This window comes from Moraxella cuniculi DSM 21768 (assembly GCF_900156515.1).
GTDB classification, from domain to species: domain Bacteria; phylum Pseudomonadota; class Gammaproteobacteria; order Pseudomonadales; family Moraxellaceae; genus Moraxella; species Moraxella cuniculi.
On sequence record NZ_FTNU01000010.1, the window covers coordinates 1 to 57,671 of the forward strand.

At 44.4% G+C, this 57,671-nt stretch carries 56 protein-coding genes (1 of these 56 running past the window's edge); 23 read left to right on the forward strand and 33 right to left on the reverse strand.

What is annotated here, in order from left to right; genetic code table 11:
* Nucleotides 1-129: 129 nt before the first annotated feature.
* On the reverse strand, nucleotides 130-2,754 hold the full coding sequence (locus tag BW928_RS06585; RefSeq protein WP_076555450.1) for a bifunctional aconitate hydratase 2/2-methylisocitrate dehydratase: 2,625 nt from the start codon (nucleotides 2,752-2,754) through the stop codon (nucleotides 130-132).
* Nucleotides 2,755-3,065: 311 nt separating this feature from the next.
* Here BW928_RS06585 and BW928_RS06590 point away from each other — a divergent pair, with 311 nt between their 5' ends.
* Nucleotides 3,066-3,533 carry a pilin gene (locus BW928_RS06590; protein WP_076555451.1) on the forward strand — a complete coding sequence of 156 codons (468 nt, stop codon included), beginning with the start codon at nucleotides 3,066-3,068 and terminating at the stop codon, nucleotides 3,531-3,533.
* A 71-nt stretch (nucleotides 3,534-3,604) separates the two neighbouring features.
* Here the strand turns inward: BW928_RS06590 and rplS are convergent, their stop codons facing one another.
* The 4 genes from rplS to rpsP form a co-directional block, all read right to left on the reverse strand.
* A complete protein-coding gene (gene rplS, locus BW928_RS06595) occupies nucleotides 3,605-3,976 on the reverse strand; it encodes a 50S ribosomal protein L19 (RefSeq protein WP_076555452.1) in 372 nt (123 codons plus the stop codon).
* A 150-nt stretch (nucleotides 3,977-4,126) separates the two neighbouring features.
* Nucleotides 4,127-4,885, reverse strand: coding sequence for a tRNA (guanosine(37)-N1)-methyltransferase TrmD (gene trmD, locus BW928_RS06600; RefSeq protein ID WP_076555453.1), 759 nt, complete (start codon nucleotides 4,883-4,885; stop codon nucleotides 4,127-4,129).
* A 42-nt stretch (nucleotides 4,886-4,927) separates the two neighbouring features.
* On the reverse strand, nucleotides 4,928-5,482 hold the full coding sequence (gene rimM / locus BW928_RS06605) for a ribosome maturation factor RimM (RefSeq protein ID WP_078310091.1): 555 nt from the start codon (nucleotides 5,480-5,482) through the stop codon (nucleotides 4,928-4,930).
* Nucleotides 5,483-5,558: 76 nt separating this feature from the next.
* A complete protein-coding gene (gene rpsP, locus BW928_RS06610) occupies nucleotides 5,559-5,807 on the reverse strand; it encodes a 30S ribosomal protein S16 (protein ID WP_076555455.1) in 249 nt (82 codons plus the stop codon).
* A gap of 242 nt (nucleotides 5,808-6,049) precedes the next feature.
* On the opposite strand from rpsP, the gene BW928_RS06615 reads away from it, so the two are divergent.
* Complete coding sequence (locus BW928_RS06615; protein ID WP_126329297.1) at nucleotides 6,050-7,435, forward strand: ATP-binding protein; 1,386 nt, start codon at nucleotides 6,050-6,052, stop codon at nucleotides 7,433-7,435.
* Nucleotides 7,436-7,470: 35 nt separating this feature from the next.
* Here the strand turns inward: BW928_RS06615 and BW928_RS06620 are convergent, their stop codons facing one another.
* The 13 genes from BW928_RS06620 to BW928_RS06680 all read right to left on the reverse strand — a co-directional run bounded on the left by BW928_RS06620 (nucleotide 7,471) and on the right by BW928_RS06680 (nucleotide 19,076).
* Nucleotides 7,471-9,162, reverse strand: coding sequence for an ATP-binding protein (locus BW928_RS06620; protein ID WP_076555457.1), 1,692 nt, complete (start codon nucleotides 9,160-9,162; stop codon nucleotides 7,471-7,473).
* A gap of 145 nt (nucleotides 9,163-9,307) precedes the next feature.
* Nucleotides 9,308-10,000, reverse strand: coding sequence for a response regulator (locus tag BW928_RS06625; protein ID WP_375537535.1), 693 nt, complete (start codon nucleotides 9,998-10,000; stop codon nucleotides 9,308-9,310).
* Between the two features lie 86 nt (nucleotides 10,001-10,086).
* On the reverse strand, nucleotides 10,087-10,506 hold the full coding sequence (locus BW928_RS06630; protein ID WP_076555458.1) for a F0F1 ATP synthase subunit epsilon: 420 nt from the start codon (nucleotides 10,504-10,506) through the stop codon (nucleotides 10,087-10,089).
* A gap of 77 nt (nucleotides 10,507-10,583) precedes the next feature.
* The gene (gene atpD, locus BW928_RS06635; protein ID WP_076555459.1) at nucleotides 10,584-12,005 is read right to left on the reverse strand and encodes a F0F1 ATP synthase subunit beta; all 1,422 of its coding nucleotides are present in this window, start codon (nucleotides 12,003-12,005) and stop codon (nucleotides 10,584-10,586) included.
* Nucleotides 12,006-12,034: 29 nt separating this feature from the next.
* The gene (locus BW928_RS06640) at nucleotides 12,035-12,430 is read right to left on the reverse strand and encodes an SEN1984 family lipoprotein (protein ID WP_227516565.1); all 396 of its coding nucleotides are present in this window, start codon (nucleotides 12,428-12,430) and stop codon (nucleotides 12,035-12,037) included.
* Between the two features lie 29 nt (nucleotides 12,431-12,459).
* On the reverse strand, nucleotides 12,460-13,332 hold the full coding sequence (gene atpG / locus BW928_RS06645; protein WP_076555460.1) for a F0F1 ATP synthase subunit gamma: 873 nt from the start codon (nucleotides 13,330-13,332) through the stop codon (nucleotides 12,460-12,462).
* 78 nt (nucleotides 13,333-13,410) lie between these two features.
* Nucleotides 13,411-14,955 carry a F0F1 ATP synthase subunit alpha gene (gene atpA, locus BW928_RS06650; protein ID WP_076555461.1) on the reverse strand — a complete coding sequence of 515 codons (1,545 nt, stop codon included), beginning with the start codon at nucleotides 14,953-14,955 and terminating at the stop codon, nucleotides 13,411-13,413.
* Between the two features lie 40 nt (nucleotides 14,956-14,995).
* Nucleotides 14,996-15,541 carry a F0F1 ATP synthase subunit delta gene (locus tag BW928_RS06655; protein ID WP_076555462.1) on the reverse strand — a complete coding sequence of 182 codons (546 nt, stop codon included), beginning with the start codon at nucleotides 15,539-15,541 and terminating at the stop codon, nucleotides 14,996-14,998.
* A 12-nt stretch (nucleotides 15,542-15,553) separates the two neighbouring features.
* The gene (locus tag BW928_RS06660) at nucleotides 15,554-16,024 is read right to left on the reverse strand and encodes a F0F1 ATP synthase subunit B (protein ID WP_076555463.1); all 471 of its coding nucleotides are present in this window, start codon (nucleotides 16,022-16,024) and stop codon (nucleotides 15,554-15,556) included.
* 83 nt (nucleotides 16,025-16,107) lie between these two features.
* Nucleotides 16,108-16,353 (reverse strand): F0F1 ATP synthase subunit C, encoded by a 246-nt coding sequence (gene atpE, locus BW928_RS06665; RefSeq protein WP_062499200.1) that lies wholly within the window; start codon nucleotides 16,351-16,353, stop codon nucleotides 16,108-16,110.
* A 41-nt stretch (nucleotides 16,354-16,394) separates the two neighbouring features.
* Complete coding sequence (gene atpB, locus BW928_RS06670; protein ID WP_076555464.1) at nucleotides 16,395-17,258, reverse strand: F0F1 ATP synthase subunit A; 864 nt, start codon at nucleotides 17,256-17,258, stop codon at nucleotides 16,395-16,397.
* A gap of 441 nt (nucleotides 17,259-17,699) precedes the next feature.
* Nucleotides 17,700-18,098 carry an ATP synthase subunit I gene (locus BW928_RS06675; protein ID WP_076555465.1) on the reverse strand — a complete coding sequence of 133 codons (399 nt, stop codon included), beginning with the start codon at nucleotides 18,096-18,098 and terminating at the stop codon, nucleotides 17,700-17,702.
* 129 nt (nucleotides 18,099-18,227) lie between these two features.
* Nucleotides 18,228-19,076: a metal ABC transporter substrate-binding protein gene (locus tag BW928_RS06680; RefSeq protein ID WP_076555466.1), complete on the reverse strand. Its 849-nt coding sequence runs from the start codon at nucleotides 19,074-19,076 to the stop codon at nucleotides 18,228-18,230.
* Between the two features lie 228 nt (nucleotides 19,077-19,304).
* Between BW928_RS06680 and BW928_RS06685 the strand changes: the two genes are divergently transcribed.
* The 6 genes from BW928_RS06685 (at nucleotide 19,305) to gluQRS (ending at nucleotide 23,712) form a co-directional block, all read left to right on the forward strand.
* Nucleotides 19,305-19,826: a Fur family transcriptional regulator gene (locus BW928_RS06685; RefSeq protein ID WP_078310089.1), complete on the forward strand. Its 522-nt coding sequence runs from the start codon at nucleotides 19,305-19,307 to the stop codon at nucleotides 19,824-19,826.
* Nucleotides 19,810-20,574, forward strand: coding sequence for a metal ABC transporter ATP-binding protein (locus tag BW928_RS06690; RefSeq protein ID WP_076555467.1), 765 nt, complete (start codon nucleotides 19,810-19,812; stop codon nucleotides 20,572-20,574). The genes BW928_RS06685 and BW928_RS06690 overlap by 17 nt, the downstream gene beginning before the upstream one ends.
* Nucleotides 20,571-21,374, forward strand: a complete 804-nt coding sequence (locus tag BW928_RS06695; RefSeq protein WP_076555468.1) for a metal ABC transporter permease — start codon at nucleotides 20,571-20,573, stop codon at nucleotides 21,372-21,374. The genes BW928_RS06690 and BW928_RS06695 overlap by 4 nt, the downstream gene beginning before the upstream one ends.
* Entirely contained in the window at nucleotides 21,371-22,189 is an 819-nt protein-coding gene (locus BW928_RS06700) for a metallophosphoesterase (protein WP_227516566.1), read from the forward strand. The genes BW928_RS06695 and BW928_RS06700 overlap by 4 nt, the downstream gene beginning before the upstream one ends.
* Nucleotides 22,190-22,362: 173 nt before the next feature.
* Nucleotides 22,363-22,782 (forward strand): RNA polymerase-binding protein DksA, encoded by a 420-nt coding sequence (gene dksA / locus BW928_RS06705; protein WP_076555469.1) that lies wholly within the window; start codon nucleotides 22,363-22,365, stop codon nucleotides 22,780-22,782.
* A 6-nt stretch (nucleotides 22,783-22,788) separates the two neighbouring features.
* On the forward strand, nucleotides 22,789-23,712 hold the full coding sequence (gene gluQRS, locus BW928_RS06710; protein WP_076555470.1) for a tRNA glutamyl-Q(34) synthetase GluQRS: 924 nt from the start codon (nucleotides 22,789-22,791) through the stop codon (nucleotides 23,710-23,712).
* 71 nt (nucleotides 23,713-23,783) lie between these two features.
* Here the strand turns inward: gluQRS and BW928_RS06715 are convergent, their stop codons facing one another.
* Nucleotides 23,784-24,326, reverse strand: coding sequence for an outer membrane protein (locus tag BW928_RS06715; protein WP_076555471.1), 543 nt, complete (start codon nucleotides 24,324-24,326; stop codon nucleotides 23,784-23,786).
* Between the two features lie 259 nt (nucleotides 24,327-24,585).
* Between BW928_RS06715 and BW928_RS06720 the strand changes: the two genes are divergently transcribed.
* Complete coding sequence (locus tag BW928_RS06720; protein WP_076555472.1) at nucleotides 24,586-25,269, forward strand: phosphoglycolate phosphatase; 684 nt, start codon at nucleotides 24,586-24,588, stop codon at nucleotides 25,267-25,269.
* Nucleotides 25,270-25,303: 34 nt separating this feature from the next.
* Here BW928_RS06720 and BW928_RS06725 read toward each other — a convergent pair whose 3' ends face one another.
* Entirely contained in the window at nucleotides 25,304-25,825 is a 522-nt protein-coding gene (locus BW928_RS06725) for a DUF4442 domain-containing protein (protein WP_076555473.1), read from the reverse strand.
* Nucleotides 25,826-25,965: 140 nt separating this feature from the next.
* Between BW928_RS06725 and uvrC the strand changes: the two genes are divergently transcribed.
* Complete coding sequence (gene uvrC, locus BW928_RS06730; protein ID WP_078310087.1) at nucleotides 25,966-27,804, forward strand: excinuclease ABC subunit UvrC; 1,839 nt, start codon at nucleotides 25,966-25,968, stop codon at nucleotides 27,802-27,804.
* A 158-nt stretch (nucleotides 27,805-27,962) separates the two neighbouring features.
* Here the strand turns inward: uvrC and BW928_RS06735 are convergent, their stop codons facing one another.
* From BW928_RS06735 to BW928_RS06755, 4 genes are all read right to left on the reverse strand, one after another.
* Nucleotides 27,963-29,510 carry a pyridoxal phosphate-dependent decarboxylase family protein gene (locus BW928_RS06735; RefSeq protein WP_076555475.1) on the reverse strand — a complete coding sequence of 516 codons (1,548 nt, stop codon included), beginning with the start codon at nucleotides 29,508-29,510 and terminating at the stop codon, nucleotides 27,963-27,965.
* 57 nt (nucleotides 29,511-29,567) lie between these two features.
* Nucleotides 29,568-32,168 (reverse strand): restriction endonuclease, encoded by a 2,601-nt coding sequence (locus tag BW928_RS06740; RefSeq protein ID WP_076555476.1) that lies wholly within the window; start codon nucleotides 32,166-32,168, stop codon nucleotides 29,568-29,570.
* 19 nt (nucleotides 32,169-32,187) lie between these two features.
* Nucleotides 32,188-33,762, reverse strand: coding sequence for a site-specific DNA-methyltransferase (locus tag BW928_RS06745; RefSeq protein WP_078310085.1), 1,575 nt, complete (start codon nucleotides 33,760-33,762; stop codon nucleotides 32,188-32,190).
* A gap of 442 nt (nucleotides 33,763-34,204) precedes the next feature.
* Nucleotides 34,205-35,569: a diaminobutyrate--2-oxoglutarate transaminase gene (locus BW928_RS06755; protein ID WP_076555479.1), complete on the reverse strand. Its 1,365-nt coding sequence runs from the start codon at nucleotides 35,567-35,569 to the stop codon at nucleotides 34,205-34,207.
* Between the two features lie 698 nt (nucleotides 35,570-36,267).
* Between BW928_RS06755 and queE the strand changes: the two genes are divergently transcribed.
* Together queE and BW928_RS06770 are read left to right on the forward strand one after the other, a co-directional pair.
* Nucleotides 36,268-36,990 (forward strand): 7-carboxy-7-deazaguanine synthase QueE, encoded by a 723-nt coding sequence (gene queE / locus BW928_RS06765; RefSeq protein ID WP_076555481.1) that lies wholly within the window; start codon nucleotides 36,268-36,270, stop codon nucleotides 36,988-36,990.
* Between the two features lie 24 nt (nucleotides 36,991-37,014).
* On the forward strand, nucleotides 37,015-37,659 hold the full coding sequence (locus BW928_RS06770) for a trimeric intracellular cation channel family protein (RefSeq protein WP_076555482.1): 645 nt from the start codon (nucleotides 37,015-37,017) through the stop codon (nucleotides 37,657-37,659).
* A 275-nt stretch (nucleotides 37,660-37,934) separates the two neighbouring features.
* On the opposite strand, the gene recJ is transcribed toward BW928_RS06770, so the two are convergent.
* Entirely contained in the window at nucleotides 37,935-39,692 is a 1,758-nt protein-coding gene (gene recJ / locus BW928_RS06780) for a single-stranded-DNA-specific exonuclease RecJ (RefSeq protein WP_076555484.1), read from the reverse strand.
* Nucleotides 39,692-40,633, reverse strand: a complete 942-nt coding sequence (ispH, locus tag BW928_RS06785; protein WP_076555485.1) for a 4-hydroxy-3-methylbut-2-enyl diphosphate reductase — start codon at nucleotides 40,631-40,633, stop codon at nucleotides 39,692-39,694. The genes recJ and ispH overlap by 1 nt, the downstream gene beginning before the upstream one ends.
* A 236-nt stretch (nucleotides 40,634-40,869) precedes the next feature.
* Here ispH and gmk point away from each other — a divergent pair, with 236 nt between their 5' ends.
* From gmk to BW928_RS06825, 7 genes are all read left to right on the forward strand, one after another.
* A complete protein-coding gene (gene gmk, locus BW928_RS06795; RefSeq protein ID WP_076555487.1) occupies nucleotides 40,870-41,499 on the forward strand; it encodes a guanylate kinase in 630 nt (209 codons plus the stop codon).
* A gap of 96 nt (nucleotides 41,500-41,595) precedes the next feature.
* Nucleotides 41,596-41,868: a DNA-directed RNA polymerase subunit omega gene (gene rpoZ / locus BW928_RS06800; protein ID WP_076555488.1), complete on the forward strand. Its 273-nt coding sequence runs from the start codon at nucleotides 41,596-41,598 to the stop codon at nucleotides 41,866-41,868.
* A gap of 366 nt (nucleotides 41,869-42,234) precedes the next feature.
* Nucleotides 42,235-44,427 carry a RelA/SpoT family protein gene (locus BW928_RS06805; protein ID WP_076555489.1) on the forward strand — a complete coding sequence of 731 codons (2,193 nt, stop codon included), beginning with the start codon at nucleotides 42,235-42,237 and terminating at the stop codon, nucleotides 44,425-44,427.
* Between the two features lie 79 nt (nucleotides 44,428-44,506).
* A complete protein-coding gene (locus tag BW928_RS06810; RefSeq protein ID WP_076555490.1) occupies nucleotides 44,507-44,695 on the forward strand; it encodes a hypothetical protein in 189 nt (62 codons plus the stop codon).
* 112 nt (nucleotides 44,696-44,807) lie between these two features.
* The gene (locus BW928_RS06815; RefSeq protein ID WP_076555491.1) at nucleotides 44,808-45,188 is read left to right on the forward strand and encodes a RidA family protein; all 381 of its coding nucleotides are present in this window, start codon (nucleotides 44,808-44,810) and stop codon (nucleotides 45,186-45,188) included.
* Between the two features lie 195 nt (nucleotides 45,189-45,383).
* Nucleotides 45,384-46,307, forward strand: coding sequence for a Dyp-type peroxidase (locus BW928_RS06820; RefSeq protein ID WP_076555492.1), 924 nt, complete (start codon nucleotides 45,384-45,386; stop codon nucleotides 46,305-46,307).
* A gap of 30 nt (nucleotides 46,308-46,337) precedes the next feature.
* Nucleotides 46,338-48,623 carry a primosomal protein N' gene (locus tag BW928_RS06825; RefSeq protein WP_076555493.1) on the forward strand — a complete coding sequence of 762 codons (2,286 nt, stop codon included), beginning with the start codon at nucleotides 46,338-46,340 and terminating at the stop codon, nucleotides 48,621-48,623.
* A gap of 231 nt (nucleotides 48,624-48,854) precedes the next feature.
* Here BW928_RS06825 and BW928_RS06830 read toward each other — a convergent pair whose 3' ends face one another.
* Entirely contained in the window at nucleotides 48,855-49,823 is a 969-nt protein-coding gene (locus tag BW928_RS06830; RefSeq protein WP_076555494.1) for a DUF2628 domain-containing protein, read from the reverse strand.
* Nucleotides 49,824-49,904: 81 nt separating this feature from the next.
* On the opposite strand from BW928_RS06830, the gene trmB reads away from it, so the two are divergent.
* On the forward strand, nucleotides 49,905-50,705 hold the full coding sequence (trmB, locus tag BW928_RS06835) for a tRNA (guanosine(46)-N7)-methyltransferase TrmB (RefSeq protein WP_076555495.1): 801 nt from the start codon (nucleotides 49,905-49,907) through the stop codon (nucleotides 50,703-50,705).
* A gap of 90 nt (nucleotides 50,706-50,795) precedes the next feature.
* On the opposite strand, the gene BW928_RS06840 is transcribed toward trmB, so the two are convergent.
* The 4 genes from BW928_RS06840 to BW928_RS06855 all read right to left on the reverse strand — a co-directional run bounded on the left by BW928_RS06840 (nucleotide 50,796) and on the right by BW928_RS06855 (nucleotide 53,683).
* Nucleotides 50,796-51,413, reverse strand: coding sequence for an SDR family NAD(P)-dependent oxidoreductase (locus BW928_RS06840; RefSeq protein ID WP_076555496.1), 618 nt, complete (start codon nucleotides 51,411-51,413; stop codon nucleotides 50,796-50,798).
* Nucleotides 51,414-51,739: 326 nt separating this feature from the next.
* Entirely contained in the window at nucleotides 51,740-52,711 is a 972-nt protein-coding gene (gene ribF, locus BW928_RS06845) for a riboflavin biosynthesis protein RibF (protein ID WP_076555497.1), read from the reverse strand.
* Between the two features lie 62 nt (nucleotides 52,712-52,773).
* Nucleotides 52,774-53,409, reverse strand: coding sequence for a UPF0149 family protein (locus BW928_RS06850; protein ID WP_076555498.1), 636 nt, complete (start codon nucleotides 53,407-53,409; stop codon nucleotides 52,774-52,776).
* A gap of 13 nt (nucleotides 53,410-53,422) precedes the next feature.
* The gene (locus tag BW928_RS06855; RefSeq protein WP_076555499.1) at nucleotides 53,423-53,683 is read right to left on the reverse strand and encodes a hypothetical protein; all 261 of its coding nucleotides are present in this window, start codon (nucleotides 53,681-53,683) and stop codon (nucleotides 53,423-53,425) included.
* A 31-nt stretch (nucleotides 53,684-53,714) separates the two neighbouring features.
* Between BW928_RS06855 and BW928_RS06860 the strand changes: the two genes are divergently transcribed.
* On the forward strand, nucleotides 53,715-54,074 hold the full coding sequence (locus BW928_RS06860) for a hypothetical protein (RefSeq protein WP_076555500.1): 360 nt from the start codon (nucleotides 53,715-53,717) through the stop codon (nucleotides 54,072-54,074).
* Nucleotides 54,075-54,109: 35 nt separating this feature from the next.
* Nucleotides 54,110-54,454, forward strand: a complete 345-nt coding sequence (locus BW928_RS06865) for a cell division protein ZapA (protein ID WP_076555501.1) — start codon at nucleotides 54,110-54,112, stop codon at nucleotides 54,452-54,454.
* Nucleotides 54,455-54,509: 55 nt separating this feature from the next.
* On the opposite strand, the gene BW928_RS06870 is transcribed toward BW928_RS06865, so the two are convergent.
* Entirely contained in the window at nucleotides 54,510-54,773 is a 264-nt protein-coding gene (locus BW928_RS06870) for a hypothetical protein (RefSeq protein ID WP_227516567.1), read from the reverse strand.
* Nucleotides 54,774-55,012: 239 nt separating this feature from the next.
* On the opposite strand from BW928_RS06870, the gene BW928_RS06875 reads away from it, so the two are divergent.
* The gene (locus BW928_RS06875; protein WP_076555503.1) at nucleotides 55,013-56,710 is read left to right on the forward strand and encodes an NAD+ synthase; all 1,698 of its coding nucleotides are present in this window, start codon (nucleotides 55,013-55,015) and stop codon (nucleotides 56,708-56,710) included.
* A gap of 310 nt (nucleotides 56,711-57,020) precedes the next feature.
* On the opposite strand, the gene BW928_RS06880 is transcribed toward BW928_RS06875, so the two are convergent.
* Nucleotides 57,021-57,671, reverse strand: partial view of an NnrS family protein gene (locus BW928_RS06880; RefSeq protein WP_076555529.1) — the 3' portion only. The gene runs 579 nt beyond the window's last position; 651 of the gene's 1,230 nt are visible here — the last part of the coding sequence; its start codon lies beyond the right edge, outside the window — the gene reads right to left on this strand; it ends in the stop codon at nucleotides 57,021-57,023.

Consider the following 57,671-nt stretch of genomic DNA (forward strand, 5'->3'; position numbering starts at 1 on the left):
GTCCTGTCAGATACAGAAGCTTAGTCCTTGGTCAAACCACTTAGCTTTATCAACCTAACCTTTAATCTTGTGTCTAAGATTTGGGGGTCGGTTCATGCTGACAGTGTTTTTTGGTGGATAATGCATGGCTTAGCTTAGCTGAGCGACACTGATTTTATCAGCCTTGCTGGTGTAATCCGTCATTTGGTCAAAGTTTAGATAATTATAAACTTCCGCCTGCATATTATCCAGCTTGCCAGCATACTGTTGATATTCTTCAACAGTTGGCAGACGACCCAATACCGCTGCCACAGAAGCCAATTCGGCAGATGCCAGATACACATTAGCACCTTGACCCAAGCGATTCGGGAAATTACGCGTTGAGGTTGATACCGCTGTTGAGTTTGGTGCAATACGAGCTTGGTTGCCCATGCACAATGAACAGCCCGGCATCTCGGTACGAGCACCTGCTTGAGCATAGGTATTATAATAACCTTCATCCATCAATTGACGCTCGTCCATTTTGGTTGGCGGTGCAATCCACATACGCGTTGCCAAACTGCCTGCTGGCACTTCTGACAGCAACTTACCTGCTGCACGGAAATGACCAATATTCGTCATGCACGATCCGATAAACACTTCGTCAATCTTATCGCCAGCAACTTCTGACAACAACTTAGCATCATCTGGATCATTTGGGCAGCACAAAATTGGCTCTTTAATCTCTGATAAGTCAATCTCATAGACTTTGGCATATTCTGCATCTGCATCGGCTTTCATTAGGCTTGGATTGTCCAGCCATTTTTGCATATTTTCAGCACGGCGAGACAAGGTACGAGCATCGCCATAGCCTTCGGCAATCATCCACTTAAGCATAACGATGTTTGAACGCAGATACTCGGCAACTTTTTCTTCAGATACCGTAATGGCACAACCTGCTGCCGAACGCTCTGCTGATGCATCAGACAACTCAAACGCCTGCTCAACGGTTAGGTCGTTTTCCATTTCGGTCAAATCAATTTCCAAAATGCGACCGCTGAAAATGTTTTTCTTGCCTTTTTTCTCAACAGTCAAATCACCCTCTTTGATGGCATAATATGGGATTGCATGCACCAAATCACGCAAGGTGATACCGGGCTGCATTTTTCCTTTAAACTTCACCAAGACCGACTCTGGCATATCCAGAGGCATCACGCCTGTTGCTGCAGCAAACGCCACCAAGCCTGAGCCTGCTGGGAACGAAATACCAATCGGGAAGCGGGTGTGCGAGTCGCCACCAGTACCCACAGTATCAGGCAGTAGCATACGGTTTAGCCATGAATGGATTACTCCATCACCAGGGCGAAGCGATACGCCGCCACGATTCATAATAAAATCAGGCAAAGTGTGGTGCGTTACCACATCGATGGGCTTTGGATATGCTGCTGTGTGGCAGAATGACTGCATGACCAAGTCAGCAGAGAAGCCCAAGCACGCCAAATCCTTCAACTCATCGCGAGTCATTGGACCTGTGGTGTCCTGTGAACCAACGGTTGTCATTTTCGGTTCGCAATAAGTACCGGGACGCACGCCCTGACCTTCTGGCAAGCCACAGGCACGACCAACCATTTTTTGTGCCAAAGTAAATCCCTTGCCATTATCAGCAGGTTGCTCTGGAGTGCGAAATAGTGTTGAAGGTGGCAAACCTAACGATTCGCGTGCCTTGGTGGTCAGGCTACGGCCAATGATTAGGTTAATACGACCGCCAGCACGCACTTCATCAAGCAACACAGGAGTTTTTAGGGCTGATTGAGCAATTTGCTCGCCGTCCTTATAAGCGGTAACGGTAGCGGTTTCGTGGTTGATTTTCAGGGTAACTTCATCACCCATATTCATCTGGGTAACATCAATCTCTACAGGCAAGGCTCCAGCATCTTCCATGGTGTTAAAGAAAATCGGTGCAATCTTGCCACCCAAGCACACGCCACCATCTTTTTTGTTTGGAATGTGTGGAATTTCATCACCAAAGAACCACAGCACTGAGTTGGTTGCAGATTTACGGCTTGAGCCTGTGCCAACCACATCACCCACATAGGCCACTGGATTACCCTTAGCAATCAATTCTTTGATTTGGCTTAAAGGTCCAACTTCGCCATTTTTTTCAGGATTGATGCCATCTCGCTCATTTTTTAGCATCGCATTGGCGTGCAATGGAATATCAGGACGGCTCCATGCGTCTTGAGCAGGAGATAGGTCATCGGTATTGGTTTCGCCCGTTACCTTAAATACAGTAATGGTAATCTCTTCTGGCACTTCTGGTCGATTGGTGAACCATTCGGCATTCGCCCAAGATTCTAAGACAGCTTGGGCATGAGCATTGCCTGCTTTGGCTTTTTCTTCGACATCATGAAACGCATCAAAGACAAGCAAGGTTTTTTTCAGAGCATCAGCAGCCAAACCGCCCAACTGTGCATCATCAAGCAGCTCAACCAATGGTGCAACATTATAGCCACCAAGCATTGTGCCCAATAAATACACCGCACGCTCTTTGCTGACCAGCGGTGAGCTCGCTACGCCTTTTGCCACATCATTTAAAAATGCCGCCTTGACATAGGCTGCCTGATCCACCCCTGCTGGCACACGGTTTTCTAACAAATCCACCAAATATGCTTCCTCACCTGCTGGTGGGTTTTTAAGCAGTTCGATCAATTCGGCAGTTTGAGCATCGGTCAATGGCTGGGGTGGTACGCCAAGTGCAGCACGCTCCTCGACATGGGCTCTATATTGTTCTAACATGGCAAATCCTCTTTTTGTTTTCAAATCGGTGCTTGCTGGATAACCAACAAGTGCCTATGGTTTTGGTTGTAGCAGTATGATTTTGGCACGCTTTATGCCGAAATTCAAGTAAGTTTTTTAGCCATGATAGCCGAAATTGGCAATAATTACAAAAAATCTGCAACAATAGCCAACATTTTTTTAAAAAATACCCAATAAAAATTAAAAATAATCATCTAAATCATGCAATGAATTATTTATACCAATCAAGCACTTGCTCAAATTCTATCTTTGTGGCACAATAAACCAAACCACCCAAAAAAGGATTTTTTATGAAAGCACAGCAAGGTTTTACACTCATCGAGCTGATGATTGTGGTATTAATTATCGGCATTTTGGCAATGTTTGCCATTCCACAATATCAAAAACGCACCATTACAGCACAGGTCAATCGGGTAATGATGGAGACCAGTCAGCTACGCCCACTGGTTGAGATGTGCCTATTACAAGGCGTTACAGATGGCACAAAGTGCGACGCTGGTGCAAGTGATAGCAGCCTTATCAAAGACAAAAAACCAACAATCGCAATCAACAAAACCAATAATAACACCATCACAGCGACAATCACGGCGGGGTTTTCTAACGATGCTGCAACGGAGCTGCATGATAAAAATATCGTTTGGCAATACAGCTCAGATGCTGGCTGGTCGTGTAAAAGCACAGTTAATGCAGCATATCTTGGCAACAACTGCAACAGCAACGAAGCTGTCTCTTCCGCAATAACAAGTCAAGCCAAATAAGCTGATAAGCAGCACACTCCCCAGCATAAAAATCCCCACGCAATTGCATGGGGATTGTGTATTTGGGTAATTTATTCTGCGTCTTTACGCACACCCAATTTTTCTTTAATGCGTGCAGATTTACCTGAACGATCGCGTAGATAGTACAATTTGGCACGGCGTACATCACCACGACGCTTCACTTCAATGCTGGCAATCAGTGGTGAGTGCAATTGGAATGCACGCTCAACACCAACACCGCTTGAGATTTTACGCACGGTGAATGATGAGTTCAAGCCACGATTACGCTTGGCAATAACCACGCCTTCAAAAGCTTGCAAACGCTCACGATCACCTTCGCGAACTTTTACTTGTACAACAACGGTATCACCAGCGGCAAATGCTGGGTGGTCTTTTAATTGTGCATTTTCAACAACTTGCACCAAAGGATGTTTGTTACTCACAAGATTTCTCCTGATAATCATGGCATAGGCTAATACTTTTTGCTAAACAGCATGGTTAAAAAGTCGCATACCATCGTTAATAAAGCGGCAAAACGCACGCTGCATCTGAACCATACAGATAAAAGTGAAATTTTACCCAGTTTGGGCGATTTAGTCAAGACTCTCCAAATCTTTTAGCCATTTGGCTTGCTGCTTGGTAGGCACAAAAGCCCTCCATAAATCAGGGCGACGCAACTGGGTACGCTTCACCTGTTGCAAAAACCGCCATTTGGCAATATTGGCGTGATGACCTGATAATAGCACCTCTGGCACCATATCACCATGAAAATCCAAAGGCTTGGTATAATGTGGACAATCCAACAATCCATCAACAAAAGAATCCTGCTGGGCTGATGCCTCATCACTCATCACAGCAGGCAATCGGCGAATGACCGAATCCATCAGCACCATTGCGGGTAGCTCACCGCCTGTCAGTACATAGTCGCCAATCGAAATCTCAAGCTCCACATAACGCTGCAACAGGCGTTCATCAATGCCCTCATAACGACCGCATAACAAAATCATGCCGTCAAGTTTTGGCATATCTGCCACCATACTCTCGGTTAAAGTGCGACCTTGTGGCGACAAATACACCACAGGGCAACCGCCACCTGCCACATCACAACCTGCCGCCAATGCCAGCTCTTTGGCGTACAAAATCGCTTTTTCAAGTGGCTGTGCCATCATCACCATGCCCGGCCCACCACCAAAAGGACGCTCATCAATGCGGCGGTAGTTGTCATTGGTAAAATCCCTAGGATTGATTAACTGCAAGGTTGCTTGTTGATTTTTTAAGGCACGCCCAACCACGCCATAATCACTGATGGCACAAAACATCTCAGGAAAAATACTAATGACTGCAAAAAACACAGGAAGCTATTCCAACTTTAGCAAATGCGAAATTGGCACGGATTAATAATCAGCACCCCAAGCAACCAACATGGTTTTGGTTGATAAATCCACTGACAGTACCACATCGCGATGCCAAGGGATCAGACGAGGCTCACTATCGATGCTGTCAGCAGTCGGCACAACCGAAATAATCTCATGTGCCCCTGTTTCAAACATTTCTTTGATTTTGCCAAGATTTTCGCCCTGCTCATTGCACACGGTCAAGCCAACCAAATCCGACCAATAATACTCATCTTCGCCAAGTTCAGGAAAGCTGTCTTTGGTTGCCCAAATGGTCGCCCCATTCATGGTTTCGGCAAGGTTGCGATCGGCAATCTCATCAAAACACGCAACCAAACCCTGCCCTTGAGTTCGCCACTGCTTGACAGTCAAGGGCTTCAAACCCGTCGCGGTCTTTAACCACCAAGGGCTAATCTGAAAAATATCAGCTCGCTTATCAGTTTGGCTAAAAACCCACAACCAGCCCTGAATGCCATAGGGTTTTTTGAGCGTGGCGATATGAATCAATGTTGATTCGTCAGGTGCTTGTGCGGTGCTTGGCATTGATTTTTTCATAAGATTGATAATAATCTGTTATAAAATACAAAACGGTTTACGCCCCTAAGAACGCAAACCGTCAGTTTGGCAACAATTAAGCTGCTTTGTTCAATGCTTTTACAAGTGAAGCAACACGCTCTGTTGGCTGTGCACCTTTGGCAATCCAAGCATTGTATGCTTCTAGGTCAATGCGAGTTTCAACTTCTTGACCACGAGCCAATGGGTTAAAAAAGCCAATTTTTTCGATAAAACGACCATCGCGTGCAGCACGCTTGTCAGCAACAACAACTTGATAAAATGGACGCTTTTTTGAACCGCCACGAGCAAGACGAATAACTACCATGATAACTCTCTTTATTGAATGAATATTTAAAAATAACTTTGCAAGAATTAGAGCATGATACAGATTCGATAATTGAGGATGAGCCGTTCGAACCTGAACCACTAAAACTGTCATTATAGCAAGAATTTTATCATCTTAAAAGCAAAAATTGTCATTGATGACACTTTTTTTGTTAAAATGACCAAGCAACGACCAGCAAAAACTGTGCTACAATAAATCAATCGCCACTTTTGAGCCAAATAATGAAAAAACCACTCAAAAATCTCTTGTCGCAAATACACTACAAGCTCTACTCAAACACATTACAAACGCTGATTATGGTTTGTTTTGTTGTGTTTGTCAGTGTTACCTTGTCCATTTGGCTGTTTTGGCGAAGTTTGTATCTGCCAGAATTAAAAAACCACGCCAGTTATTTATCCAGCGAAATTAAACTACTCACCTCCGCCAAAGATGAGTGGCTGGGCAATCCTGAATTTATCGGTTGGTTGCAGGAAAATACCTACATCACCATCATCACCGACCCCAATGAATTTCCTGATGTCAATGATAAGCCTGTGGTAACTTATATTACCCAAATCATGGCTGACGAAATCTCTCGTTCATTGGGTCGTAAAGTGCGTGTTTATTTTAAATTCAAACCCACACCAAAACTGTGGATTCAAGACAGCACTCGCCCTGATATTTGGATTCGTGAGCCGATGATGCACTATTCACAGTACAGCACTGGAGTGATTGCAGGGTTTTTATTTGGTATTCCGCTACTGACTTTGTTCACCATCTGGGTGCTGGTTCGGGGACTCAATCGTCCACTCAAACAACTAGAAAAAGCAGCCAACGACTACATTACCCAAGGTCATGCCACCACGCTACCGACCCACAAGGGACCAAACGAGATTCGCAAGGCAAATACAGCATTCAATCGCTTGTTTAGCACACTTAGCCAAGCCCAAAAAGAACGCACCATTATGCTTGCTGGCATCAGTCATGATTTGCGTACGCCTTTGACTCGTATGCGTTTGACCGCCGAAATGCTGCCTGATGAATTTTTCCGAGAAGGATTGGTATACGACATTGAGGACATGGATGCGATTTTGGAGCAGTTTATTTCTTTTATGAAAGATGGTTCGGATGAGCCTGTCAAACCGACCAACCTAGATGCCATCTTTCGAGAAATTATGGTGCAATTTAGCGATACGCATTTTGTTTATGAATCCAACATCAGCGAACAAGTGCCTGTACGCCCTTTGTCCATCAAACGCCTGATTGTCAATTTGGTCAATAATGCCGTTCGTTATGGTAAACAGCCAATTCATCTTAGTGCCAACATTAGCCCTGCTGGTGAGCAAGATGAGCATTTTGCCACCCTAACCTTGATTGTAAAAGACGAAGGCGAAGGCGTTGCTGATGACCAGCTTGAGCGAATCATGCAGCCTTTTGAGCGAGGTGAATCAGCACGCACGACTCAAGGCAGCGGTTTGGGTCTTGCCATTGTTGCCCGCATTGCCAAATTACATCAAGGCACTGTCAAAGCAGCCAATCACCCTGATGGCGGTCTGCAAGTGGTGGTCAGCATTCCCTTGCTGATTCAAATTCAAGACAACACAGCCGAAATCCCACTACAAGATTAGCCAATAATGCCACAAATCACCATTCATCAAGCGGTCTAATTGCCTGTTTGATGAATGACTTTTTCTACACTGCCTTGCGTTATATCATCTGCTGCGACCACCACGCCAACTTGCTTGGCCGGCCATTGCATGATAAATCTGGCACCGTGATAGTTTGGACTTTCATCAACAGTTAAATTTGCATTAAACCAAAATGCAATACGGCTAACAATTGACAATCCCAGACCATAGCCTCCAGAAGCCCTTGTGCGACTGTCATCAAGGCGAGCAAAAGGGATAAATACTTTTTCACGGTCCTTTTCGGCAATGCCCTGTCCATCATCTTCAACACTGATAAAAGCCATGCCTTTTTGCACCCCTGCGGTCAATTTGATGGTAGAATTGGCGTATCGTAACGCATTACCCACCAAGTTTTGCACCACACGATGCAGATAGCGTCTATCCGCCATCGCCGTTGTTTTTGCAGAAGGCAATTGACATATCAGCACAATCGGCTTGCCCAAGGCGTTAGTTTCTCTCTCGATTTGCTCAAGCAGCTCTCGCAAATTAACCATTTCCCAGTCAAGTTTTGGCGAGCCTTCTTCAAGTTTGGCATAGGTTAAAATTTCATCAATCAACTCATTGAGCGATTCAATATCTTCATCAATATACTCTTTTTGCAGTTGCCGTGAATCAGCCTCATCGGTATCAGCCAGCATATCAACAGCAAAACGAATGCGTGCCACTGGGGTTCTTAATTCATGCGATACTGCACGAGTCAGCTCTCGCTGCGACTCTATCAGGCGTTTGATATGAGCCGTCATGGCGTTAAAAGTCATAGACAATCTGGCGATATCATCACGCCCCACCACTTGCACTTTGGTATCCAAATTGCCCTGTGCCACCCGATCAACACCAATCTGCAACAGCTGCAAACGCCGCTCCAATGGCAAAATTAGTGCATAAATACCCAAAGCAATCAGCAAAACGCAAATCAGCACAACACTGCCCAAGAGCTTTAGTGGAAACCAATTAAACAAAGCCACAGGGCCAACAACAATCACCAAGTCCTCAACATCGGAAGCAACAACAAATGAGATTGTCGAACCCTGCCCACGAATGCCGTCCTGAAAAAACATCACCAACTCATCTCGTTTGAGGCGAGCAATTTGTTCTGGGTCAAGTTTTAGATTCTGGATTGATTGCAGATAGATTGGATAAGAAAACTTTTCGCTCAAAAAATTCAGCCTTGCCTGCTTTTTTTGAAAGCCTTGATAACGAGACAAATCATCAAGCAAAAAAATCGTCATGGCTCTGACTTGTCGCTCACCAACTTGGGCAAGTTTGACCGTCAAGAGATCATCACTGCCCTCAAGTCGATGATAAAAAGTTGATTGGTTGCTAGAGGGGTCATAGCGGACAACCGTTTTGCCCTCTTCGATGCGTCGCATTTCCCGTGCTTTAAACTCAATATCATACATTGAGATGATTTCAAAATTACTGCCAAACAAAGAACTGATGTCATTAAGCCAGTAATTTTTTTGTGCGTCATTTTGTTGATAGGCCGCCCCTTGAGCAATGAGATAAAATGCCCCTGTTGCTACCGTTTCACGGTAAGACTGAGCTCTTTCTTGATTGATGGTATCAACCAGCAAATACGCAAAAAAAGCCACAGAAATACACACCAATAATAAACCAGCGTATATCCGAAAAAAAATGCTTTTTTCTGCAAATGTCATGACCGCCATACAATCCCCATCACACTTCCCAAATTCACCAAATCACATCAGTTGTTGCCTTATATAAATCTGCAATCCAAAGATAAATAAAATAGCAAAAAGCCAGCAAAAGCTGGCTTAGCACAAGCTAACACATAAGTGCTATTTTATGCAATCAATTGCCTTCTTTGACAAATAGATAGCCCTTGCTTCTGACAGTCTTGATGCGTTTTGGGTTTTCTGGATCGTCGCCAATTTTTGGACGAATACGAGAAATGCGGACATCAATTGAACGATCTTGACCATCATATTCAATGCCACGCAAACGCTCAAAAATATCCTCACGAGACAAAATACGACCTGCATTTGATGCAAGCAACCATAAAAGGTCGTACTCAGCACTGGTAAAATCAACCAATTCGTCATTTAAAGTAACAGAACGACCGCCATTGTCAATCACCAAATCACCGAATTCCAGTCGCTGTGGCGAAGATTCACTTGGTGCTGTGTCAGAACGGCGTAGTAATGCACGAATGCGTGCCAAAAGTACACGAGGCTGTACAGGCTTGGCAACATAATCGTCCGCACCCATCTCAAGCCCCAAGACCTGATCCATATCATCAGTGCGTGCTGTCAGCATCAAAATCGGCTGATGATATTGAGCTCTCACTTCACGACACACAGTCAAACCATCACTACCAGGCAACATCACATCAAGCACCACCAAATCTGGCTGCTCGCTGATGATACGGCGAATCGCACGCGTGCCATCAGTTTCTATGGCAACATCAAGACCATTTTTTCGCAAATAATCTTGGGTCAGCATTGCCAATCTCTCATCATCTTCCACGATGAGGATTCTTGGCATATCTTCTTTTTCAAGGATGGCAGTCATAATTATCCTAATGAACTGTATGCGATATCAACAACTTATCGCTATTTACGATTGCACAATTAAGCACGGTTCTTGTATTTTTGGATTGTCTGCAGCTGTGCCACAGATTCCGCCAATGCTGTCAAAGCAGCACTCGTCTGCAAGGTATCGCTTTGGTTTGCCAATAATTGTTCAGCTGCACGGCGTGCTTCTGCAATTTTTGCTTCATCTAAGTCGCCAGCCCGTTCCGCTGAATCTGCCAATACGGTAACAACCTGTGGCTGCACTTCAAGCACACCACCAGAGACATAAATCACCTCTTCACTGCTACCATCTGCTGATTTTAGACGCATAGCACCTGGTTTTAATAAAGTAATCAGAGGGGTATGTCCCGCCAAAATACCAATCTCACCAGAATGCCCATTGGCAATCAGCATACTGACATCGCCAGCATACAGCTCTTCTCGTGCACTTACAACTCGGCACTTAAAAGTTGCCATATTGTTCTCCCAATAAGTCAGGAAATTATCAATGATGTTTACTTGGTTGAGCATTTGCCCAACCAAGATCACTTAAGTTACGCTGCCAATTTTTCAGCTTTGGCAACCACTTCATCAATACCACCAACCATATAGAATGCTTGCTCAGGCAGATGGTCGTATTCACCTTCAATAATCGCTTTAAAGCCTGCGATGGTATCACGCAAAGCAACATATTTACCCGGTGCACCAGTAAAGACTTCTGCAACATGGAATGGCTGCGACAAGAAGCGTTGGATTTTACGAGCACGATAAACAACCAACTTGTCTTCTTCTGACAATTCATCCATACCCAAAATTGCAATAATATCTTTTAGCTCTTTATAACGCTGCAATACTTCTTGTACACCACGAGCAACTTGGTAATGTTCCTCACCAATAACTTGTGGATCAAGCTGACGAGAGGTTGAATCAAGTGGATCGACCGCAGGATAGATACCTTGCGAAGCAATATCACGGCTCAATACAACCGTTGCATCCAAGTGAGCAAAGGTAGTTGCTGGCGATGGGTCAGTCAAGTCGTCCGCTGGTACATAAACCGCCTGCACCGAAGTAATCGAACCCGATTGCGTTGAGGTAATACGCTCTTGCAACGCACCCATTTCTTCAGCCAAAGTCGGTTGATAACCTACTGCTGATGGCATACGACCTAGAAGTGCTGACACCTCTGTACCAGCCAGTGTGTAACGATAGATGTTATCAACGAACAATAGAACATCACGCCCTTTGCCTGTTGCTTCATCTTTTTCGTCACGAAAATATTCCGCCATCGTCAAGCCTGTCAATGCAACACGCAAACGGTTTCCTGGTGGCTCATTCATCTGACCATAAACCATCGCTACTTTTGACTTGGTGAAGTCTTCGGTATTAACAACGCCTGCTTCTTGCATTTCGTGATAAAAATCGTTACCCTCACGAGTACGCTCACCAACACCTGCAAAAACAGAAAGACCTGAATGCTTCAGAGCGATATTATTAATCAGCTCCATCATATTCACGGTTTTACCCACACCTGCACCACCGAACAAGCCAACTTTACCACCTTTAGCAAATGGGCAAAGCAAATCAATTACTTTGATGCCTGTTTCTAGTAGCTCAGTTGAGTTTGATTGCTCATCATAGCTTGGTGCTTCACGGTGAATTGACCATTTTTCTTGAGCATTTACAGGACCTGCCTCGTCGATTGGACGACCCAACACATCCATAATACGACCCAAAGTCGCTTGACCCACTGGCACAGAAATCGGTGCACCAGAGTTAGATACAGTCAAACCACGCTTCAAGCCTTCGGTTGAACCCATCGCAATGGTACGCACCACGCCATCACCCAACTGCTGTTGAACTTCCAAGGTTGTTTCGGTGCCATCAACACTCAGTGCGTCATAAATTTGTGGTACTTGGCCACGGTCAAACTCGACATCAATAACCGCACCAATAATCTGTACAATACGACCGCTCATTGCGTTCTCCTAATTTGGTTATTATTTAATCACTCTGCCAAACCTGCTTTAGATTGATTGGCGGTTTCTCGAAAAGTATAATTGCTCACAACCCCTTCGCTGTCAAACAAAATAACCAATTCTTTGGTTTGAATGTTTTCGCCAAAGGAAAAAAAGTTGTAAGGAATGAAATTTCTCGCCATTGGTTTTGAACGCGAATGGCGATATGTCCAAATTTCTTTACCACTGTCTGTAAACGAAATGCTATCAGCCGAACCAAAGTGTGCAGCAATATCCTGCTTGGTCGTTTGACCCTTAGTGATAACTTGCTCGATTGTCTGCTGGTTTTGCTCCTTCATAACAATATTGCCAGTAGAGGCACAACCTGTTAGTACCAAGGCAGTCAATACCGCAGCAACAATATATTGTGTACGATTTTTTAACATAAGTGTTCTCTAACTTAATAATATTTTAACTAAGAAACAGCAGCAGCACCGCCAACAATTTCTGAGATTTCTCGGGTAATCGCTGCTTGACGCAACTTATTATAAACCAGCTGCAATTCTTTAATCAGGTTGCCTGCATTGTCTGTTGCCGCTTTCATTGCAACCATACGAGCCGACTGCTCAGAGGCAACATTTTCACGAACTGCTTGATAAACCACAGATTCAATATAACGCACAAGCAGACTATCAATCAAGGTTTTTGTATCTGGTTCATAGATATAATCCCAGCTATGGGCTGCCAATGCATCATCTGCAAACTCACCTTCTGCCAATGGTACAATCTGATCCGCAACAGGTTTTTGAGCCATTGCGTTGATAAATCGGTTGTATACCAAATAGATACGATCAAGTTTGCCATTGATATAATCGTCAAGCATGGCTTGTACTGGAGTGTTAATCTGCTCCAGTGAAGGGTTATCGCCATAATCAGTAACAGCAGAAGTTACCTTACCACCAAAGTTTTTGAAAAAACCAACACCTTTGGCACCAATGACTGCAAATTCAATCTCAACTGATTGTTCTTGATAACTTTTGACTGTCTTTAGCAAATTCTTAAACAAGTTAATGTTCAAACCACCTGCCAAACCACGATCAGAAGTTACCACCACAAAGCCAACACGATTTACAGGACGGCTTACCATATAAGGGTGCTTATAATCTGATTGGGCTTGCACCAAGTGCGAAATAACACGACGCATTCCCTCTGAATAGGGGCGACCTGACTCCATTCGCTCTTGAGCACGACGCATTTTACTCGCCGCCACCATTTGCATTGCACGCGTGATTTTCTGCGTACTTTTAATGCTGGTTACTTTAGCACGAATTTCTTTTAAGCTTGCCATAATTATTCCAATACTGGACTTATTAAAGAGTTTATGGTGCGTTAAATCAAACGCCTAACACACCATATTTAATGCCACTTAGTAGCTGGCAGATGCTTTAAATGCTTCAACTGCTGCTTTTAGACGACCTTCAATGTCATCATTATAGTTTGCAGTATCGTCAATCTCGGTCATCAATGCAGCGTGTTCAGTGCGTAGGTAACGCAAGAAAGACTCTTCGAATGAACCAATTTTTTCTACTGGTACATCTGCCAAATAGCCTTCGTTTGAAGCATAAATTACCGCCGCCTGATCAGCGATTGACATTGGTGCATATTGTTTTTGCTTCATAAGTTCGGTAACACGCACGCCATGCTCAAGCTGTTGCTTGGTTGCATCGTCCAAATCAGAAGCAAACTGGGCAAATGCTGCCAATTCACGATACTGTGCTAATGCTGTACGGATACCGCCCGATAGCTTTTTGATGATTTTGGTCTGTGCTGCACCACCAACACGAGATACAGAAATACCTGCGTTTACAGCTGGTCGGATACCAGAGTTGAAAAGGTTTGACTCAAGGAAAATCTGACCGTCAGTGATTGAGATTACATTCGTTGGTACAAATGCAGAAACATCGCCCGCTTGGGTTTCGATGATTGGCAAAGCAGTCAATGAACCCGTCTTGCCTTTGACAGCACCACCTGTGAATGCCTCAACATAGTCAGCATTGACACGAGAAGCACGCTCAAGCAAGCGTGAGTGTAGATAGAATACATCGCCTGGATACGCTTCACGCCCCGGTGGACGACGCAGCAACAATGAGATTTGGCGATAAGCGACAGCTTGTTTTGACAAATCATCGTATACAATCAAAGCATCTTCGCCACGGTCGCGGAAGTATTCGCCCATTGTACAACCTGAATATGGTGCGATGTACTGTAGTGCTGCAGGCTCTGATGCTGACGCAACAACAACAGTGGTATATGCCAACGCACCTGTTTCTTCAAGTTTACGCACCACATTAGCAATGGTAGAACGCTTTTGACCAATAGCAACATATACGCACTTAATGCCAGAGTTTTTCTGAGCGATGATTGCATCAATTGCCAATGCAGTTTTACCAGTTTGGCGGTCGCCAATGATAAGCTCACGCTGACCACGACCGATAGGAATCATGGTATCTACAGCTTTATAACCAGTCATTACTGGCTCATCAACTGATTGGCGAGCAATAACGCCAGGTGCAATTTTTTCAACTTTGTCGGTCAATTTTGCATTGATTGGGCCTTTGCCATCAATAGGATTGCCCAGTGCATCAACGACACGACCCAGCAGTTCAGGACCAACTGGTACTTCTAAGATACGGCCTGTGCAATACGCTTTTTGGCCTTCTTGTAGACTGAGATACTCACCCAATACTACCGCACCGACTGAGTCTTGCTCAAGGTTTAGTGCCATACCATAGACACCACCTTCAAACTCAATCATCTCACCATACATGGCTTCTTCTAGGCCATGGATTTGCACAATACCATCAGAGACACTGACGATAACGCCTTCAGTTTTTGCAGTTGCGCTTACGTCAAGGTCTTGAATACGCTGCTTAATCAGGTTGCTGATTTCGGCTGGATTCAATTGTTGCATTGCCTTGTTTCCTTTGATTTTAGACAGCTCAACTCTGCTATTATGCAGTAAGCTGAGCTTTTAATTGTTTTAACTTGCCACGCACTGAGCCATCAGTAAACTTATCGCCCACTTTGATTGTCGCTCCGCCCAATAGGCTTGGATCTACAGATTCGTGCAAAATCACGATTGAGCCTGTCGAGATAGCCAAACGCTCCTGCAATTGTTTGCTTTGCGTTTCGGTAAGCGGATAGGCTGAAGTAACATAAGCATCAATCTGCTTAAGTTCTTTTGATTTAAGTTTACCATAATGAGCATAAATCTCTGGCAAGAGTGCCAAACGGTCATGCTCTGCCAATTGCTTTGTAAAGTTGGCTTGGGCTGGGCTTTGCTCTGCTGTTAATTTGCCATAGGCATCAATCAGAATATCTGCTTTTTGTGCAGCACCAATGGCTGGATTGTGCAGCAGTGAAGCAAAATCTTCATTGCCTACGATATCACTTGCAACCGACAAAAAGGTCTCCCAACTGGCGATTGCATTTTGCTCTTTAGCATAATCAAATGCAGCTTTTGCGTATGGTCTTGCTAAGGTAGATAGTTCAGCCATGATATCCTCTAATTACAGCTTAGCCGCCAACTGTTCAAGCATACTGGCGTGTTCTTGTTCGTTGACCTTGTCTTGCAAAATCTTCTCAGCACCCAGCACGGCAAGGCTGGCAACTTGTGCACGCAATTGCTCACGAGTTTGTGCAGCTTCTTGCTCAATCGCTGCATGTGCAGCTGCGATAATGCGTTCACCCTCTAAACGGGCTTGGTCTTTGGCATCTTCAATCATTTGTGTTGCGGTCTTGTTCGCACGCTCAATGATCGAAGCAGCTTCAGTTTTTGCAGCAGCAACTTCTGCTTCAACTTGTTTTTCGGCAGAAGCCAAATCTGCTTTTGCTTTTTCTGCGGCATTTAAGCCGTCTTCAATTTTGCGTTGACGCTCATTAATCGCGCCGATCAGCGGCGGCCATACAAATTTCATGCAAAACAGCACAAAAATTGCAAATGCAATCAGCTGACCGAAAATGGTTAAATTGATATTCATCCAATCACCTCGTGGTTAGTGAAAGTCAGGTGATATCCACCTTTGAACCCTCTCAAAGGTGGTCATGAACTGACGGTTTCAGCTTATGCGAATGGGTTGGCGAACAATAGAAGCATTGCGATACCAACACCGATCATTGGTACAGCATCAAGCAAACCTGCCACGATGAACATTTTAGTTTGTAGTTGTGAACCTAGCTCAGGCTGACGAGCAGTGCTTTCTAGGAATTTACCACCCAAGATAGCAAAACCAATACCTGTTGCTAATGCACCTGCACCGATTAGTAGAGCGACTGCAAGTAGTGTGTACTGTGCGATTACTGGTTCCATGATGTCTCCTTAGACTCAAAATTAAAGGTTCAAAATTTAAATTAATGTTCGGATTCTGCTGAAATTAAAGACAAGTAAACAATTGTCAGCATCATAAATACGAACGCCTGAAGAGTAATAACTAGAATGTGGAAGATTGCCCAAGGCACACTCAATGCCCACTGAATCCAAAATGGCATCAGTGCAATCAAAATGAAAATCAACTCACCTGCATACATGTTACCAAACAGACGCAAACCCAGTGATACTGGCTTGGCCAATAAAGTAACAACCTCCAATACCAAATTGACTGGGATTAAGATGGCTTGCAGCACTGGATTTTTTGCACTAAAGGGGTGTAGCGTAAATTCTGCAATAAAACCGCCCACGCCTTTGTATTTGATACCAAAGCCGATGATTAGCAATAATACACCGATTGCCATGCCCAAAGTAATATTTGGGTCTGTGGTTGGTACGATTTTAAAATACACATAATTTGGATCATAACCCATTAATGCCCCCACTTGCTGTGCGGTTGCTGGAATCCAGTCAATCGGCACAAGATCCATGAGGTTCATCAAAAAAATCCAGACAAAAATTGTCAATGACAATGGTGCAATCAGCTTAGATGGGCCATTGTAGGACTCACGGACACTGTTGTCCACGAAATCTACAATTATCTCAATAAAAGCCTGCAACTTGGTTGGGACACCTGAGGTTGCTTTGCGAGCAACTGCCCAAAAAAGCAATAGAAAAACAAAACCCAAACCAAGCGACCACAGCATGGAATCGACATGAATAGCCATAAAACCCATTTGCTGTGCTTCAGCAGCATCACGAGCTACTTTCCAGCCAAGTTCGGGGTGGTAGCCATAAGTCCAGTGGGTTAAATGGTGAGCAATATATTCTTTAGGTGTGGCTGCCATAATAAACTTCTTGTTTTAACTAAAAAAAGAAAAATTGGATAAACACCAAATCAAAAAAGTTACCCTATTTGTCAAATACACAAAACAACACCAAATGGCTTGCCTGTCTTATAACAAATCAGCACATACAGCGGACAACTCCTGTCCTAGAGCTGTGCTTTTAAAGATTGAAAAAATCAATCAATATGCTTCTTTTCTTATGCAAATCCTAACAATAAATTGCATTCGTAACTCAAAGAGTATCTTACTTAAATGTTGGCAATATGTAAAGAGCAAAAGTGCATTTTATTACCAAAAATTATAAAAAATTATGATGAAATTGCATAATTTCGCCAAAATCCCAGCAAAAATGCCCCTTGTGCCACGATATTTTATAAATAATTAAATAGCAATTTATAAAATATCAATATTATAATCACAACTGTAAATTTATATTAAGATTTATTTGAGCAAGGACAAACTCCAAAACTGCACAACCTGCATGATAATATAGCCAAACAGTGTGGCAAAAGCATTGATAGGTGCAAGTTTTGTAAAAATAAGCACAAAACCAGCTATTACAATTAGCCACTTTGTTGCCATGGCAAGATAGGTGTTGAGCATGATTTGTCTTGCATGGCGACTGCCTGTGGTGCGATAAGCCAGATGCGTAAAAGCATATTGTGCGATATAGGCAAGCATACTGCCCGCTGCCATGCCTTTTGCAACCAAAAAACCAGCATCTTGTTGCCACCAACTGATGACAAAGCCCATAATAATGCTGGCAAGCACCGCCCAAATTTGGCGATATTGTAGGCGATAAACATGGTCTTGCTTGCTACGCTTGGCAGGAGAGGTCATAAACGGTCGCTTTTGTCTTGATGGTTCAAAGAATCACATTTGGCAATATTATAAAAGTTTTTATGATAAACAATCAATATAAACTTGCCATATATCAGATGGCATAAAATCAACTAAGAAGCCTTCTGCCTATCGTAGACCTGCACAGTGCTGCATACTCATCACCATATTCTGCCACGCCTGCACAAAATCCGCCGCCGTATCACTCATGTCCTCTTGAACAACCACAATGCGTGGCTTGCCCAGTTTGCTCTGCATACCTTGCGAAACTGGCTGCTGTGCAATCAGGCATTTGGTTGTCGGCGAGATGGTTTCGCTTAATTTTTTGAGCTGATGGACAGTTGGGCTAAGATGATGGTCAGCGGTCAAGGCTGCAACAAACTTCAGCCCCGCAGCTTGTTCAATATACTGATAAGCATCATGATACGCCCAATAATTCGCGGTTCGTGTAGTAGCAAGCGACTGCACCGCCTGATCCATTTTTTGTTCAAAAGCTCTGGCATTTTCTTGATAATAGTGGCGATATTCTGGGTTGGCATAGCCATGCACCACTGCCAACGCTCGCACAATCGCTTTGGCATTGTCGGGATTTAGCCAAAGATGCACATCTTCGCCTTCTTGTGGCAGTCCGTCAATGTTTCGTAAAGGCAATCGATAAAAAGCATCAAACGCCAGTAGCGAAATGGCATTGGGTGCCGTTTGTAGATTTTTGCTCAAGTTCTGCTCAAGAGATTGCCCAAACCACACCACATAATCACTGTCCTCAATCAGCCTAATCTTGCTTGGCGACAGCGTACCATGATGGCCTGCATCACCACCTTCTAATAATAGCTGTGCATCATGCTTGCCCTTGGTAACTTCATGGCTAAGCAGTGCCAGCGGATAATTGCTAACACTGACCACACCTGCCAATGCAGGCACTGTGCCAAACCAAATCACCAATGGCAATATTAACAATAATAAGCGTGCATGCTTCATAAATTTCACTCGATATAAATTGATACATTATACCATAAAATATCAAAATGTTATAATGTATCAATTTGTCATGCCACTTTGCATGACTTATCAATAATTGTAATAATTTGCCATGCTCTCATCAAAAGATAAGCCCATGAAAAATTTGCAGCTATTTCTTATCAATACTTGCAGTTGTATGCTCATGGCGGTAAAATGCCAACTATCAACCATTAGCAAGAATACATTATGCAAATTCCACATACCGCCCACAAGCAAGATCACCAACACCACCAGCACAATGTTGCTGGGGGCGATTTGGCAGAACGACTCGCCAGTGCAAAATCACATTGCCTTGAACGCAGTGTCCGCTTTACCCCATTGCGACAAGAAATATACCAAGTGATTATCCAAGCAGACAGGCCAATGGGTGCTTATGATTTGCTCGATGCACTGCGGCACGAACGCCAAAAAAACGCCAGCAAAAAACAAAAAAATATCGCAGCACCAACCATCTATCGCTCGCTGGATTTTTTGCGTGAAGAAGGGCTGATTCATCATCTTAATTCCATCAATGCCTATGTGCCATGTTGCCACCCACGAGACAGTCATATTGCAGCATTTTTAATCTGTCAATCATGCAAAAAAGTAGAAGAGTGCAGCAATGCCCCAATGGAGAGCTTGGTTGATTTTGCTGCTGCTGATGCCAAATTTGCCGTAACAGCAAGCGTGATTGAACTGATGGGTTTTTGTCATGATTGCCAAAAATGACGACCAAAACGACAGCATGCTAACGCTTGATAAAGTCAGCTATCGTGTTGGCGACAAACAGCTGCTACGCGATATCAGCATGAATATTTATCCCAATGAAACAGTCAGTCTGATAGGCCCAAATGGTGCGGGCAAATCTACGCTGGTTAAGCTGATTTTGGGCTTAATCAAGCCAACCAGTGGCAAAATCCAAAGCCATGCCAAAAATGTCGGCTATGTGCCACAAAAATTCTCCGTGCCAAGCATTCTGCCATTGAGGGTGATGGATTTGCTCGCTCAATCCAAAGCAAAACAGCTTTGCACCGAAGAAAAAAGCACGCTGTATGATACCCTGTCCATCACCCCCTTGCTTGATAAGCAATTGCATCATTTATCTGGTGGTGAAATGCAGCGAGTGCTGATGGCTCGTGCCTTTCTTGACAAGCCACAGCTGCTGATTCTTGATGAACCAATGCAAGGGCTTGATCCTGATAGCGAAAATTGGCTGTATCATTTTTTGGACAATCTGCCTGTATTTTTGCAGTGCAGTCTTTTGGTTGTTTCGCACGATCTGCATTGGGTGATGAAAGGCTCAAAACGGGTCATTTGTCTCAATAAACATATCTGCTGCCAAGGCAAGCCCAGTCAAGTTGCCATCACGCCAGAGTTTGTGCAACTTTTTGGGCATCATGCACCCTATTTTCATCAGCACAATCAATGCAATCATCAAGCAACCTGCCAACACAGCACACATAAGGAACACCCATGAGCCAGTGGCTGCCCATCATTGCCCCTGCGTGGATTGCAGGCGTATTTATCGCCCTGCTATCTGCTCCTTTGGGCTGTCTGGTGCTGTGGCGACGCTTGGCGTTTTTTGCTGATACTTTGGCTCACGGAGCATTATTTGGCATTGCCTTGGCGGCTTGGCTTGGTCTGCCTGCCGACCTAGGCATGGGGCTGATTAGCCTTGTTGTTATCTTAGCCATGACCGCTGTTAATGACAATCGCCTGCCTACAGATGCCGTGCTTGCAGTACTATCTGCGACACTTTTGTGTTTCGGGCTGCTGACCTTTACACAACTCACCCAGCAGCAGGCAAATGTTTTGGGATTTTTATTTGGCAATTTGCTTGATGTGGACTGGAGCGATTTGCCAAAACTTGCCTGCCTAAGCGTGATTGGCTTGGGTGTGCTGTGCTATATTTGGCAAGCACAAATCAAACTTGCCACTTCAGAACCACTGGCACAAATTGCAGGCATTAGCCGAGTGCGACAGCAATTATTTTTTATGGGATTGTTGGCGGGATTTTGTACAGTGGCACTACAAGCGGTGGGTAGTTTGCTCATCAGCGGTTTGTTAATTTTGCCTGCACTGATTGCCAGATTATTTGCCAAATCGCCCACGCAAATGGCACTATTTGCCATTATTTTTGCCCAAATCGGTGTCAGTGCTGGCATCTGGGGCAGTGTTTGGCTTGATATCCAAACAGGGCTTGCCATCGTGCTGGTGCTGGCACTGGGATTTTTTGCCGCTTTTATCATCAGTAAACTTAACCAAAAAAACGCATGAAACCACACCAATCCGCCAAGCAGCCCACCCATCAGCAGATGACACTTGTACAACTGTCGGATCTGCATTTGACAGGCAGTATTGGTAAATCGCCCAGCTACCAAAGCACCCTGCAAGCACTTGAGGCGGTTGTCAAATTACAGCCACAGCTTATTTTATTGACAGGTGATTTGGTAAATGATGGCAATAGCGATGCCTATGATTGGTTATTTTTGCAATTAAAAAATACAGGCATTGCCCATTTTGCCATCGCAGGCAATCACGATGTTACTCACGAAATCGGCACAGGTCTGCCCTATCATCAGCGACTGCACCTGCCCCTTACTGCCGATAAGCGACTGCTTGACTGCCATCGACTTGCCCTTGATGACATAAACTGGCAAATTTTATTGCTTAATTCCAGTCTGGCTGGCTGTACGCACGGTGCGTTATCGCAAGATACGCTGGCTTGGCTACAGAGCAGTTTGGCACAACACCCCATGCCTACCATCATCGCCCTGCACCACCACCCACAGGCTGTTGGTTCGGCATGGATTGATGCGTATATGCTGAGCAATCATCAAGCATTTTGGCAAATTATTGAGCAGCACCCCCATGTACATACCATTGTCTGTGGTCATGTGCATCAGGTTCATCAATTGCACCCTTTGAAAAATCACCGCGTACAACTGCTTAGCTGCCCTTCAACCGATCGCCAATTTTTGCCTTTTGCTCATGATTTTACCATTGACAAGACGGCATCGGCAGGGTTTCGTGTGATACACATTGACAGCACAAGCCGACTGGTAAGTTACATAAAAAGTCTTGATAATTAGTCGCCCATTTTGCCAAATGTTGATTGTTTGCCAATTTTCTTGCTAATTTTTTCATAAATTACAAATTAACATTGGCTATTTTGGGTATTTTTTGATACAGTAAGTGCATTTTTTGCCAACTGGCATTTGCAATCAGCGAAAATGCAATGCCATTGTGATAAGGATAACAAGGAATGACAGATTCAACCACTTTTACCCCCTATCAACCCGCCACCGATGAAGACTATATGTCGGATAAGCAATTGGCACATTTTCGCACGATTTTAAAAAACTGGCGTGATGAATTGGTTACCGAGGCAGAGCGTACCAAAACCTACATTCATGAAGAAACCAATGCCATGCCAGACATTAACGATCGTGCCACCCAAGAAGAAGAATTTGCACTGGCATTGCGTACCCGCGACCGTGAACGCAAATTAATCCGCAAAATTGAAAAATCTTTGGCAGATATCGAAACGGGCGATTATGGCTTTTGCGAAACTTGTGGCACAGAAATCGGTTTGCGTCGCCTAGAAGCTCGCCCAACCGCTACGCAGTGCATTGACTGCAAAACCCTCTCAGAAATCAAAGAAAAACAAACACACGGTCAATAATCCACCATGACGGCCTCGCCGATTGGGCGATTTGCACCATCGCCCACACACCATCTGCACTTAGGGTCGCTAACCACTGCCGTTGCCAGTTATTGCCACATAAAATCACTGGGCGGCAAATGGCTTGTGCGTATCGAAGATATTGATTTTGAACGCTGCAAAGACAGCTATGCCAGCAGTATCTTATACGACTTGGAGGCTCTGGGTCTGCACTGGGACGCAGAGGTGATCTACCAGTCGGCACGCAGAGCGATATATGAAGATTTTTTGCACAATGAATTGGCAAATGTCAGCTATGCCTGCCACTGCTCACGCAAACAGCTTGATGCCTATCGCACCGCTCATGCCGTGCAACACGCCCTAAATTCCCCTGTTGTCTATCCTCGTTTGTGCCTGCATCGCCAACTGGACAAGGCTCACAAAGACAGCAAAATTCGCCTACAGCTGCCTAATGTCGCCACCGCTTTTGTTGATGGGCTACAAGGGGTTGTGTGGGACAATCCTGCCATCAGTCTGGGCGATGTTGTGCTAAAGCGACAAAACCAGATGATTAATTATATCCTTGCCTGCACCATTGATGACGGCTTACAAAACATCAGCCACATCATGCGTGGGCTGGATATCATGCCAATGACTGTTGCTCAGCTGCAACTGCTTGATATGTGCCAACTGCCAAAGCCGAGCTATTTTTATCATTTGCCCCTGCTTTATAATCCAGATGGTCAGAAGCTTTCCAAACAAAACCTTGCCACGCCCATCGACACCAGCCGCCCCAACGAGTTATTATTACAAGCTCTGGCATTGCTTGGTCAAAAAATCAACCCACAACTATACGATGCCAGTTGCCACGAGATTTTATCCTTTGCCATTGAACATTGGGATAATAAACCCTTGCAGCACAAAAGTTCTCTGGGCGTGGTGCATACCTGATAAAAGAAAAACCCCTTGATATCATCAAAGGGTTTTTGGCAAAAATCTGTGTCAATTATCCACAGTGTGGCTTAAAAGGCAAGGTGAGCACCCACGCCAAGCATACTGGCATCGTCTGACAAGTAGTTATAGCTGGCTTCTACGCCAATGTTGCTATTCACCTTAAAGCCTGCACCAACACCGCCTGCCAAGCCTGTAGATTGGACATTGCTGGTGTAGCTTGAGCCATTGCGACCTTCGACATCAACCTCTGTTCTGGCGATGCCCAATTTGCCTTTGGCATAAAACGGTGTATTGACAAAATTATAGCGATAAGTGCCATAGATGCCCATGGTTTTTACTTCGCCTTGTCGTGATGAATTATTGACCTGAAAGTCTTTTGAGCTTGAGCGAACCAGTTCCGCCTCTGCCCCAAAGTTTTGGTCAAAATTATAACCTGCATACAAGCCATAAGCTGCCATCTTGCCCGAAATTTGATCGGCATCAATCATGCCTGCTTTTACGCCAACATAGGGCTGTGCATCTGGTGATGAGCCATAGCTGATGGCGGCATTTGCACCAACGCTAAGCAATGAAGCGGCGGTAAGTGCCAATAGTGTTTTTACGGTTTTCATCGTTGTTCTCCTGTGTTGATTGGGTTTTTACCCCAAGTGATGGTCATTATAGTAACAAAATATTTCATACTCATGGTAGCAGTTTGATAGCGGTTATGTAAAGTTTTGCAAAATTTTGGGGGAATTTATCCAAATTATCAAGCAATTCTTAACCAAGTTGCCAAAATGTACCGCACCAAGCCCAATTCTCACAGCCAACATACAGCAACCATCGCAATTGTGCTACAATAGCACCAATACGCCTTGGAGATTTGCTTAGATGACCACTTCCGCCAAACGCTTGATTATCTTTGACCTTGATGGCACGCTTATTGACAGTGCCATAGATTTGGCAACAGCAACAAACCGCATGCGACAACGCCTCAATCTGCCGCCGATTGCACCTGCCATCATCACAAGCTGGGTGGGTAATGGCTCTTATAAACTCACCGAGCGGGCATTGGCCGATACCAACTTTAATAACCAGCAAATCCATCATGCCCATGAGTTATTTTTGGCAGAATATGCACTGTGTCTAACCGAACAAACCACCTGCTATCAAGGCGTGCAAGAAGGTCTAAAAACACTTGCCAATCTTGGCATCACGCTTGCTCTATGCACCAACAAACCAGCTCGCTATCTGCCGACAATTTTGGCAAAATTCGGCTGGCAACATACCTTTGCTGGGGTGCTTGGTGGTGATGATTTGCCCACCAAAAAACCAGACCCTGCCCCACTGCTGCACCTATGCCAGACGCTACAAATCCCTGTAGCACAAAGCATCATGGTTGGTGATTCAAAAAACGACATCATCGCAGGGCGTGCTGCTGGCATGATGACGCTGGCGTTTGATTATGGCTATAATCATGGCGAGCCAATACAGCTTAGCAAGCCCGATGCCATCTTTGGCAATTTTGCTGAACTTGTCGCCTATGTGGAAGATTTATTGACAAAGACAGTTTGATAGCTCTTGCCTTCTGGCGAACAGCAAGCCAAAGCTAAACTGGTTTATTTTTTAAGGCGATAACAAAGGTTCTTGTTACCCTTGCTACAACTTTTTGGTGATTGTCAGTGATATCAATGCAAAATACTCGCTGAATTTCCCCTTCTGTAGCAACCTGCTCAATAATCTCAAGCAACTGCTCGGTATCCAGCCTAACTCGTGCCGTGATATCGCCATAAATATCACCAAAAAATTCTACCTGCATGGACTTGTCCTGCACGGTATAATTTTTGCCCAAGCGGTGCGTCAATAGCACCCTTAGCAGCGGCTCGGTCAGCATCATGACACTGCCTGAGAACTGAATGCCGCCTGTGTATCGATTCAGCCGAGTCAGCGGCAAAGTAACAACGCACAAACCATTATCCAAATCCACCGTCTTAATGCGAATCCCTGCACCAACCAAGGGCGAGTAGGTATTTAGGCGATTTTTGATGGCCAGTGGCAGCAGTTGTGAATGCGTTGTTTTTTTACCTTCTTTGATAAGTTTGTCAAATTTGGTTTTGGCATGACGAAACACAGCACTCTCCTACTTGAAAAATACCATTTTGCCACAGATATACGCTAAAATAAAGCAAATTATCAGCAATCAGCCAACACGATGGCAAGATTGCTCAATAGATAACAATCCGCCATCAATTGACAAATATGCCACAAGATATGAAATCACCGCACCACGCCCACGACAAAAAAACCGAGCTAAAGCAACTTGTGCAAACCCTGCCCAACCTGCCCGGTGTCTATAAAATGCTTGATAAATCAGGTGGGATTTTGTATGTTGGCAAAGCAAAATCGCTAAAAAGCCGCGTTGGCAGTTATTTTGCCAAAACCATTGAGCACGCCAAAACACAGGCTTTGGTACAACGCATTGATAATATTGAAATTATCATCACTCGCAGCGAAACCGAAGCCCTGCTGTTAGAGCAAAATCTTATTAAAAATCACAAGCCGCCTTATAATATTATCTTAAGAGATGATAAATCCTATCTGTACATATACATCAGCACCGACAAATACCCTCGCCTAAGTTATGGTCGTGGCAAGGGCAATCATGTGCAGGGGCGTTTTTTTGGCCCATATCCATCAGCACACAGTGCCAAAGAAGCTCTGCTATTGATGCAGCGGTTGTTTATGCTAAGAAGTTGCAGCAACAGCTTTTTTGCTCAAGCGGTGCGTCCTTGTCTTGAATACCAAATCAAACGCTGCAAAGCCCCCTGCGTCAATCTTGTCAGCCAAGAGCAATATCAGGACGATGTCGCTGCTGCCTTGTCATTTTTGCAAGGCAATGCCGCCGATATGCAGCAGTTATTGGTCGAAAAAATGGAAGCTGCCGCCAATGAGCTGAATTTTGAGCAGGCGGCATTTTATCGAGACCGCCTAAGCATGATCAGCAATCTACAAGCCAAACAAGCGGTATTTCGCCTGCAAGGTGAGGCGGATGTTTTTGCCATCGCAGCCCAAGCTGGCATGGCAGTGGTGCATATTTTGACTGTGCGTGGTGGACAGGTACTCGGTGGCAAAAATTATTTTGTTGATGATGTTAATCTTGATAATAAGACCATCAGCGAACGCTTGGCGGAATTTTTGTTGTCGTTTTATTTTCAGGTCAGTGATGATTTGCCAAGTGAAATCATCAGCTCGGTAGAGCTTGAGCATACCAAAACGCTGTCCGACTTGTTATATGAGCAGTTCGCCAAGCGTACCACCTTTAAGCACCGTGTCAGCACCCATCGTGATGACTGGCTAAATATTGCCAAACTAAACGCCGACAACGCCCTTGCTGCCAAATTAAAAGACAGCGAAGAGCTACAAGCTCGCTTTTTTGCCCTAGAGCAAATATTGACCCCTGTCAGCAATCGGGTGCTGCACCGCATTGAATGCTTTGACATCAGTCATACGATGGGCGAGGCTGCCATCGGCTCTTGTGTGGTGTTTGACCGTGGCGGGGTTCGCAAGCGAGATTATCGCCAGTATGCCATTCATGACATTACCGCAGGTGATGACTATGCTGCCATGCGACAAGTGCTAACACGCCGCTACAGCAAACAGCCATTGCCTGATTTGTTGCTGATTGATGGTGGCAAGGGACAATTGGGCATTGCCAAAGAGGTCTTGGTAGAGCTTGGCAAACTTGACGACACGCTGCTGGTCGGCGTTGCCAAAGGCGAAGGTCGCAAGGCAGGGCTTGAGGTCTTGCACTTTATCCATCATGAGCCGCTTGATTTGCCTGCTGATAACAAGGCACTGCATCTTATTATGCAGATTCGTGATGAGGCACATCGCTTCGCCATCACCGCCCATCGCAAAAAACGCGACAAAAAGCGTGCAGGCTCAGTGCTTGAGGTCATTCCCAACCTTGGACCAAAACGCCGCAGGGATTTGCTGAATCATTTTGGTGGCATTACGCAGCTCATCGGTGCCTCGCAAGAAGAAATCGCCCATGTCAAAGGCATTGGTAAAACCTTGGCAGCCACCATCTACAAAGCCTTGCACACCTAGCCATGCCATCATGCCAATCATACCAATCATGAACAATTATCCATAAGACAAGTTGGCAAAAATTTCTACAATGCCGTGGCTTGGCAAGCATTTATCAATTGCTAAGTTTGCCACCGCCAAAACAAAACCCCTTACAATCAGGGGTTTTGGTTAATAGATTAATAATCAATCGGTGGTGTATATGACCCATTTTTAATATCATCTTTAATCCGATCTGCTTCTGCCAACACTTGAGCAAGCAAGGCTTGGACATTTTCAAGCGTGGCAATTGGGCTTAAAGTCGTCATTTTTAAAGATTGTACATTTTGGTGACTGTCAATCACACGCGTAACGCCAATATTTGCCTCACCACGAGCAAATAACTCATCGGCGACATTTTGATTTAGGCTGTCTATCAAGTCAGAAGGATAGCCTTGCGGCACGACACGAAACAGCACAGAGGCAAATTGTGGCTCAACAAGCAATTCCAAGCCGTCCGTTGCCTTGATATAATCCGCCACTTGGCGAGTGAGCCTTACGCCATGATCAATCATTGAACCGTATAATTCTTCGCCTAGGGCTTCTATCGTCATCCACAGCTTCAACGCATCAAAACGGCGGGTGGTTTGTAGCGATTTGGATACAAGATTTGGTACGCCATGCTCTTCATCATAAGCAGAGTTTAAATATTCTGCCTCATAATGCATAAAGCGATAATTTTGCTCGTCTTTTAACAAAAACGCACCGCATGAAATGCTTTGGAAAAAGTGCTTATGAAAATCCAGCGTTACCGAATCAGACAGCTCAATGCCATCAAGCATATCGCGATAATCATTGGATAATAATAATGCTCCGCCCCACGCCGCATCAATGTGCATCCATGCACCAAATTTTTGGGTCAATTCACGCACTTTTTTTAGGTCATCAATCGCCCCTGCATCCGTTGTCCCTGCGGTTGCCACGACACAAGCGACAATCTTGCCTTCGTCTTTTAATGCCTGCATTGTGTTGGCAAGGGCGATAGTATCTATTTGGGCATTGTCATTGACAGGCACAGTAACCACTGATTGAAACCCCATGCCCATCATCGCCATGTTTTTTTGTACCGAAAAATGAGCATTTTCTGAGCAGATGACTTTTACCTTTTGCATGGCATCAGGCGGAATGCCGTCTTTTTGCACCGACCATTCTGCACCATCTGCATTTTGCCAGTTTTTGGCAATGCACCAATCCCGAGCCAATAATACGCCCATCAAATTTGACTGCGTGCCGCCAGAAGTAAACACGCCTGCCGTACCAGCACCATAGCCGACCTTTTGGCGTAACCAATCAATCAGCTGCACCTCCATCAAAGAGCCAGCTGGCGACTGATCCCATGAATCCATGGATTGATTGGTTGCGTTAATCAGTACTTCGGCAATTTGTGAGGTTACCATCGTTGGACAATGCAAATGAGCAAGCGAATGCGGATGATGGACTTTTAGGCTTTTGTTCAAAAACAGTTCCACAAGGCGATCAAGCGACTTTTGTACGCCCAAACCGTCTTTTTGTGGACAAAAGCTGATTTGTGAGCGAAGCTGCTTAATGCTGCCACCTGTGTACATTTTGTCATCTTGCAGCCATGCCGATACTGCTTGCACGGCTTGATTCATCGCTTGTTCATAGTCGGCAATGGACTTCTTGTCATTGCAAAGTAGGGCTTGACGGTGGTGGGCAAGTGTCGTCATTGACTTTTCCTAAAAATAAAAATTGCCCCATTGTAGCATATTTTGCCAAATGGCTCATTATTTTTGGATTAATTCATCAACCTTTTGCACCACTTCATGGTCAATACCATTAACAAGCTTACAATACTTTTGGGCACAGGTGATTTTAAATTGCTCTTTTTGCCGTAATTCGTCCAAAACCACACTATCTTGAACATTATTGCCTGTATTTTTGGTTTCAGCAATAAAATAAACCTGCTCACTATTTTTATTGATAACAACCGCCCAATCTGGATTATAATTACCAATCGGGGTTGGGATTTTAAATTTTTTGGGCAATTTAAAATAAAACGCCACTTGCTCATCGTAATTTTCACAATCGGTGGCAAATTGATGTTCGGTTTTTGAATCCAAATCCAATACACCATTATAAATGGTTTTTTGTGTTTTATTCACATCAAAAGTATATTCATTGGTATAAATTTGATAAGTTTCAAATAAACCTTGTTCATACATATCATTAAGCCGCTCGTATTGAATGCCATTTATCATCAATGATTGCAACTGGCGATTAATGATGCCTGCTACAATTTCAAGAAAGCGTTGCGGATTATTCCTAATATCGTTAATTCTTTCAGATTGTTTTAAAATCTTTACCAAAGTTTGGCGAGTTAATCCCGTTTTATTTTGTAGAAATTTTAAAATATCAGGTATCGCAAATTGTTTATCCAAATATTGATAATCTGAATAAATCTCTTCTGCTTGCACGCCCTTGTCGCTATTTTGAATCAGTCGTGCTTTTTTAATTTCAATTTTTGGCTTAATAATCTCTGACATTTGATTTAATGCTTGACTTGCCGATTTAATCAATTCATCGCTATCAAATTTCACACGATAGCTGGTTTTTTGGCGTATTTTTTGCCAAATTTCCACAAATAAAGGATCGGTAAATGCGTCATAACGATAAGTTACCGTACGCTCATTTTTGGCATTTTTAAGGTGTGATTTTTCAAATTTAATACCGCAATCATCAACATATTCTTGTTGTAGTTTTTCCGCAAAAACTTCATAACTTTCATTGGGAATGACGGTCAAGATATTGATTGTTTCATCATAAACTCTCTCGCCTTGCTGATTGACGCACAATCGCAAACCTCGCCCAATTTCTTGGCGTTTTTTAATCGTAGATGTGGTCTCATTTAAGGTACAAATTTGAAAAACATTGGGATTATCCCAACCTTCTTTTAATGCTGAATGGCTAAAAATAAAACGAACTTCATTATCAAAAGACAATAGCCGCTCTTTATCTTTCATAATTAAATTATAAGTTGCTTCTTCTTTGGATTTATCTGTTTTTAAATGCTTATCTTTTCTATCTTGACTAAAATAACCATCGTGTATTTTGTTGGCATCTCCATCATATATTTCTTGAAAAACTTCTTTATATACAATTGGATAAAGTTCTTCAAACCATAGATAGAATTTACCATTTTGACGATAATTTTCCACTTTATCAATAAAAAAGAGCGACAATACTTTAATGCCCAATGGATTTAATTGTTTTTCACGCTGTAGATGGGCTTTGATCGTAGCGTGAATTTGCTGTTTTGCAATGTCATCTTTTAGATAATCCAAATTCACGCCAGCGGTAATTTCTATGCCATTAGAAAATTTAACTTTTTTGTTTTCTAAATCAATACCTGTAACTATAAATCGTTGATAATTGGGATTTTGTTGTGATTTATCATATAAATCATCGCCCATTTTTACTGTAACAGACCTTCTTTGTAATCTCTCTGTTTCATTAATATCAAGCATTATTCTGGCTTTTAATCCGCTTCTATTCACCACTTCTCTTAGCTCAATAAAGGCATTGTTTTTATCTTGTGATATTACCGAATTAACAACAATTTGTTTTACCAAATTCTTTTCAAAGGCTTGCACAGGATTTAGGCTGTATACTTTATTGATAATTTCTTTATGCGTTGCCGAATACCCAACCGTGAATAATGGATTTAAATTATCAATGGCATTTTTTCGTTTATCACTGCTGATATTTTGTGGTTCATCGATAATGATGATTGGATTCGTTGCTTGAATCAAATCCATTAACATACCATTTTCTCGCTCTTGATTGATAATATTACTTTCTTTTTCAAACGATTGAATATTTATCACCAAAATTTCAATATTTGTACTTGTCGCAAAATGTTTTAATACATTGGTTTTCTTCCCACTGTATTCATAATAATGATAAATTGGCGAATTAAATTTCTCTTTAAAATAGCCTTTTGTGCTGTTTAAGGTTTGCAATACGCCCTCACGAATAGCAACACTTGGCACAACGATGATAAATTTTCGCCAGCCATGGCGTTGATAAAGCTCAAAAATGGTATTTAAATACACAAAAGTTTTGCCCGTGCCTGTTTCCATTTCTACACTAAAATATAAATTATCCAATTTATCGGACGAAGCAAGCTGATTTTGCTCTTGGATATTTTTTAAATTATTGAAAATATCATCATCGGATAATAATAATTCATTGGCAATCACACGCATATTGTCTTTATCTGATAAGCTAAACTCATCTTGATGGTGCGTGATTTCACCTCGGAATAAATCCACAACACTAAAAATCGCCTGTTGTTGATAGTCCAAATGCTCATATTGAATTTGCATCACTTACCCCTCCCTATCATTAAATACTTTCAAAATTAAGATTGGCATCTTTAAATTGTAAAATCACATTGGATTTTTCGCTGTCGTTTAAAAATGCTTTGTCCAACACAACGGTTTTGCTTGGTTTTTTGGTGATAATGGCATTAAAATCGTCTTGGGATAGTGTATTTAGTACGATGGCGTACGATTTATTTTCACAATTTAGCCAATAAACGCCATCTTTAAACTCAATAGTTGCTGTTAATTTCAACCCCATTTTTAATAGCAATTCATAGACAATGTCTATTTCTTTGGCATTGTCTTTTAGGGGATTGATGTACATTTCCAACTGCTCGGCAATAGCATTATCATCGTCAATTTGCCATGTTTTAAAATTACTGCCCGTTAATTTAAAAACTTTAAATCCTGTATCAAGGTTTTTATCGGGATTTTCGGCTTTGATTTTTGCCCCTGCACGGCGAATGCGTTCTTTGGCGATTTCGGCGATATTGGCGAAACCTGCTTTGTGGGCTTCACTTTTTTCATCGGTAAGTTCTGGCAGTTGCACCATAATAAATTGACGATTGCCGTTATCTTCCGCATTTAATTGCATGACGGCGTGGGCGGTGGTGGCAGAACCTGCGAAAAAGTCTAGGATAGTAGAGTTTTTATTGGAACTCAATCCGATAATTCTTTTTAATAATTTTGTGCCTTTTGGATCATTAAAGATCCCTTTACCAATAATTTCTGAAAACTCTTCATTATTTCCGTGAGAATGTCCAACTTCATCATAATTCCATAATGTACCACAAGTTACACCTTGCCTTACTTCACTTAAATATGTCTTTCTATCTACACCACCATTCTTATTAAAATACAATGCCCCTTGATGATATAATTCCATCAAAGTATCTTTTGAATATCTTGGATAACGCCCAACTGGTGCAGTCCATTTAATTCCATTTGGAAATTCAATTTCATATATATTATTTGCCGAGCCACTTCTTGCGTGAATTGAGGTAGGTTTCCACGCACCTTTTGGATCATTATCTTTATTTTTATAACTTTTGTTTTGTTTTTCTGTTCTTGGTAATAAATTTAATTCAAAAATATCTCTATTTTTACAAAAGCAAATAATATGTTCGTGTTGATAAGAAACATCAGTATCATTTGATACAGTATATTTATTATTCCAAATAAAGTCCGCCACAAAATTCTCTCCCCCAAACACTTCATCACACAGCAACTTTAATTGCGCCTGTTCATTGTCGTCAATGCTGATAAAAATCACGCCGTCATCGGTAAGCAAAGTATGAGCCAAATGCAATCTTGGCAACATCATATTGAGCCAATTGCTGTGATAGTGTCCGTTGTCTTTGCTGTTCTTTTTAAAGGATTTTAATAATTGTCCGTTAATGTCTCTATCGCCTGTGGCGATTTCATAGTCTTTTTTGCTTTGGCTAAAATCATCATGATAAATAAAGTCATTGCCCGTATTATAAGGCGGGTCAATATATATCATTTTGATTTTGCCTGCATAGGATTTTTGTAATATTTTTAGGGCTTCTAGATTATCACTTTCAATAAAAATGTTTTGCGTGGTATCAAAATCCACACTCTCATCAGGACAAGGGGCTAATGTGTTGTAAGTGGGGCGTTGTAGGGCTTGATAGGCGGCCGATTTACCCGCCCAATTTAAGCCGTAGCGTTCGTTGCTTGCGATGTGTTCACCCAGTAGGGTTTTTAGTTTGTCTAGATCTAGGGCGTGTTCAGAGAATATTTCGGGCAGGATTTGACGAAGTTTGGTTAATTTTTCACCAAAAAAGTCGCTATTATGGGCAGTTTTTAGGCTGTTGGTTGGTTGGTTGGTTGGTTGGTTGGTTGGTTGGTTGGTTGGTTGGTTGGTTGGTTGGTTGGTTGGTTGGTTCATTTTGCGATTTCCGTGAGAGTGTGTCAAGTAAAATCTTTTATTTTAACAAATTTTTTATAATAGTAAATATATTAAAAAACAAAGACGCACCAATTGGTACGCCTTTATTTTAAATAACCAAAATTTACTACGCACGCACCGCTTGCAATGCTTCGCTGACAGCCTTAGTAAAGCGTGCGATGACCTCTTGGCACTCGTCCGTAGTAATGGTAATCGGGCAAAGTAGACGCACCACCGTACCACCACGACCGCCACGCTCAAGCAGCAGCTTGTTATCAAAGCACGCTTTTTGGATAGCTGCCGCCAAAACACTATCGGCAGGATATGATCCCATATGATCGGCAGGCTGACGCTCATCAACAATCTCAATGCCTGTCATCAAGCCACGACCACGCACATGACCGATACAGCCGTATGTTTCGGACAGACGGTTTAGTTCACTGCGTAAAAACTCGCCTTGAATGCGCGAGTTCTCCGCCAGATTATTCTTGGTGATTTCTTCTAGGACATTGTAACCTGCCGCCATCGCCAGCTGATTGCCACGGAATGTGCCAGTATGCCCTGCTGGCGACCATGCGTCAAACTTTTTATTAATGGCAAGCACGCACAATGGCAAACCACCGCCCACCGCCTTGGACATAACGACAACATCAGGGATAATTTCGGCATGTTCAAAGGCAAACATCTTGCCAGAGCGAGCAAAGCCTGCCTGCACTTCGTCTAGGATAAGCACAATGTCGTGCTTGGCGGTAACTTCACGCACTTTTTGGAGCCATTTTTTTGGAGCAGGGACAACACCGCCTTCGCCTTGAATGGCTTCTAAGATAACCGCAGCAGGTTTGACCACACCACTTTCCACATCTTCGATAAAGTTTTCAAAATAGTAAGTCAAGGCATCAACGCCAGCTTCACCGCCCAGACCCAAGGGGCAGCGATACTCGTGCGGATATGGCATAAACTGCACGCCTGCCATCAGATTGCCGACTTTTTCTTTGGCGGACAGATTGCCCGTCATGGCAAGCGAACCATGCGTCATGCCATGATAGCCACCACTAAAGGCGATGACATTATCACGCCCTGTATAAGTTTTGGCAAGTTTTATCGCAGCTTCGGTACCATCGGCACCTGTCGGGCCACAAAATTGCAAAACAAAATTTTCTGGAAAAAATGACAACAGTTTTTCGGTAAACGCATCTTTAATAGGCGTGGTAATATCCAAAGTATGCAATGGCAAACCGCTGTCTAGCACAGCCTTGATTGCACTGGTGGTGGCTGGGTGATTATGACCAAGTGCCAAAGTACCTGCACCTGCCAAGCAGTCAAGATACTCATTGCCCTCGACATCAGTTACCCAGCAGCCTTGTGCTTGGGCGATTGCTAAGGGTAGTTTGCGAGGATAGCTGCGGACATTTGACTCCATCTTGTCTTGGCGGGTCAAATAGTAGTCATTGGTTGCATTTGCAGCAGCAGTTACAGGGGTGTGAACGCTCATATCGGATTACCATCTCAGATAAGGGTTGAAAAAAAGCACAACCGCCAAAATCGGCATGGTCATTGTGCTGGACAAAAAAACCTATACTTAAGTATAGGTTTTAAGATTTATTAGATAATATAAATTATCCAAATAAAAATGGCAGACAAACTCAGTGGCACACCACGGCAAGGAGTTTGATATTGGGTTATCTGCTTTTTATAAAGCAGCAAACTTACTATCTTTGTCTATTTTTGGCTATCTTAAAACCTTTTTTGAAATCCATCTGACACTTGTCAATATAGCACAACGCCATTGCAAAATCATGACGGATTAAATTTACTTAAATTTGTTCAGTTTTTGCTGACTTGGCAAGAGCAAATCGCAAGGGCTATGATACACGCTTTTTGAAAAAAGTAAAGGCGTTTTTGCCAATCTTGGGCAACGCATTCAATGACAACGCCATAAAACGCAAGCCAAACTTAACCAAGCCCAATGCTTATCCCCATAGATTCAGACAACTCCCATGTTCTTAATTTTCTGCAAATGCCAAATTTTTAGCACTGCCAATCATCGCCGCCTTGTCTGCAATGCGTAAAAAGACTTGATTGATAAAATTAACAACCAGCCCAACAGGCTTAACAATCAAGATAATTCGCCATCTGTGCCGATGTTTGGTACAATAATATATTTTACATAGCCAAGCAAAGACAAACATCGTGAATACCAAACAAACCGCCCTACGCAACACCAAAATCCCCACCACTGACCCACAGGCAGGGCTGAAGCTGACCGAGATTTTTTATTCTCTGCAAGGTGAGGCGTTAAGCTCAGGATTGCCGACTATTTTTATTCGGCTGACAGGCTGTCCGTTACGCTGTGTTTATTGTGATACGACTTATTCATTTACAGGCGGTGAGCGTTGGACGCTTGAAGGGATTGCTGATTATATCGCCAAATATCCCTGCCAGCGTGTCTGCATTACTGGTGGTGAACCACTGGCTCAGCCCAATGCCATCGCTCTGATGCAGCTGCTGCTTGACAAAGGGTATGAGATTTCTCTTGAGACCGCAGGGGCATTATCGGTTGCCGAAGTGCCTGCCGCCGTCTCCAAAGTCATGGATCTAAAAACCCCATCATCGGGCGAAATGGACAAAAATCTTTGGGAAAACCTACACCATCTGGGTCGCCATGACCAAATTAAAATCGTCATTGCCGATCGCAAGGATTATCAATGGGCAAAGCAAATCATCGCCACACACCGCCTGCATGAGTTGGTTGGCACAGTTTGGCTATCGCCCATGTTTAATATTCATGAAAATCATGGCAATGCACCAACGCTTGCTACCGATTTGGCAGAGTGGATTTTGGCTGATGGGTTGCCTGTGCGATTTGGCTTGCAGCTGCACAAAATCATCTGGGCAGATGCCAAGGGCAAATAATCCACCAGCTGGCACGGAGAGAATATGCCGATAACTTTTGACACCAATCTGTTGATTTATCTGCTGGATATGATCGGCATCATTGCCTGTGCCATCGCTGGTACGACACTTGCCATGTACAAGCGGTTTGATTTGTTTGGCTGTATTTTGGTATCAATGGTCGGAGCCATCGGCGGTGGCACGATTCGTGATGTCATGCTTGATCGCCATCCGCTGTTTTGGATGATTGATTTGAATTATGTTTTTGTCATCACCACAACTTCCATCTTGTGCCAAATGTTCTTTCATCGCCATCGTGATATTGTCGGTATCTTAAAGTTGTTTGATGCCATTGGCTTGGCGGCGTTTAGCGTCATTGGGTTGACAGTTGCGTTATCTGTGGGAGCAAGTCCGTTGGTGGCGGTGATGATGGCAGTGCTGACAAGCATCGCAGGTGGCATTATGCGTGATATGATTTGTAACGAAATCCCCCTAGTGCTACAAAAAGAAATTTACATCAGTGCCAGCATCATTGGCTCTTGTCTATATCTAGGGCTTGGCAGCTTTAGTGTTGATGATTGGATAAAACAAAGCGTGGCATTGACCAGCATTTTTGTCATTCGTATGCTGGCGGTGCGATTTGATTGGCATTTACCCTCCATTGAGCTTAGAAAATCAACCAACAAATAGCCACACGCCGCGGTCAGGTTTTGTAATTTCAGCAGTCCAACTTCGACAGTTTAAGCCATATCCCAATAAACAATCAACAAGCATTTTGGCAGATTAAGCAGTTATCAATCCAAGCTTGTGGCAAATTGGTGCAGCCACTTTTGGCAAACAGCCCATCAGCCGCCCTGTCTTGGATTGTATGGGCAGTTTATAAAACCAAATGCTTGATTTGCCGATACAGACCGCCAAAATAGGGCAAATGATGCCAATCTTGACCGCTTGCAACAAGCCCAAAGCTAATAGACACCCTGCTGCAAGGCTGCAATCTGTACCACTGCCAAATCTTTAATCACCAGCTGTAGGCTTTGACCGCCTTGCCACTGATTAATATCCAGCGTGTATAGGATATGCACAGAGCTTGCCCGATAGTCCCAATTTTTTGGCTGATAATTAAACCAAATCGCATCAATCGGGTACTGCACGCCTGCCAATTTTAAGGTGAGTTTTAGGTGCTTATCCTTGAGTATCCGATGGTTCATCACCACAAATTCACCATCAAACACAGGGGGCAAAAAACCATTGCCCCAGACGCTGATGTTTTTTAGCGTATCGGCAAATTGTAGGCTAAATTCATTAGGCTCAAGCTCACCATCGGTAAATTTTTGCTCGCAAAATATCGCCTCATCAAAAGTCGCCATCTGCTCCAAAAAGGCTTTGGCAAAAGGTTCAAAATTTGCCTTTTTAATCGTCAAACCTGCCGCCATCGCATGACCGCCAAAATGCTCGATGAGCGTTGGATTGGCAATTGCCACCGCTTCAATCACATCTCGGATATGCACACCAGCGATTGAACGAGCAGAACCCTTAATCAAATCATCATCAGCGGTCGCCTGTGTATCGGCAGGTGCAAAGACAATGCTGGGGCGATAGAGTTTTTCTTTTAGCCTGCCTGCAACAATGCCTATCACCCCTTGATGCCAATTGTCCTGATACAGCACCGTTGCCCGTGTTTGCTTGCTGTCCAATTGCAGCGTATCAATGATTGCAACCGCTTCATCTTTCATGCTGATCTCAACGGTGCGGCGAGCTTGGTTTAATCTGTTTAGCTCCATTGCCAAGCGATGAGCCTCACCCCAGTCATCTGCCAATAAGCACTCAACACCGATACGCATATTGTCCATACGCCCAGCGGCATTAATGCGTGGTGCAATGGCAAAACCAAAATCCTCACTGCCCATCGTCTGGTACGAACGCCCTGCCTGCTCAAGTATCGCCAAAATCCCAAGCACACATTTGCCCTCACGAATGCGTGCCAAGCCATGCGTTACCAAAATGCGGTTGTTGCGATCAAACACGCCCAAATCCGCCACCGTTCCCAATGCCACCAAGTCCAAATATCGTGCCACATTATCAGTCGACTTACCTTGATTGCGGCGATGCTTGGCAAGCCTGCCCATCACATAAAACGCCACACCCACGCCCACAAGCGACTTGCTGGCAAATGAACAGCCCAGCTGATTGGGATTAACCACGGCATCGGCAGGCGGTGATGGCTTGGTGGTCAAATGATGGTCAGTAATCACTACCTGTACACCGAGCTGATGAGCCCGTGCAACACCTTCATGGCTTGAGATGCCATTATCCACCGTGATGATAAGTTTTGGTTGATACAGTTGTACGCCATAATCAACAATTTCTGGTGTCAAGCCATAGCCGAATTTAAAACGGTCAGGCACCAAAAAATCAACCACAGCGCCCATCTGCCTAAGCACACGCATCATCAATGCCGTGCTGGTCGCCCCATCACAATCAAAATCACCGATGATTAAAATATTATCGCCACGATCAATCGCTGCATCAATCAGCGACACCGCATCATCAATACCCAATAAATCCGCCGCAGGCAATAGGGCAGATACACCAACGGTCAAATCAGCCACATCAGCCACCTTGCGTGCCTGTAGCACACGAGCCAGCGAACGATAACCCACCGCCTGGGCCAGTGATTCTGCCAGCGTCTCGGTCAGTCTAGGGCTTAGTGTCAAACGCGTCATCAGCTTGCCCTTGTTAGCGATTTTGGCAGGCTGAAGGTAACATTTTCATCAATGCCTGACAGCTCAACAGGAGCGTTCGCCCCCCATGACTGCAAAGTTTCTAAGACTTGCTCAATTAAAATCTCAGGTGCCGAAGCACCCGCCGTTACCCCAACAAATGCTACATCATCAAACCACGCCCTATCCATCTGCTCGGCATTGTCAATCAAATAAGCACGCCGCCCCATGCGTTCGGCAAGCTCACGCAAACGGTTTGAGTTGCTAGAATTCGGACTGCCGACCACCAGCACCACCTCGCATTGCTCGGCAAGTAGCTTGACGGCATCTTGGCGATTTTGGGTGGCATAACAAATATCATCTTTGCGTGGTGCATTGATTTGGGGGAATTTGTCCTTTAGTGCATCAATGATATTTGCCGTATCGTCCATTGATAGCGTCGTCTGGGTAACAAAGGCAAGCTGTTTATCTTTGGCAAAATCAAGCCGAGCCACATCGTCTACATCTTCAACCAAATGAATCCTCCCGCCAAAAGATTCATCAAATCGCCCCATTGTTCCTTCAACTTCAGGGTGTCCTGCATGACCGATTAAAATTGCATCCATGCCTTCTTTGGCAAATTTACCCACCTCAATATGCACCTTGGTAACCAGTGGACAGGTGGCATCAAATACTGTCAAATCTCGCCGTGCCGCCTCATCTTCGACCGCACGAGACACGCCATGTGCCGAAAAAATCACAATCGCCCCATCAGGCACTTCGTCCAATTCTTCAACAAAAACCGCACCACGGCGTGCCAAATCCTCCACCACAAACTTATTATGCACCACTTCATGACGCACATAAATCGGTGGGCTAAAACGACGCAACGCCTCATTAACAATGGCGATGGCACGATCCACCCCAGCACAAAAACCTCGTGGATTGGCAAGCAAAATTTGCATAATTATCATCTCTTAACAATATCCTGCCAATTTTACCAAAAATTTCACAAAAAATCCGCCCTACTTGCCAAAATCAGCCCCAAGTTTGATACCCAATCAAGCCATCACGCCTGCAATTTGCCATACCCATCAAGGCTTTGGCGATGGCAGGTGATACAAACTTATGCTAAAATAACCAAACCTATCAATAAGCAAATGAATCATTTGCCACCAAACCACATCAAAAAAGGCATATTATGGCAACATTAGGCAAACTTTTTATCATCACCGCCGCATCAGGCACAGGCAAAACCAGCCTAGTCAAAGAGCTACTCGCCAGCACTGATAATCTAACGGTCAGCATCTCTCACACCACACGAAATCCCAGAGCAGGCGAGATTGATGGCGTGCATTATCATTTTGTCAGCACCGATGAATTTTGCAATCTGATAGAGCAGGCGGCATTTTTGGAATATGCACAAGTTTTTGACAATTATTATGGCACCTCAAAACAAGCGGTGCAGACACTGCTTGAGCAAGGTCGTGATGTTATCTTGGAGATTGATTGGCAAGGAGCGTTACAAATCAAAGATAAGTTTGCCGAAGCGGTGATGATTTTTATCCTACCTCCAAGTCGTGAGGCATTGCGTACACGGCTATCAGGTCGTGGACAAGACAGCCCAGAAGTCATCGAAAAGCGACTGGCAGGATCACTGACCGAAATGAAGCAATATGACAAGTTTGACTATCTGGTCATCAATGATGAATTTGAGCTGGCACTGTCAGACCTACAAACCATCATCAAAGCCACTCGATTACGCACAGCCACCCAGCAAGGCAGACAGGCACAGCTGTTGGCAAATTTGCTTGGCGATGCCAATCCATAATAAATTGTCCAAAGTCGCAAAAATCGCTTAAAAATCGCCAAAAATCTTGTTATAATAAGCAATTTAAGTTTGATTTATAAAATTAAGAGAGCAATCATGGCACGAGTAACCATCGAAGACTGTTTATCAAATGTTGATAATCGTTTTGAGTTGATTTTGGTGGCAAGCAAGCGAGCTCGCCAATTGGCAAATGGCAAAGCTGAGCCTACCGTTTCTGTGGATAACGACAAGCCAACGGTGCTGGCACTGCGTGAAATCGCCGCTGGCAATGTTGGTCGTGCGATTTTGGACGAGCCTGATGATGATATTTTCCTAAAATCCATGCAGTCGTTTGAAATCACCCCTGAGCAGCTGGGCAATACGCTGTAATAACGATTCTGCCTAACAAAACAAGTCATATTGTATGGCTTGTTTTTTTATATTAATCCGACACTGTTAATCATAACTACACAATCAGACCATACTGCTGGCACTTGCAATCACCACCTTATCACCCCACACGACCCAATGCTCTTTGGTCTTGGTCGGCGAGCGTTTCGTCATTTGATGGCGGCATTTTGACAAAATTATGAAAAATGTATAAAAATCACACGCCGATGTATTGACAAGCACCCTGCAAAGTGATTTATTATATCTACTATGTCAAAATAATATAAAACTTTGTTTATTTGGCATAAAAAGCGGGTGCAGACTATTTTGGCTGCATAAATCAACTTACAACCCAAAGAGCCATCTATGTTAGACAGCTATCAACCACACGACATTCCCAACCATCTTAGCCACCCGCTTGTTGATGAGGCTCGTGATAGTCTGTTGCGTGCTGTCGCCTATCTACAAGATGACGAACGCCAAGATGTGCTGCGTGCTTGCCATTTTGGTGATGTGGCTCATATCAAGGACAAACGCAAGTCGGGCGAGCCTTATATCACCCACCCCATCGCCGTGGCGGAGATTTTGGCAGGATTTCGCTTGGATAGAGACACCATCATCGCTGCCATCTTACACGACACGGTCGAAGACACCGAAGTAACCGCCGAGCTGCTTAGTCAAGAATTTGGCGAAACAGTGGCAAAACTGGTTGATGGCGTTACCAAGCTAAAATCCTCTGGCATGAGCAAGCAGCAGAGCCAAGCGGCGACTTTTCATAAGATTCTGACCGCCACATTGACCGATCCACGCGTGCTGATTGTCAAGCTATCCGACCGCCTGCACAATATGTCCACCCTTGATGCTGTCAGCGAAGACAAACAAAAACGCACCGCCAAAGAGACGCTGGATTTTTATGTGCCATTCGCTCGCCTGATGGGGCTAAATCACATTGCTGATTATATTGAACTGCTGTGCTATCGCAACCTAAACCCACAAATGTACAACAAGTTTACCGACAAGTTGTTGCAGCATGGCTTGGGCAGAAATTTCCAAAAAATTGAAATCAGCACCTATCTACAAAATCTCTTAAGCCATCTTAACCTTGATGGTCATGTGCAAGTGCTGGATAATCGTGCCTCCATGTATCGGCAATTTTTTAGAAATCGTGGCGAGATAAACCAGCTCATTCGCCAATATGATTTTGAAGTTGTGCTAAAAGACATCGAGGCTTGCGACAAGCTGGCAAGCCATCTTATCCAAAAATACCAAATCATCGACCGTCATATCCAAGACAATATTCGCAAGCCACTGGCAGGCGGCAATCAGTCCCTGACTTTGTTTTATGATCGTGATTATAATCACATCAAAATCACCCTGATGACACAGCGTATGCAAGAGGCAGCAAGACTTGGGATTATTAGCGGTGAGCATACAGGCGTAAGCCAGTCGGTAATTCAGGCAAGTTTACGCAATATGCAGGCATTGGCGGACGCAGGTCAAAGCAGCATTGACCATGATGCACAAGTCGCCATCATTGAGGAACTTATCAGCTATCTGCACGAACGCAAAATCGTCTGCTACAGCCCCAAAGGCCGTGCGTATGAACTTCCCCGTGGCTCAACCGCCCTAGATTTTGCTTATGCAGTTGGCCCTGCCATTGGTAATATTGCCACAGGTGCCGACATTAACAATCAGCACGGCAAACTTGGCTTGGTGCTGGCTGATGGTGATACTGTCAGTATCGATACCGACAAAAACGCCACGCCGCGTGCCGAATGGCTGGGCTTTGTGGCAACCAACAAAGCACGCAACGAAATCTTAAAATTCCTAAAATGCCTGCCCGATGATCAAAAAATCCTCTACGGCAAGCAAGCACTTGATCGTGCCTTACAAACCTATGGCAAAAGCATTAATGACTTGCAAGATGCCGATTGGGCAGACATTCTAAAATGGCGTGGTATCAGCACAACCGATGAACTATTCATGCAGCTATCCACAGGTATTTTGCTGCCACAGCTGGTCGTCTCTCGGCTATTTAGCGAAGAAGTCGATTATGCTGATGGCCATGAAATCACCCAAAGCAAGCACCTACTCGCTGGCATTAAAGGCGTTGAAGTTGATTTTGCTCGCTGCTGCAACCCAATCTATGGCGACAGTATCGTTGGGCATCTATCGCGGCAAGGGCTGGTGGTGCATCGCCACAAATGCTACTCGCTACAAGCGGTGCGTGCTGACACACCTTATCAAATCATTCAGCTAAACTGGAAAAATGATGCCGTTTCGGAAATTGAACCAAACACCTTGCGTTTTCCTGCCATGTTGCGTATCTATGCCATGCTCAACGAAGAACAAATCAGTCAGCTCATCTATGAAATGCGTGCCTTGAACATTGGTGTTGAGCATACACAGGTCAAGGCTGACAAATCAGATGGCGGTGATGGCAAGGTCGGCACAACGACACTGCATATCGTGGTGCGGTCTCGTTCGCATTTGGCAGAAGGTATCGAAAAATTGCGTGCCATGTTTGGCTATCCAAACATCATGCGACTATACCAATAAACAGCCAATATACCAAAAACACTTGAATCACCAATGATAATTTTTTATCATAATAAAAATCCAAATCAGGCAGATAGTTATGTGCTGTAAAATTGAGCTAAACAACCGACAAGATGCCGCACATTTTCTCGGCAAAACCACTCCCAAGCCCTTGGCACAAACTGCCGAAAATCTCGCCCCTGCCGATATTGTCTATACGGGCGAGGCGGTAAGTTTGTTTGATAAACTGCTGATGCGACTTCATCGCACACCAAAAAACACCCCTTAACTTACCGCCTTGGTGCATTGGTGGCTTTGATTGCATCCGCCAAATCATGACAAAGCCAACCAACACAAGCGGTCGTTTTGGCTAATATTTCAACCAAAAAAAGGAAATCATCATGAGTAAACAAATCATTCATACCGACAACGCCCCTGCTGCTGTTGGCACTTATTCACAAGCCGTCAAAGTTGGCAGTACTGTCTATATTTCAGGGCAATTGGGTCTTGATCCTGTCAGCATGGAGCTAAAAGACGGCTTTAAGGCTCAAGCCATACAGGCGATGGACAACCTACAAGCAATCGCCGCTGCCGCTGGTGGCAGCCTTGATGATGTGGTGAAATTCAATGTCTCTTTGACTGATTTGGCGGATTTTGCCACCTTAAATGAAATTTTCAATGAGCGACTGACCGCTCCTTACCCTGCTCGTGCTGCTGTACAGGTTGCCGCTCTGCCAAAAGGTGGCGTGGTCGAGATTGAAGCAATTTTGCATTTGGCATAACCAGTCAGCCATCAAAAAAACAACCAGCCTTTGGGCGGCAAATCGCCAAACCAAAGGCTTTTTTGCTATTTGTTTGTGCCACTTTTTGTTATAATACCCAGCAAAAACTTGCCACAGATGCATTTTTCTTGACTTGATAAATTACCAAGTACACAGCACAAACGCATCTTAGCCATCAACGATAAGGAACTATTTATGAAAGCCACACCGCAGTCTGCCATCATACCCGATCATTGCCGTGCAGGGATTTTTATGGAGGCGGATTTTATCACCACAGACACTCACGCCATCGCTCACGCCTGCCAGCAAGCATTGGTGGCACTTGGTCAGTTGCAGGATAAATTCGCCGACAGTTCACTTGGGCTGACCATTGGCTTTGGTGCGACTGCATGGCAATCATTCGGTCATGGCGATGAAGGCAGTCAAATCAAACCATTTCGCCCATTGGGCAACGGTCTTGCACCTGCCACTCAGCATGATTTGTTGTTTCATATCCAATCATTACGCCATGATATTAACTTCAGCCTTGCCAAATCTTTGGCAGAAATTTTTGCCAATATAGCAGACATTAAAACCGAGACGCATGGTTTTCGCTGGGTAGAAAATCGCGGGCTAGAAGGGTTTGTTGATGGCACCGAAAATCCCCAAGGTGATGACATACCAAGTGTTGCTGCCATCGGTGATGGTGCGGATGCTGGCGGCAGCTATGTGCTACTGCAAAAATATCGCCATGATTTGCACAAATGGGACAAGCTGCCCGTTTGCGACCAAGAGGATTGCGTTGGACGCTCCAAGGCTGACAATGTTGAATTTGACAAAGCCAAACGCCTTGCCGATTCGCACTTGGGACGCACCAACCTAAAAGAAAACGGCAAAACACTTGAAATCGTCCGCCGCAGCCTGCCTTATGGCACGGTAACAGGTGAGCATGGCTTGATGTTTATTGCTTATGCAGCTCGCCTATGGAACATTGAGGCACAGCTTTTGAGTATGTTTGGCGAAACCGATGGCAAGATTGACTTGTTATTAAAGCATGTCAGCACTGCCGTTTCTGGTGCTTATTATTATGCACCATCGGTTGAAAGATTACAAAATTTAGCAAACACTCCCTCAGCATAAGCAGTCGCCATTTGGGTGCACAGATTAGCAATGAGCAAATCCACGAGCAGCACGCCAATGCACGATAGTCTGATTCAGGTTGCACTGAATGTGCCTGTGGGAGATTTGTTTGACTATCTGTGTCCTGCCGAGCTGCCCTTGCCACCACTTGGCGTGCGGGTGCAAGTGCCATTTGGCACACGGCAGTTGATTGGCATTGTCGCCAACCACAATCCTCAAGCGATGAGCCAAGTGCCAAAAAACAAGCTGAAAACCATCACAAAAATCCTCGATGACACGCCGATTATTGATGAGCCTTTACAAAGATTGGCAACATGGCTGGCTGACTACTATCATCACCGCTTGGGCGATGTTTATGCTGTTATGCTGCCCAGTCTTATCAATCAAGGCAAGCCCATTACCACGCATCTGCCCTATTATCATGCCACAACCAATGATTTGACGCAATTATCAAAAACCGCCAAAAAACAACGGCAAATTTTTACGCACATTATCAATCACCCTGATGGCGTGAGTGAGCCTGAACTGTACGCCATCGGTGCTACACGCAAAATTTTGCTTAGCCTAATAGAAAAAGGACTTATCAGCCAAAGCAAGCAATCACCAAGCGACAAGCCTGTTATCACCGCTCAGCTAAAATCTTTAGAGCTTAGCACCAATGCCGAACAAGCCGCCGCCTTGCGTGCCATTCATACAGCGATTGACAAAGGTGCATATCAAGGCTTTTTGCTGGACGGTGTTACAGGCTCGGGCAAGACAGAAGTTTATCTACAAGCCATGCACCGTGTGCTAACAGCAGGTAAACAAGCCCTAATACTCGTGCCTGAAATTGGACTGACACCCCAGACCCAAGCTCGGTTTGGCTCACGCTTTGATGCCAACATTTGCGTGCTACACTCTGGCATGAATGACACTCAGCGACTGCAAGGCTGGCAAGCGTGTCGCACAGGCACCGCCCAGATTATCATCGGTACACGCTCAAGCATACTCTATCCCTTTGCCAATCTGGGGCTGATTATTATTGATGAAGCCCATGACAATTCTTACAAACAGCAAGATCATTTGCGTTATCATGCCTGCGATGTGGCAATGGTGCGTGCTTTATTTGCCCAGATTCCCATCATTCTTGGCACTGCCACACCAAGCCTTGAACAACTAAAGCTGGTGCATGACCATAAATTACACCATCTGACACTCACCAAGCGGGCAGGCAATGCCACCGCTGCTGCCATGCATCTGGTAGATATACGACAGGGAGAGTTTTTTGCCCCAAGTGCTGACGGTCAGCCCCGCCCCACAAGCCTTGCCCCTGCTACAGTACAAAAAATGCACGCTTGCTTGTCCAGAGGTGAGCAAGTGCTGGTGTTTTTGAATCGGCGTGGCTATGCACCGATTTTGCTTTGTCAATCTTGCGGCTATCAGGCGGATTGTCCGCATTGCGACGCCCATCTGACCGTTCATAAGAATTCATCACAAGCCCATGCATCGTTGCACTGCCATCATTGCGGTTATCGCATTCTTGCACCAGAGCATTGCCCCGAGTGCAACAGTCGCAATTTGACCAATATCGGTACTGGCACGACACGACTTGCCGAAGAGTTGCACGCCCTGTTTGCCAACCCCCAAACAACTCGCACCCCCTATCCGATTATCCAAATTGACCGTGATACCATGCGTAAAAAAGACGCATGGGAAAATGCCATGCAGCAAATCCACACACAAGGTGCATCAATTTTGGTTGGAACGCAGATGATTGCCAAAGGGCATCATTTTGAAAATGTAACTTTGGTGGTGATTGTCAATGCTGATTTGGGATTTTTGTCGCCAGACTTTCGCTCGCCTGAACACACCGCCCAGCGTATCATACAGGTGGCTGGGCGAGCTGGGCGAGCCAGCAAAGCAGGCGAGGTGCTGATTCAGACCCTAAGACCTGACAACCCTTTACTTACCACACTTATCAAGCAAGGCTATCATGCGTTGGCGTATCAGCTGCTTGACGATCGCCGTAGGCTAAACCTACCTCCTTATAGCCACGCCGCACTGGTTCGTGCCGACAGCCATCGCTATCAACACGCCAAAACCGCCATCATTGCCGCCAAAAACGCACTGCCCACACAGCATTCTTTTATTGTCAATGCACCGATTGATGCTCCAATGACCAAAAAAAACAACCGTTATGTGGTGCAATTATTAATCTTGGCAAAAAACCGCCGCCTGCTGCACGAGCTGCTAAACCACTGGTGGCCAGCCGTACTACAACTGCCCAGCAGCAAGGCGGTGCGACTGACCATCGACATTGACCCTGTGGGCTGGTAGCCAAATCATCAAACCTACAATACCGCCCCAAAACTTACCAGCCATCATCTGCCTTATTGCTAGAGTGAAACAAAAATCCAAAATCCGCCGTGCTGTTTTGTTATTTTTGATGATAAAAATAACAAAGCCATCAAACCATATTTTATCGCTATTATTTTAATAAAAATTATCAAATTTTAATATATTATTAAAATACCCTGTATATTGCCAACCAACCGTAAGCCTTGCAAACTAACCAATGCAGCGTTTTGGTGTTTGTTTTTTGTTTAATGAAGATTGGCATCGCCATGAGATTTGCTGTGTTTCGTTTGATTTTTGAGCATCATCTTGTGCTTGTGGGCGTAGGCTATACAGCGTCAGCGTGCGACCCTTTAGATAAGAAAGTAAAAATGGCGTATCAACCACTGTCGCCTGCACGGCACAATCTGTCTTGATGCCATCAACGCGATCAACCACCGCAATATCCGCGCGATGGTACGCATTGGACACAGGCAGAGTGGTTGGACATTTACCTGTCTTGGCCAGCAGCACCTCGACACGCTTTGCCACAGCGTGCGTCTGGGCATAAACATCAAACAACAGCTGCTCTTGTTTTTGTTGCACATACAAAGGCACAAACTGCCTCACAATCACCGCAAGCAACAGTCCAAAGATTGCAAATGCCACCGACATACCAAACAAGCTTACGCCACCTTCTCGAGCCAAATGCTGCGTTTGGCTTGTTTCGTCATCATACCACTCAAGCACATCGGCAATCTCACGCCGTGCCATGCGATAATAGTAGGCATCTGCCCAGCGTGCCACCATCGCCGCCCAAAACAACCACACCATCAAGGCAATAGCAATCCTAACGCCCCACTGATAAGACTCTGGCAAAAATCCGACCAGTGTATATTCTGCCATCGCCAAAATCAGCACAATATTGACCTTAATAAACGACCAGCCAGCCACGCAATACACCACACAATCCAGATAACGCTTGCGGTACAATAGCCAGCCAAAAGTCATAAAAAATGCCGCCCAATTCCACCGCGGGTGCAACCTACCTGCTGCATCAAACTGGGCAAATCGCTTCAGATAATACGCCTGTGAACGATGACCGATAAAAGCCCTATCAAGGCGTGTGCGAGTCTTGCTGCTGATCTGACTTTGGTAAAATGGTGGCGGTGTGGTTTCTTCCAAAAAAGGTAAACGGAGCATAATTTTGTCAAGATTTTTGGTTGTGATGGCACAAAATATTCTTTATAATGGCTACTTTATTTGCTTATTTTACGCTCTTTTATGACAAATTCAACACCTGATACCAAATCCACCATTGATACAGCTGCCATCAGCACTCAGCTTGACAAACTTGCCCAGACCCCTGAGCAGTTTCGCAAGATTAACACCTTCATGAAACGCCGCACTCACATGAGCCAATATTGCGAGCAAGCCCTGCTTGATGCCCGTTATCATGGCATTTATGTCAATGCCACAGGCAAACTTGGCGTACTGGGTGATGTCAGCCAAATCAATGATTTGCGTGCATTATTTGCCGACAGTGCCAATGGCAGTGCCGCCCCTTTGACGCTGGAGATTGGTTTTGGTATGGGGGACAGCCTGCTTGAGATGGCAAAAAATGCCCCAGAGCAAAATTTTGTCGGCATTGAGGTGCATGAGCCGGGGATTGGTCGCATTACTTTTTTGGCAGATGAGTTGGGATTGGACAACCTAAAAATCATCAATGGCGATGCCATCGCCCTGCTGGACAACCTACCCAATGACCATCTGGATACTGTACAGCTGTACTTTCCTGACCCATGGCAAAAAAAGCGTCATTATAAACGCCGCTTCGTAACCCATGATCGCATGGCAAAAGTTGCCCGCACCCTAAAAAATGGCGGCAAATTCCACTCAGCGACCGACTGGGAGCATTATGCTTTTTGGATGCTGGAAGTGCTTGATTCTATGAGTGAATTTCATAACCCAAACGGCAAAGGTAATTTTGCCGACCGCCCTGATTATCGCCCCTTGACCAAATTTGAACAACGCGGCATCACCCATGGGCATGGTGTATGGGATTTGATTTATCTAAAAAACTGATACTAAAGTAAATGGAGATTGGCAGGCGTATCTTAGGCGGCTTGCCAATTTTTATTTAAGCTCAATCAAATAGTAAATATCCATTTTCAGCTACGCCACAGCATCTGCTGTCGATGTTAAGGTGATGTCGCTCAGCATTGATGATTGACCCAAGCTGATAATCAGCTCTATCACAGCCAGTACTTCTTGGACTTTGACAAAACTCTGCCCTATCGTACCAAGTTTTAGATTGGTGATTTTTAAGCCAAGATGATAATTGGCTTGCAATCTTTTTACCAAAATCTCTTGTAATTTTTTACTGATGGCATAAGCAGGGTGTGAAGATTGGTCAACATGATTTGCGGCAATTGAACCGATACTGACGATATTGGCGTTTGGTTTTATAAATTGAAGATTGTTAAGCATTTCAATCACTTGATAAAAGCCCAAAGGACCTGTATGAATAAACTCCTGCAATTGTGCAGCTGTTATGGATTCATGCTCTTGCCATAAACAGCAGCCGTAAATAATCAAGTCAAATTCTACGCCAGCATCTTTAAGTGCTTTGTTGATGGAATAATCCACCGTAACATCACAGTTATGATGAATAACACTTGGGCTTTTTGGCTTAGTTCTTGAAAAACCATGCACCAAAAACCCCTTATCCGCCAAACCTTCAGCCAAATATAAGCCCAAACCCTTACTTGCACCAAATACCGCTACATTCATACACTACCCACCCCTTAGCTGACGCACTCAATAATAGACCAAATAAAGAACTGATTATTATCAGCCAAATTCCATGCTTGTGGTTTACACTGTCATTTTAGCATATCAAGTCAATCATTATCATCATAAATTTTAGCCCAATCTTTGCCATCAGGAAAATTTATCATCAGTCATGAACAAAGGCAGTTATAAAATTTAGGCAAGTCCAAGAAAATCGCAACAACCTGCGTTTTTATTTTATCTATTTTTTGGCTTATTTTAATTTTTTTGGTTAATTTATTTATGTGGCATAAAAATCCCACCAAAATGTAAATATCACACTTATGCTACCCAATCGCCGCTCGCCACACAAGCAACTCTTTGACATCTTGAGCAATTCCCTGTTTTAGCTCATCAAGACTGGAATAATGTCGCTCGCCATGCAAATAGTGCAAAAACACCACCTGCAATTGCAATCCATACAAATTCCCAACAAACTCTGGTAAATACACCTCAAGTCGCCAATCGCTGCCTCCGACAGCGGGACGCAGACCAATATTTGCCGCCGCAAACAAACTGCCAGCTGCCAGCCCTGCCACACCGCCCACGCCCAGCGTCTGCCAAGCCAACCGCTTGCCATCGCGATAAGCAATAACATCAGCCGCCAATACGCCATGCAGTGCAGGCCTAATCCGAGACAATGCAACATTGGCGGTCGGAAAATCAAGCGTCCGCCCTATCTTATCGCCATGCACCACCTCACCTGTGATGGCATAATCCCTGCCCAGCAGCTGCTTGGCAGTCGTCAAATCCCCCACTGCCAAAGCCGCTCGCAGTAGCGATGAACTGACCCGCCTACCATCAACATTGATACTGTCAAGGCTAAGCACCCCAAAACCTGCCTGTTGCAACAAGCTGGCATCGCCAACCCTGCCCTGCCCAAAGCGAAAATCATCGCCCAGCACCAATTTGCGTACATTCAAGCGATTTAGCAAATCCATAAATGCCTCTGCCGACAATGCACGAAATGCCTCATCAAAACTTGCCACCAATAGATAATCCACGCCCAATTTGCCAAGTTGCTCGGTTTTTTCGGCAAGACTGCTAAGCCTAGCGGGCGGATCATCAGGAGAAAAAAACTCTCTTGGCTGTGGCTCAAACACCATCACCGCCGATGCCAAGCCCTCTTTGGTGGCTGTCGTTGTCAGCAAATCAATCAATGCCTGATGACCCAAATGCACGCCATCATAATTACCGATGGTCAGAGCAAGATCTGGCAGGCTTGGAATGTGCTGTGGAAGTAAGTGGATAGTTTTCATGCAATTAATCAGTCATAATCAATACATCAAGACAGCTTGCCAACGAGGTTGGCTTGGCATAATCATTGCTTATTTGCCATCGCATCGATGATATGAGAATTTTTATCAGCTGCCAACTCTTGAGCAGTTTTGGCATGGGCAGGCAGACCCTTTAACAGTGCCAAACTTTTGACATCTTGTCGCTTACGCACCGCCAATGCAGGTGGCACCATGCGAGCAAATTCAAACAAATGCAGCCACATTTCCTCGCCCCCTTCCAGCCCTTCTTCTTCATCAGGACGCAGTGCTGCAATCTGCATTAAGGTGGCAATAAGCTCCTTTTCATCTGGCTGTAGAGCAATCTGTGCCACGCCAATGCCTGTGATATAGCCGCCTGCCCAGTCCTTGAGTGCCAATACCCGCTCAAACAAATCATGCTCATCATCAGGCACTAAAGGCTCATAACCATAGGCATCATCTTTATCTTTTAAGGCGAAGCTGACATCTTCGGCATACTCGCTTAACAGCTCCATTGCCGCCTCATCAGGCAGCTCAAAGCTCAACGCCTGCAAAACACTTGCCCAACCCTCACTATCAGTGGCATTGCACAAGGTCATGATGCCTGTCATAATGCCATGCAACTCACTGATTGAGACATCCGTCCAGTGTGCAAAGGCTGCCGTCCAGTCATGCCAACCTGATAAATAATCTGTACTCATCGCCGTTTTACCCTTAAGAGTTTGCAATCTTTTTGGCAATTGTCGCCAAGCCTGATGATTTCTTGACAAGCCACCACCTAACACCAACAATCACCGCCAAGCAGGCAAGACCGCCAAGCCAAACATTATAACACAAAATCACCCACAGCACAGCGTAACGGTCAATCAACGCAAACAAGCTGACAACAAAGCGGTAAATTGCCAAAAATTTATCAATTATTGCAAAAAATTTAACAACAAACGGCGTGTCTATGTTAAGATTAACAAAATTCATTCCACTTTGACAAACTTCATCAGGATTATTTATGCTAGCTCAACTTCAAGCCCTAGAGCAAACCATCATCGCGATGAAAAAACAGTACACCGTTACTGCCACCGAACTTGCCAATCTAAAGCAACGCATCGCCAATGATGACACGCCCCAAAAAATCGAAGCACTACAAAACAAGCTCAACCAAGCCTTGCTGGATATTGACACTTATCATGAGCAAATTGACCAATTGCAACAAAATCGTCAAACGCTTGAGCAGCAAGTCAATGACTTGCACCAAGCAAATCAAGAGCTTATCAGTCAAAATCAAGATTTAAAAGACAAAAATGCTTTGGCAATTTCTCGTGCCGAGGTGATTCGTGATTGGCTCTCAAAAATTGACCATTCCAACTGATTTTGTATTAAGCAATTTATTATTAAGGAAATATCATGAGCCAAAATCAAACCAACAAACCATCAGCCATCATCGCCAAAGAAGAGTTTCGCCCAATTGACATCAGCATCGCAGGTACGCCACATCGCATCGTCTGCCCTGTTGATGAAGTGAAAAATCTAGAAAAAAATGCCGAATTTATCAACCAAAAAATCCGTGATTTGCGTCGTGATATCAAGCACAAAACACCGACCAATGAAGAATTTTTGGTGCTGGTATGCCTAGAGTTGTATGACGAAGTGCAGACGCTACAAAAACAGCTTGCCGATGCCGACAGCGAAAAACAGCAAGTGGCTGCAATGATTGACAAAATCAACACCCAAGCCCGCTCCATGCTATAATCAGCAACATAATAAATGGCACGATTTGTGCCATTTTTCTTTGCCATCAAGACAATCAATTCACATCAGTGGGCAAATTCTCGTCAGGGTGAGCCTTGGCATACGCCGCCAAATGCTCCTGATTACAAAAAAATCGCTCCTGCGTGGTATGCTGATTCAGCAAAATCCCTCGATAACTTGCCAGACGATGCTGGCACTGATGGCACTGTCTGATGCTTGTATCATCGCCTTCTTTGGGAAAAAATTCTTTGGGCGGCTTTGGGTACATGAATTTAAAAAACCACCACATCAACACCGCAATAATCACAAGATTTAACACAAAGGCAACCATAGCCACTACTCTTAAAATAAATCAAAAACAAAGATTGAAAGTGTATTACTATACCACAAAGACTGGCTGTTTATGTTATACTATTGATGGTTTTGATAAATTTTTGGCAAACTGCCCAAACGACCCTACTTTCGCCCATAAAGAAGCCTTTGGACAATATTTATCATACCAAAAAGACATAAAGCAAAAAAGCACGATGCACATTGCAATTTTATTAGGAAACAACAATGCCAAGAACAAAAACACAAGCACCACAAACTGATGCACAGTTTCATACCAGCGACTCGCCTGTTGGCAAAATTTGCTTCGCCCTGATTCAGACCAATTTTTGGGTCGGTGATATTGCAGGTAATGTCAAAAAAATGCACGCCCTGACACTCGATGCCAAAAATCGCGGTGCAGACATTGTCATCTTTCCTGCGTTGGCATTAATCGGTTGCCCGCCTGAGGATTTGCTCCTTCGCCCAACTTTGGGTGAGCGTGTGCGTGAAGCGATGGCAAAACTTGCCGAAATCGAAGGTATTGTGGTGATTTTGGGCTATCCGCACATTGATCATCATGGCACTTTTAACTCTGCGGCAATTTTACAAGGTGGCAGCCAAAAAGGCTTTTATCACAAGCAATACCTGTCCAACTACGGTGTCTTTGACGAACGCCGCTATTTCCAAAAAGGCCGCAATCATGTGCTGTTTGATTACAAGGGAGCAAGCATTGGACTGCTCATTTGCGAAGATATTTGGCATGACGCTCCCATCACCGCCCTAAAAAACGAAGGGGCGGATATGGTGGTGGTGATTAATGCCTCACCATTTGAGATTGGCAAACAAACAGCTCGCAAGCAACTGCTCGCCAAGCAATCACAAACCCATCAGTTGCCCATTGTCTATGTGAACACTGTCGGTTCACAAGATGATATTGTCTTTGACGGCGGTTCATTGATTGTCCAAGCTGATGGCAGCGTTGCCCATGAGGGGTCAAGATTTTTAAACCAACTCATCATGGCAAACTATGATGTCGCCACCCAGACCTTTGATACACAAAGCAAAGCACCGCTGGTACTCTCCGAAGAGTCAGAAATGTATCAGGCATTGGTTGTCGGTCTAAGAGACTATGTCAATCGCTCAGGCTTTAAAGGGGTAATTATCGGTCTGTCGGGCGGCATTGACAGTGCCTTGACCCTGTGCATTGCCGTTGATGCACTAGGCTCCGATCGTGTATATGCAGTGATGATGCCGTATGAATACACCGCCCAAATCAGCCTTGAAGATGCCGAAGCCCAAGCCGCACGACTCAATGTCTCCTACACCGTCTGCCCAATTCATGACGCAGTGGCTGGCTTGCGTGCATCATTGGCACCACTGTTGGCAAACAGTGAGCCTGATGTTACCGAAGAGAACCTGCAAGCTCGTGCTCGCGGCACAATTCTCATGGCACTGTCCAATAAGTTTGGGCATATGGTCATCTCTACAGGCAACAAGTCAGAAAATGCCGTTGGTTATGCCACCTTGTATGGTGATATGGTTGGCGGTTTTGATGTCTTAAAAGATATTTACAAAACTGATGTTTATCGTTTGGCAAATTATCGCAACCGCCTTGAGGACAATCCCGTTATTCCTCAGCGAGTGATTGATCGCCCGCCAAGTGCCGAATTACGCCCAGAGCAAACCGACCAAGACAGCCTGCCTGATTACGAGGTGCTAGATGGCATCTTGCGTATGTACATTGATGAGGACTTGGGCTATAAGGCGATTGTGGCAGCAGGCTTTGACCCACAGACCGTTGAGCGAGTGCTGTCATTGGTTGATCGTGCCGAATATAAACGCCGCCAAGCAGCCATCGGCACCAAAATTACCAAAAAATCCTTTGGTCGAGATCGCCGCTATCCATTGGTCAATGGTTGGTCAATCAAGGGTGATTTTGCCTAATTTGTCAGCCCCTCACACTCCAAAAACACGCCCAACCTGCAAATTGGTAGCATAATACAGGTTGGGCATCGCGATTATCTTAATATAACTGCACAGCCGAAATTATCACAGTTGTACAAATACTTTTACCTTCAGTGGTTATTTGCCTTGTTACAATTTGGATAAAATCACAAATCCCACCTTTGGCATTAAGAGAAACCAACCAAGATTTATATTTTAATAAATTTTATTAATAATTTTAAAAATATTAATAAATAGTCGGCAAATGTGTGATTTGCAGTTGGCTGTTGCACTTTTACCCACTTATAAACTACCCCATCAAGCCATCAATGCGTGGCGAAACCAGTATCTTGGCATAAGCACATAAAAATAGCACAAAACAGCCCATCCAACACAGCTGAGACAGCCCAAGCACCAGCAGATAATCAGTTGCCACCATTGGGGCAAATACCCGCAGAATAAAACTTGCCATCATCAGCACAAACATCAGTACTACAGTTTTTGGCGGCTTGTGAATATTACGCCCTGTATGCCCAAGCGATACCCGTGCCATCATCGCCACAGTTGTCATGCCAATCGCAGTCAGTGCCAAGGCGTGCAGTCCCAGACTTGCCCCAAAGCCAAACCATGGCAATATCGCAATCATCAACAATGCCAGCACCATGCCCCAAAACGCCAAATACAGCGACCACAATAATGGCTTTTGCCAAATGCCTACATGGTGCCACCAGCACAGTCGCACGGCATTAATAATGGCAGCACCCACCGCCAAAGCACTGACAAGATAGCTATTGGCATCGCACAAATACGCCAACATCAACCCAAAAAACACAAACAACGACAGTCTATCAACCAGCAGCGAATTGTGCAATTTCGCCTGTATGCCAGACGGCGTACCATCTGGCAAAACCGCCACGCCTTTTTCAATAAAAAACGGCAGCACACGCCGACCGATGGTAAA

What these genes read in the sequence shown, in the direction of transcription:
- BW928_RS06755 (WP_076555479.1), bottom strand. Translation starts at nt 35,569, where the DNA reads ATGAGCGTTCACACCCCTGTAACTGCTGCTGCAAATGCAACCAATGAC.
- rimM (WP_078310091.1), bottom strand. Translation starts at nt 5,482, where the DNA reads ATGAAAAAATCAATGCCAAGCACCGCACAAGCACCTGACGAATCAACA.
- BW928_RS06590 (WP_076555451.1), top strand. Translation starts at nt 3,066, where the DNA reads ATGAAAGCACAGCAAGGTTTTACACTCATCGAGCTGATGATTGTGGTA.
- BW928_RS06700 (WP_227516566.1), top strand. Translation starts at nt 21,371, where the DNA reads ATGAAACCACACCAATCCGCCAAGCAGCCCACCCATCAGCAGATGACA.
- BW928_RS06740 (WP_076555476.1), bottom strand. Translation starts at nt 32,168, where the DNA reads ATGCAAATTCAATATGAGCATTTGGACTATCAACAACAGGCGATTTTT.
- BW928_RS06815 (WP_076555491.1), top strand. Translation starts at nt 44,808, where the DNA reads ATGAGTAAACAAATCATTCATACCGACAACGCCCCTGCTGCTGTTGGC.
- BW928_RS06630 (WP_076555458.1), bottom strand. Translation starts at nt 10,506, where the DNA reads ATGGCAACTTTTAAGTGCCGAGTTGTAAGTGCACGAGAAGAGCTGTAT.
- BW928_RS06810 (WP_076555490.1), top strand. Translation starts at nt 44,507, where the DNA reads ATGTGCTGTAAAATTGAGCTAAACAACCGACAAGATGCCGCACATTTT.
- atpG (WP_076555460.1), bottom strand. Translation starts at nt 13,332, where the DNA reads ATGGCAAGCTTAAAAGAAATTCGTGCTAAAGTAACCAGCATTAAAAGT.
- BW928_RS06735 (WP_076555475.1), bottom strand. Translation starts at nt 29,510, where the DNA reads ATGACGACACTTGCCCACCACCGTCAAGCCCTACTTTGCAATGACAAG.
- BW928_RS06825 (WP_076555493.1), top strand. Translation starts at nt 46,338, where the DNA reads ATGAGCAAATCCACGAGCAGCACGCCAATGCACGATAGTCTGATTCAG.
- trmB (WP_076555495.1), top strand. Translation starts at nt 49,905, where the DNA reads ATGACAAATTCAACACCTGATACCAAATCCACCATTGATACAGCTGCC.
- ispH (WP_076555485.1), bottom strand. Translation starts at nt 40,633, where the DNA reads ATGCAAATTTTGCTTGCCAATCCACGAGGTTTTTGTGCTGGGGTGGAT.
- ribF (WP_076555497.1), bottom strand. Translation starts at nt 52,711, where the DNA reads ATGAAAACTATCCACTTACTTCCACAGCACATTCCAAGCCTGCCAGAT.
- BW928_RS06770 (WP_076555482.1), top strand. Translation starts at nt 37,015, where the DNA reads ATGCCGATAACTTTTGACACCAATCTGTTGATTTATCTGCTGGATATG.
- BW928_RS06695 (WP_076555468.1), top strand. Translation starts at nt 20,571, where the DNA reads ATGAGCCAGTGGCTGCCCATCATTGCCCCTGCGTGGATTGCAGGCGTA.
- BW928_RS06860 (WP_076555500.1), top strand. Translation starts at nt 53,715, where the DNA reads ATGCTAGCTCAACTTCAAGCCCTAGAGCAAACCATCATCGCGATGAAA.
- BW928_RS06620 (WP_076555457.1), bottom strand. Translation starts at nt 9,162, where the DNA reads ATGGCGGTCATGACATTTGCAGAAAAAAGCATTTTTTTTCGGATATAC.
- atpE (WP_062499200.1), bottom strand. Translation starts at nt 16,353, where the DNA reads ATGGAACCAGTAATCGCACAGTACACACTACTTGCAGTCGCTCTACTA.
- BW928_RS06680 (WP_076555466.1), bottom strand. Translation starts at nt 19,076, where the DNA reads ATGAAGCATGCACGCTTATTATTGTTAATATTGCCATTGGTGATTTGG.
- BW928_RS06660 (WP_076555463.1), bottom strand. Translation starts at nt 16,024, where the DNA reads ATGAATATCAATTTAACCATTTTCGGTCAGCTGATTGCATTTGCAATT.
- BW928_RS06875 (WP_076555503.1), top strand. Translation starts at nt 55,013, where the DNA reads ATGCCAAGAACAAAAACACAAGCACCACAAACTGATGCACAGTTTCAT.
- BW928_RS06865 (WP_076555501.1), top strand. Translation starts at nt 54,110, where the DNA reads ATGAGCCAAAATCAAACCAACAAACCATCAGCCATCATCGCCAAAGAA.
- BW928_RS06640 (WP_227516565.1), bottom strand. Translation starts at nt 12,430, where the DNA reads ATGTTAAAAAATCGTACACAATATATTGTTGCTGCGGTATTGACTGCC.
- BW928_RS06585 (WP_076555450.1), bottom strand. Translation starts at nt 2,754, where the DNA reads ATGTTAGAACAATATAGAGCCCATGTCGAGGAGCGTGCTGCACTTGGC.
- atpA (WP_076555461.1), bottom strand. Translation starts at nt 14,955, where the DNA reads ATGCAACAATTGAATCCAGCCGAAATCAGCAACCTGATTAAGCAGCGT.
- BW928_RS06625 (WP_375537535.1), bottom strand. Translation starts at nt 10,000, where the DNA reads ATGCCAAGAATCCTCATCGTGGAAGATGATGAGAGATTGGCAATGCTG.
- BW928_RS06840 (WP_076555496.1), bottom strand. Translation starts at nt 51,413, where the DNA reads ATGAATGTAGCGGTATTTGGTGCAAGTAAGGGTTTGGGCTTATATTTG.
- BW928_RS06655 (WP_076555462.1), bottom strand. Translation starts at nt 15,541, where the DNA reads ATGGCTGAACTATCTACCTTAGCAAGACCATACGCAAAAGCTGCATTT.
- dksA (WP_076555469.1), top strand. Translation starts at nt 22,363, where the DNA reads ATGACAGATTCAACCACTTTTACCCCCTATCAACCCGCCACCGATGAA.
- rpoZ (WP_076555488.1), top strand. Translation starts at nt 41,596, where the DNA reads ATGGCACGAGTAACCATCGAAGACTGTTTATCAAATGTTGATAATCGT.
- BW928_RS06685 (WP_078310089.1), top strand. Translation starts at nt 19,305, where the DNA reads ATGCAAATTCCACATACCGCCCACAAGCAAGATCACCAACACCACCAG.
- BW928_RS06720 (WP_076555472.1), top strand. Translation starts at nt 24,586, where the DNA reads ATGACCACTTCCGCCAAACGCTTGATTATCTTTGACCTTGATGGCACG.
- atpD (WP_076555459.1), bottom strand. Translation starts at nt 12,005, where the DNA reads ATGAGCGGTCGTATTGTACAGATTATTGGTGCGGTTATTGATGTCGAG.
- BW928_RS06805 (WP_076555489.1), top strand. Translation starts at nt 42,235, where the DNA reads ATGTTAGACAGCTATCAACCACACGACATTCCCAACCATCTTAGCCAC.
- uvrC (WP_078310087.1), top strand. Translation starts at nt 25,966, where the DNA reads ATGAAATCACCGCACCACGCCCACGACAAAAAAACCGAGCTAAAGCAA.
- BW928_RS06675 (WP_076555465.1), bottom strand. Translation starts at nt 18,098, where the DNA reads ATGACCTCTCCTGCCAAGCGTAGCAAGCAAGACCATGTTTATCGCCTA.
- recJ (WP_076555484.1), bottom strand. Translation starts at nt 39,692, where the DNA reads ATGACGCGTTTGACACTAAGCCCTAGACTGACCGAGACGCTGGCAGAA.
- BW928_RS06850 (WP_076555498.1), bottom strand. Translation starts at nt 53,409, where the DNA reads ATGAGTACAGATTATTTATCAGGTTGGCATGACTGGACGGCAGCCTTT.
- BW928_RS06855 (WP_076555499.1), bottom strand. Translation starts at nt 53,683, where the DNA reads ATGAATTTTGTTAATCTTAACATAGACACGCCGTTTGTTGTTAAATTT.
- BW928_RS06820 (WP_076555492.1), top strand. Translation starts at nt 45,384, where the DNA reads ATGAAAGCCACACCGCAGTCTGCCATCATACCCGATCATTGCCGTGCA.
- gmk (WP_076555487.1), top strand. Translation starts at nt 40,870, where the DNA reads ATGGCAACATTAGGCAAACTTTTTATCATCACCGCCGCATCAGGCACA.
- BW928_RS06715 (WP_076555471.1), bottom strand. Translation starts at nt 24,326, where the DNA reads ATGAAAACCGTAAAAACACTATTGGCACTTACCGCCGCTTCATTGCTT.
- BW928_RS06615 (WP_126329297.1), top strand. Translation starts at nt 6,050, where the DNA reads ATGAAAAAACCACTCAAAAATCTCTTGTCGCAAATACACTACAAGCTC.
- BW928_RS06690 (WP_076555467.1), top strand. Translation starts at nt 19,810, where the DNA reads ATGATTGCCAAAAATGACGACCAAAACGACAGCATGCTAACGCTTGAT.
- rpsP (WP_076555455.1), bottom strand. Translation starts at nt 5,807, where the DNA reads ATGGTAGTTATTCGTCTTGCTCGTGGCGGTTCAAAAAAGCGTCCATTT.
- BW928_RS06830 (WP_076555494.1), bottom strand. Translation starts at nt 49,823, where the DNA reads ATGCTCCGTTTACCTTTTTTGGAAGAAACCACACCGCCACCATTTTAC.
- gluQRS (WP_076555470.1), top strand. Translation starts at nt 22,789, where the DNA reads ATGACGGCCTCGCCGATTGGGCGATTTGCACCATCGCCCACACACCAT.
- atpB (WP_076555464.1), bottom strand. Translation starts at nt 17,258, where the DNA reads ATGGCAGCCACACCTAAAGAATATATTGCTCACCATTTAACCCACTGG.